Raw genomic sequence first — 42,736 nt, 5'->3', positions numbered from 1 at the left:
TGTTGGTGTGTTGGGGGGGGGGGTTTGTTTTTTGTTAGGTGCCCCCCCCCCCCCCCCCCCCCACGTCACATTTCGTTGCGATGCGCGGCCTCCATGCATGTATTTGACCAAGCGGGCTCCGAGAGACTCGTTCACGGTCAGCTACCGCAAGACGCAGATGCCCTGCAGCGGCCTTGCCGCTCGAGAGCGTGATGATGCTGGCGACACGGCGCGAGGGCGGGGGGATAGCCCCGGGCTGGCCTCATCAAGTGCGGCCGGCTCAGGACTCGGGACTGACGAAACCCCCACGTCTGAGCCGTTAGCTCGGCCCCACCGCCGTCGCAGTTTCAAAATACGAGTTGGCACAGCGACCGCAGATCGCCCCCCAGCCGGGGCGGGCCCTCTCGTTCTGCGCCAACAGCCTGCGGACGGACTCGAGCGTCACCACAGCCGTTAGATCCCATCCGCGGTCCAGTCCCAAGCCGCACAGTGCCGAAGCGTTCGCTGCGAGGCCACCGTGCGGGAATCGGGAGCCGTCGGCTGCGAGCAGCCGGATGTGCCAGCGAGTCCCCGTCTGCCACACCGGCTCGCAAAACGCGTGCCTGCGCGGAGGATTTGACCGGTTCAACCTCACCACGCGACCGTACCGAACGTACGTCGGTCACGGCCATTGCGGCGAGCCAGGACGGTTGCCTGCGCTGATCGACGTAGCGCAAACGGCACGGCGAGGTGGTAGTGGGGCGGCCCGGTCAGGTGGGTGCGGATGACATCCATTGCCGCATACTTCCGCCTTGGCGGCCGAGCCTGACCCACTCACTCCTACTGTGACCTGCGGAAACTCGCTCGCCAAGGGAGATAGGCGAACTACACTCGCGTAATTTGATCAACGCTCGTGCGCACAGCGCAGCGCGCTTGGCAAGGCCCGCACTTCGATGACTCATGGCGGCCGCAAGCGCCAGACCCCTGGGACCACTTCGCGGTTGATGCGGACTGGGAGCCGCCCGTCAGGCGTGTCGGTAGTCCGATCGGTGCGAGTGCCACTGCCAGCGGTTATGCTCGGCAATTAGTACAGGTGTTCGCCGCGACTTCCCCCGTGGCGTACGCGTGCATTCGCGTACCCGGACGTGGGGAGGTGATAGCGATGGCGACCGCTGAGCGGTCCTGGTCGCGCCCCGGATTGATCGGGGGAGCGGGCGACGTCGCCCGCGTGCTGGCCGAGGTGAACGCGGCCGGGTTGCGCCGCGACCGTACGGCCGCCATGGCTCAGGCAGTGGGCAGCGCAGCGGATTCGGCGGTGGGCTCGGGTGACGCGTCGCGTCTGCAGCCCGTGGTGCCGGCGATCGGGGACCTGCTTCCCTGGGCAGGGCTGCGGCGCGGCGCCACCGTGGGGGTGCTCGGCTCAACGTCGCTGCTGATGACGCTACTTGCGCCGCCGATTGCGGCCGGGGCCTGGGCGGCGGTCGTGGGCCTGCCTGAGTTCGGCGCCCTAGCCGCTGGCAACGACTTCGGCATCGATCTTGCACGGTTGGCTCTGGTCCCGGCGCCCGGTCCGGACTGGCCAACCGTCGTTGCTGCGTTGATGGACGGGTTCGACGTGGTGGCCGTGGCGACTGCCGTAGCTCCCGCAGAAGCGGTGGCCCGGTCGTTGACGGCGCGAGCAAGACAACGCGGCTGCGTGCTGCTGACGGTGAAGACCGCGTGGCCGGGCGCCGACCTGAGCATCGAAGTCGTCGAGCGCCAGTGGACGGGGCTGGGCGTGGGTCGCGGCCGGCTGCGTCAGCAACAGCTGACGCTTCGCGCGACCGGTCGTGGCAGCGCAGCGAGACCTCGCACCGGCACGCTCACGCTGGGTGTCGAGTCGCGGGTGAGCATCCCGGCGCCCGAGGAGGCCGTACCCGCCGTGACGGCGGTTCCCACCCCGGCCACGCCGCCACCAGAGCCTGTCTGGCCACCGGCCCGGCCGGGCCGGCACGCCGTCGAGCCTCCAGTCGATCCGTGGGCAGCGTTGGTGCACCGCCTCCCACCGCCCGCGCCGCGTCGACGTCGAGCCGACCGAAATGGCGCTGCGACACCGCCGTCCGACGGGCGCGACGAGGCGGCGCGGCGGGAGCGACCCGAGTCGTGGCGGCTACCGGGTGCATAGGCCGCCAGCAGCGCAGTACGGTCCGAGGATGACGGTCGAGGGTGTGCTACAGACTCCTGACGGTCTGTGGCGGGTCGAGGTGGTGCGGCGGGACTCGATCGCCGCCGTCGAGCGCATCCTCGCTGACGCCGGCGTCGACAGGGCCACCCTGATCGACCCGACGGACCTGCCAACGACCAACGACTCTGACGCTGGAGCAGCATGACCGCCCGCGCCGTGCGCAGGGCGTGACCGGTGCGCCGACAAGGCGGTATCCTCGATCCATGGCGCACCAGTCCGGGCAGCACGTGAAGGGCGACACCGTGGCCCAGCTCGCTGAGGTGGGTATCCACGTGACCCCCGAGGGCAGGGCTGGCACGAGGGCCCTGCTTGCGAGGCGGCGCGCTCGACGGACACCCGAGAGCGCTGCGGCGCTGCGTCGACAGATCGGCCTCGAGCCGGCCCGGGCGGAGTAAGCCTCGGTCTGCGGCCCGTCCAGCTCGTTCTCGACGCCTCGGCCATCATCGCGTTCACCCGAGGGTCTGTCCCAGTCGGCGAGCTGATCGCTGAGGTCGACGACGCAGAGGGCTTGATCGGCCTTCCGGTGCTGTGTCTGGCGGAGGCCAGCCGGTGCGCCGCTGACACCGACCGGCTCACTCTGCTTGTCACTCATCATGCGACAGTGCTGCTGGACGTTCATGCCGAGGGCTGGCGGGCCTTGTCCACCTCGACGTACGAGATCGTGGGCCGGATGGACGCCGCATCGGCGGTCCTGGCGGCCGTCGAATTCGACTGCGACGTGGTGACCGCGACTCCCCGGCTGTACGCGGGCCTCGACGGCGACACCATCCTGCCGATCGAGGACTGACCAGCCAGGCGTCTGCTGATGCTGGCAGCATCACTGTCCCGGTGTGCGAGGCGAGGGCGCGGATCTGACCGCCGCCGGGCCACCCGCGTATCCATGGCGTCCCTAGCGCCCAGCCCTTGCGTGCCACGGGGGGCCGAGGGGTGGTTTTGACGGTTCCCGGAGGGGCGGCTGAGGACCGGTACGCTCTCCAGGGACCTCATCACGACCTCAGAGCGGACTCATGGCTGAACTGTCGGACCTGCCTCGTCGCCAATTCCCCTGCGACGAGTGCCCGATCCGTTCTGACAACAGCGACAACCCGAGATCCAAGTTCCCCGCTGAGCGGTGGAACGCGCTCGGCGCGTCGGTCCGCGATCCGCATACCGGCTACCAGCCCATGCCCGGCGACGTCATGTTCGGCTGCCACAAAGGAGAACCGGGCACGAACGCCGACCTGGCCTGCGCCGGCTGGCTCGCTCAGTTCGGCGGTGACCACGGCGGTGTCCGCCTGGCGGTGGTCCAGGGCAGGCTGCCCGACAGCGCACTCGAACCTGGCCCGAACTGGCCACCATTACACGAGACCTGGGCAGACGTCGTGCGGGCACAAACTGCACCAGACAATCCTTAGCGATCACACCGAGTTTGTGGGACGAACTCCTGCTGACCCCTGCCCAGAGCCAGCTAGGCCGTCCGGGTGGGGCCAACACCCCATCCATCAACCGCGGGGAAGTTGCCGGGCCGGCGGCCGGCAGCTGAGGCACGTACGCGGCCTGTCGAGCCGCCTACGAATCGTTGAAGGAGGTCCTGGGTGATGTGGAAGCTGGCCGAAGGCCGCGAGGTACGGTCCGGACCGTGATCAACCCGGGAACCCTGCCGATCGATGATGCCCGCGAGGACCTCGCCGCCGCGAACCTGCAGGCCTTCCTCGATGAGGCTCACCGCCGCGGTGCGGACCATGTCGGCACCCCAGAACGTGATCATGGCGCCGATCGCGACGGCCGGTTCGGCTGGAACCTGCCCATGGGCGACGGCACCGTGGTGCGGCTGCTCATGCCGGGCGTCGAGGTAACTCGCGTACGCGACGACCTGACCGCAAGCGCGCCGTGCCTTTACCTCAACGGAGGCGCCTGGTGGTGGCGCGACGCCGTCGGGCTGCTGGTGAGCCCGACCCGCTGGAGCACGACCTCACGATCGTCGACGGTGTAGCGCTCCGCCCGATCTGCCCCTAGCCGCCTGAACGCCTGTCTTCCTTCGTCAAGCCGGGTGGGCGCTAGTCCATGCCGCCGTCAGTTGCTCCATGACCTGGGCCGGGCTGCGCCGGCGGACCGGCCTCCGGCCGCGCCCCGGCCGAGGCCCGGCTGGTGTCAAACAGGTGACCTCGTCGATCCGCTTGAGCACGGCACAGCAGCTCGCGGTTGCCAAGGTCAGCGGTACGGTCCAACGGCTCGTACTCCGCGATGTCAGGCACGGACACCTGGACCACGTCGACGAAGTACTTGAGGAAAGCCGCGACCCGGTCGTGCTCGGCGAAGTCTTCGGGGCCTTCCTGGCACGAGCCGATCACCTGCCCTCGCTCCGGCCGGCGGTCGAGCTGCTCCGCGCCGCCGGCGCCGACGAGGAAAGGGCCGCTGCCGCAGCCGCACGGCGCCGCGAGCGATACCCGAACGGTCTCCTCTGACAGCTCCATCACGCCCGGGACGTTCTCGAAGTTGGTGTTTTGCCAGGTCATCGCTGTGATCACTGATGCGATCCAGGGAACAAGGCCGTAGGAAAATGTCGTACCCTCGGCATACTGTCTACCTGTGGTAGACAGCCGGCCACAGACAGGCCGAGGGGCCTCGCACCTTGCGGTCCGGGAAGACCGGTGCGAAGACCCCTCGGGATAGTGGGCGGACAGGTTAGTTGTGACGGTGTGAACGGGGCTGCTTCTAGTGCCAGCTAGAAGTGGCCCCAACCGTTCAGCGCCGTCACGAGGGTCGCGGCAGAACCCAGAAGTGCCGCCCCCGCGTACATCACGCGGATCACGGTGTTCCAGGACCTCTGCCTTTCGGGCTGAGTTGTCATCTCACCCCCTCCCTTGGGCCGCGTATATGACAGCACAGAGGTACGACAGATGCGGGGTACGTCCCGGTCGCCTTGTCCTCCTCCCTGGCTTCGCCTCTGCGCAGCGTTAATGACAGCACCGAGGTGCGACAGAAGTCGGACGCCATAGTCACGCGTCAACCCCCATCATCACCCTAGTCGTACGTCACCCCCCAAGACCTGTCGGGACCTGTTGGGGATGTGCCACTCGGGACCCCGATGCATTTGCGTACGTCACCCAGCAAAAACTCGGAGAACCTGCCACGCAAATTCCGGCCTGCACATTGCACTCAAAGCCATCACCGAGGAGGGGGTGGGCGAGGGTGGTGGGTACAGGCTGGGTGTCCCGGTCTAAGCCGTGAAATGGCTGTGGCCAGGTCAAAGGTTGTACTGATATCGAGGACAAAGTCGCGCCGAACTCGCGGACGTTGCACGGGTAGGCGGCCATCGCCAACGGAGAACGACCGCATCCAGCCCGAGCCCAGCAGCACGTAGCGCAAGGAGCGATGCAGCGGGCAACAACATGACCAACGTCAACACGACCGGGCACAACCCATCAACTCAAGTCGAGCGGATGTTCTCGCCGCTGCTGGTCGGCGACGAAATCGCTTTTCGTGCCGGGGCGATTCGCGCGGTGGCGGGAGGTCCTCGGGAAGCTCGTCGACGAGTTGCGACGGTGGTCGGAGAAACCGCGCGGGCGACGGTTCGCGGGTGGGCGAAGCGCCGACGGTGTTGGTGTTGGTTCTTTGCTGCGGCGGGGGCCGTGGAGGGCCGTTGGCCTAGGCCTGGCGGTTGACCACCGAGGCGAGCCAGGGCGCCCAGCCGAACCGCCAACGAGCTTATGAGTGATTGATCAGGTACCTGACCAGGGCCAGGATCAGAGACGGGCGCCGAGCGACGGGACGTTGTGGGGCGCGAGGTCTGGGCGCAGCCGTAGGTGCCGTACGCGGTGGCGATGTCGCCCGACCGGTCCGTCGACGGCGGTGTCGACTTCCACCTCGGCGACCAGGAGCGGCTCGACTTGGACGTACGGCACGGGTCGGCGGTCGGTGAGCTCTATCGACCAGGCGGCCGGTAGCGGGCGCGGCCACGGATGCCCGGCGCCGTCGCCCTGGAACACCATCGGACGCAGATGCTCGGCGAGCTCCGCGCGCTGAGCTGCCTTGATCGGATGGGTTTGCGCCAGGAAGTGCAGCCGCCCGCGCGAGTCCAGACGGCCGAGCAGCAGGCTCCCTGGGTTCGCTGGCATGCCTGTGACCCCGCCGATGATCAGCTCGGTGGTGCTGCGGCGGCGGACCTTGCGCCAGCCCACCGTCGCCGGCCGGTACGGCCGGTCCGTGCTCTTCACCACCAGGCCCTCGATGCCGGCGACGGCGTACTCGCCGAACCATGCCTGCGCGAGCTTGGGATCGGTGGTCTGCGGGCACAGTGGCAGAAGCGGTGGCGCGCCGACGAGCAGCTTCTGCAGGCGACGCCGCCGTGCGGCGAGGGGTTGGTCGAGCAGCTCGCGGCCGCGGGCGTCTTGCAGCAGGTCGAACAGCACCAAGTGCACCGGTCGCCGAGCGATCTCTCGTTGGAGGTTGCGTCCGGCGCTCACCCGCCGGCGCAGGTCGGTGAACGAGGTGCGGCCGCGGGCGGCGTCCCAACAGATGAGCTCACCGTCGGCTACCACCCCGGGTGGCAGGTGTTCGCCCAGGGCGGCGCACACGTCGGGGAAGTATGCACTCAGGTCGATTCCGTGCCTCGACTGCAGCCGGACCCGGTCGCGCTGCACCCAGGCGATGGCGCGCCACCCATCCCACTTGGGCTCCAGGACGGTGCGTTCCGGGTATGGCGGTTCCGGCGGCGCCGGCACGGCGGCAGCGCGCATCGGCTCCACCGGCCAGCGCAACACAGGACACCTCCACGTACGAGATCATCCTGACGCTAGCTCGCAGTGGATTGCTCTTGACCTGGGAAAACGTGTGATTTCGCGATCGTGATATCCAGACCCGGGGGACGGGCAGGTCCAGACATCGCGATCACGGACTCGCCGCCCATCAGCGAGGCGAGGTTCGACCTCCGCCGGGACGAAGGGCAAGTCGGCGTCGCGGCTGCGCGTACCCAGGCGGCGGTGATGCTGGCTGCATCACCAAGGCCGTCGTTGCATGCCGGGACGTGGGGGAGCGAAGGGGCCGCATCGCACGATCTATCCGGCCAGGAGCTCCTTGAGTGCTCGAGCTTGGGGGTGGCTGCGCAGTGCGCCGGGTACGCAGCCATACAGGTCACCGGCGCGGCGGCGCGGCAGGCCGACGCGGGAACGTGGCGGGATGTCGCTCAGCGCTTCGACGGCGAGGTGGCAGGCATCCAGTGTTCTGCCGTCGTGGTGTTCGCAGGCGGCTGCGTCGAGTCGCAGGAGCGTGCGCGTCAGGGTGCTGGTGCTCGGGGTCAGCTGCAGGGCGGCGGTTTGGGTTTCGCGTGCGCGCCCGGTGTGGCCGAGCACGGTCAGTGCCTGGGACAGGTGGACGTGGTGTTTCTGCTCGCAGTGTCCGAGCCAGGTGTCGGCGCGTTCCCGGGCGGGGAGTGCTGCGGCGATGCGGTCGGCGTCGCGCATCGCGGTCAGGGCCTTGCCGGGTTCGCGGGTCAGGGCGTAGGCGCGCGCTGCGACCGCGGCGGACAGTGCTGAGGCTGCGGTGTTGGCCCGGCCGGCGACGTGGCGGGCATGTTCGGCGAGGTCTGCGGCGAGCTGCGGAGCTCCGAAGTTGAGCCCGACCATGGCTTTGCGGGCCAGGACCCATGCCTGCAGCGAGCGGTCCCCGGACTGTTCGCCGGCCTGGGTGGCTGTCGCGAACCAGGCATAGGCCTCACGTTCGCGGCCCAGGTCGTGCAACACGATCGCCGTCATCCCGCCGAGCTGTCCGAGGATCCGGGCCAGCTCCGTGCGCTGGGACTGTGGGTGGTGCTGCTGCAGTAGCGGAGCGACGGTGGCGACCTGGTCGGTCAGCTCGGCGAGGATGTCGGTGGCTGGCCGTCCGCGGTAGCCGTGGCTGTAACGCTCCACCACTGCGTGTAGCTGTGTCAGGTCGGTGCGGCCGGTGTACGTCAGGGCCTGCTCGGCGCTGGCCAGGACGGCGGCCACGTGGGTGAGCGAGCCCGTGGTCAGGCCGGCGGCCAGGGCGTCGCGGAGAAGTTCACGTCGGCGCATGGGCGGCTCCTGCCTGCTGGACCCGGGGTGCTCGGTGCTGTCCTGCTCCCAGCATCGCGCAGCCAGTCCCAGCATCGCACCGGGGATGCGGAGACCGTCAGCGATCCTCTCGATGGTTTCCATCGCGGTGATCGACGCCGCGCCGCGCGCTACCAGGCTGATCTTCTCGGCCTTGATGCCTGTCGCCTCGGCGAGCCGGTTGTAACTGAGCCCGGCGTTCTTCGCCGCGGTGAACACCGTGGCGAACGATCGTGCGGCGAGGGCCAGCCTGATCTCGGGCTGCGCGAGCAGTTCCTGCGGAAACACCACCTGCGCAGAGGATCGGTGCACCGCACCCCCTCGGGAAGAACAAGCACGCTGGTCGATGCATGGTAGCGCCGCCGGGTCCGGCTTCATCACCCCACGATGGGGGGACCACGGTGGGGTTACGCCTCGGGGCGGCGTTGCGCTGAAGTGGCGGGACCATCCCAACGCGAAAGGGGCTGCCATGCAGACCACACCCGCCACGTCCAGCCTGGTCGACGACGACTTCCGCCTCGACGTCCAGGTCGACACCACGCCGGCGGCCAGCGCTAACCGTGGCTGTGACACCAACGACGGGTGCGGTAGCACCTGCGCGTCGGCCTGCGCCAGCCGCTGAACCGAGGCCGTCGGCAGGCGGGCATCGCCGCGCCTGCCGACGGCGAAGAGCGCAGTGCTCGCGTCCGGGACAAGGAGAGTCGATGAGCCAGGATCCGCCCCTGTACCTCCATGCCGGTGGCGCGATGCTGCGTGCCGCCGCTTTCTCACTGGATGAGCAGCTCGGCTGGCCGGATATGGGCGACCCGCAGTCTTGCCGGAGGTGGCTGAGCGCTGTGTGGGGCCTGCCGGGCTTCGCTGAGGCCGCCCGCTACGCCAGCACCCCGTTCGCCCAGCGGATCGAAGCCGTCATCGGGGGTGATCAGGTGGATCCGCGGCGGCTGCGCGCGGCGACCCTGTCCGCGATGCGCTATCTGCTGCGGGCGACCGGCCGTGTGACCCCGTTCGGGATGTTCGCCGGGGTCGCGCCCGCCATCGTCGGCGACGACGCGCAGGTGCGGTGGGCAGAGCAGCACCGGCCGATGGTTCGCCCCGGGACCGTGTGGCTCGACACGCTGATCGCTCGCCTTGAACGGCTGGCGTCGCTGCTGACGCGCGTGGATGTGGTGTTTTGCGACCTGGTCACCGACCGCGGCGAGCGCATCGAGGCGCCCACCGGGGCGGGACATGTCAGCGTCCGGAACACAGCCGTGGTACGGCTGATCCGGCAGGTTGCCGCCTATCCGGTCGCCGTGGCCACGCTCGCGGACAAGATCACCGCCCAGTTCCCGCACGCCACATCCGACACCGTGCGCGACCTGCTGTCGACCTTGGTGGAGCACGGCATCCTCATTACCAGCCTGCGCGCTGCGATGACCGACCCCGATCCGCTACGGCACCTGGTGGACCAGCTCGACCGCCATGGCACCGGCATAGCCGAGGTCGAGCACGTCACCGCGCAGCTGCGCGCGATCCAGGCGCTGGTGGACCGGCACAACGATCCCGGCACCGCCGCGACGGCGCAGGTGGAGCATCGCGCCGAGCTGACGGACCGCATGCGGCAGCTGTCGGCGACCGGCCGCAGCCCGCTGGCCGGTGACCTGTACCTGGACTGCCAGCTCCGCGTGCCCCGCCATCTGGCCGACGAGATGGCGGCCGCCGCGAGCGCGCTACTGCGGCTGACCCGTGAGCCGCGCCGCGATGACGCCTGGGACGACTGGGCGCGCGAATTCTGGGAGCGCTACGGCAGCGAGGTGATCGTGCCGGTCACCGAGGCCATCCACCCGGACGCGGGCATCGGGCTGCCCGCCGGTTTCCCCGCCAGCCCCTATCCCGAATTCCTCACCACGAAGGTGACCACCGCACGGGATCAGGAACTGCTGCGTCTGGCCTGGGAAACCATGGACGACGGCGGCAACGAGCTGGTGCTCACCGACGACATGATCACGGCGATCACCGCCGGGGAGCCGGTCGACGAGCGGCACGCTGCGCCGCACCTGGAGCTCGGCGCCCGGATCCGCGCCGCGTCTCCGGCCGCGCTCAACGACGGCGACTACCTGTTCGACGTGCACCCCGCGTGGACGATGGGCGCGTTCACCAGCCGGTTCCGGCATGCCGTATCCGACGCCGGCCTCGACACCGCCTGGCGGTCGCCTGCGGTGACGGTCGACGGCGCGCTGGCCGTGCAGCTGTCGTTCCCGCCGCTGTATCCGCACGCGCAGAACATCAGCCGCCAGCCCGCCTACCTGCCGCAGGTGTTGTCGGTCGGGGAGCACCGCGGCCACAGCCCGGACGTGATCCGCCTGGACGATGTGGGCGTCGTCTGGGCCCGCGACAGGGTGCACCTGATCAGCATCTCCCGGCGGCAGCTGCTCGAACCGCAGGTGCTGCACGCGCTCGCCCTGCCCAAGCAGGCCCCGGCCGTGGCCCGGTTCCTGGCGATGCTCAGCCGCGGCTCACGGGGCCGGCTGACCGTGTTCACCTGGGGCCCGCCCGCCGAGCTGCTGCCGCACCTGCCCCGCGTGCGGTATCGGCGGGCCATCCTGTCGCCCGAGACGTGGCGCATCACGGCAGCCGCGTACGCCGCCATGCGAACCGACTGGGACACGGCCCTCGCGGCGTGGCGCCAGAAGTGGCGCTGCCCGCCCACCGTCGAGCTGCTCGACGAGGACCGGTCGCTGCGCCTCACCCTCACCGTCGCCGCCCACCGGCAGCTGCTACGCGCGCACCTCGACGAGCACGACCACGCCACCCTCACCGAAACCGCCACCCACACCGACACGGGCTGGGCCGACCATCACATCGCGGAGGTCGTCATGCCCTTTGTCCGCGACCGGCCCCCCGCTGCCAACACGGCGGTCACCGGCTACCTGCCCGTGACCACCAACCGGACCGCGGTTCAGCTGCCCGCAGCACCGCAAACCGCATGGCTGTACGCGCAGGTGTTCACCGGCGCCGACCGCATCGACGATCTGCTGCGAACGCTGCCCGGCCTGCTCACCGAGCTGGACCATCCGATGTACTGGTTCGCCCGCTACCGCAGCGTGCGCGAACCCGACCATCTGCGGCTACGCATCCGCGTCGACGGCCCCGAGCAGTACGCGGCCACCGCCACGGTGGTGGGACGCTGGGCGCAGCAGCTGCGCGATCGCGGCGCCACCTCCCGGATGAACCTGGCGACCTACCGTCCCGAGATCGGTCGCTACGGCGACGGCCCCGCCACGGCGGCCGCCGAGGCCGTCTTCGCCGCCGATTCCCACGCCGTCGTGACCGCCCTGCCCCTGCTCGCCGGTCAACGCCTGCACCCCCAGGTGCTGACCGCCGCCGGCCTGACCGACATCGCCGACGCCTTCCACCACGACCGCAGCGCCGCCACGCAATGGCTGCTCGATCATCTACCCGCCAGCGGCGCCCCCACCGCGGACCGGTCGGTCATCCGGCAGGCGATCAGCGGGGCCCATGACCCCGGCAACCCGCCCGGGCTCGCCACCGCCTGGCAGCAACGCCGTGCCGCGCTCACCGCCTACCGGGCCTGCCTGGCACCCGACGCCGACCAGACGAAGATCCTCGCCGGGCTGCTGCACATGCACCACAACCGTGCCCGCGGCGTCGACCGCGACGACGAGGCCACCTGCCAGCACCTCACCCGGCGGATCGCGCTCGCCCGGCGAGCCCGCACCAGCTCATGACCGCCATACCCGCCGGGCAGACACAGTCCCTGGGCGCCGGCACCGCAGGACACGCGCTGCTGGCCGTCGAACGCGCCCACCGCCAGATGGCCGCCTGGCGCGACGTGCACCGCCTGGCACAGACCATGACCGGCCACCCGCTCGCGGCGCACCCCGACACCGGCGGGCTGTTCCACGGTGCCACCGCGGTCGCCTTCACCCTGCACACCGCCGGGCATCCCGCCTACGCCGACGCGCTCGCCACGCTCGACCAGGCCATCAACACCATGATCCGGCGCCGCCTCACCGCCGCGCACCGCCGCATCGACGCGCAACGGCTGCCACAGGCTGGGGAATATGACCTGATCAGCGGCATCACCGGCCTGGGCGTCTACCTGCTGCACCGCCACGGCGACCACCCGCTGCTACGCGACTGCCTGACCTACCTCGTGCGGCTCACCGAACCCCTGCACATCGACGGCGAACACGTGCCCGGCTGGTGGGCCGCAGGCAGCCCCGACCGGCATGCCCACCCCCGATGGAGTGCAGGTCACGCCGGCTTCGGCATTGCACATGGTGTCGCCGGACCCCTGGCACTACTGTCTGCGGCGATGCAGCGAGCAGTCACCGTCGACGGCCACGCCGCGGCCATCACACACCTGTGCGCCTGGCTCGACCAGTGGCGCACCGGCAGCGGCCGCGACGCGTGGTGGCCCGAGGTCATCGGCCGAGACGAGTGGCGCACCAGGCAACCCGACCAGGGCGCGCCGATGCGGCCCTCCTGGTGCTACGGCACCCCCGGCATCGCCCGCGCCCAGCACCTCGCCGGCCTCGCCACCGCCGACCCCGGCCGCGTGCACACCGCCGAGCAGGCCCTGCTCGGCTGCGCCACCGACCAGCGCCAGCTCGCCCACCTGGATAGCCCCGGCCTGTGCCACGGCGCCGCCGGGCTGGCCCACACGCTCGGATGCGCCGCCACCGACACCGGCAACCCCGAGCTGCGTACAGCCGCCGCAGCCGTCCTGGCCCGCGCCCGCCAGCAGCATCCCGGAACTGACGGGGGCCTGCTGGAGGGCGTCACCGGCGTGCTGCTGACCACCATCGCCGGAGACGTACCCCAGCCGGCGGTCTCTGGCTGGGACACCTGCCTGCTGGTCCGAGGCAGCACCGCACAACCACCGATCCGGGAGACGACCACATGACTACCACTTCCGCCACCACCGGACAGTCCCCGGACGTCCTGCGCAACGCCATGGTCGACCGCATCTTGCGCAGCCGAACGCTGAGCAAGCCGGTCGAGCAGGCCCTGCGGCAGGTCGAGCGCCACCGTTACGTGCCGCAAGCGCCGCTGGCCGAGGCATACGACGCCGAAGCGGTCATCACGCACGTCTTCCCGGACGGCACAAGCCTCAGCTGCGCATCACACCCGGACATCGTCGCCGCCATGCTCGACATGCTCGACGTGCAACCCGGGCAGCGCATCCTCGAGATCGGCGCCGGCACTGGCTACAACGCGGCCCTCCTCAGGACGCTGACCGGCCCGAACGGCACCGTCACCACGGTCGACATCAACGCCGACGTCACCGCCGGCGCCCGCCGCCACCTGGACGACACCGGACTGCACGACGTCACCGTCCTCACCCGAGACGGCGCCCAGGGCGCACCCGAACACGCCCCGTTCGACCGCCTCATCGTCACCGTCGGCGCCTGGGACATCCCCCCGGCGTGGTGGGACCAGCTGCTCCCCGGCGGCCGGCTCGTGCTGCCGCTGCGCTGGCGCGGCACCACCCGCGCCGTAGCACTGGCCAAACACGCCGACCGCCTCGAGGCCGAACAGATGATTCTGTGCGGGTTCGTGCCCATGCTTGGCCAGGACGGCGAGAAGAACACCACCCTCGACCCGGCCAAGTCGGTGACCATCCACTACGACATCGACCAGCACGTGGACCCCAGCGCGCTGCAAGGCGTGCTCGCCCGCGACAAGAGCGTGCTGTGGTCCGAGGTCACCGTGCACGGCGAAGAGCCGTTCGATGGTGTCTGGCTGCGGCTGACCGCCACCCACCCCGGCACCATCCGCATCCAAGCCAACCAGGATGCCGTCGCATCAGGCCTGTGCACACCGGCCGTCGCCGTCCGCAGCCCCGCCCTCGTCGAGGACGGCTCGCTCGCGTACTTCACGATCCGGCGCAGTGACCACACACCTGGTCGCTGGCAGCTCGGCGCCACAGGCCACAGGGCCGCCGGCCGCGCCCTCGCCGAGCACATCATCGACCAGATCGACGCCTGGGGAACGGCGCGAACAGTCAACCCAGAACTGAGCGTCTACCCGGCCGGCACCGATGTGCCAGCCGACCAGACCGGACTGCAGATCAACAAGTCGACCACACGTCTGGTACTCCGCTACTGAAGCACGCACTGCCGCACCGTGATGCCAACCAGCATCAGCGCCTGCCTCTCGACTTCGACCAACCCCTTTGCCAAGGCTGGATCTACGGTGATGCGGGCGGCATCTCGCAGCGTGACATTGACGGCTAGAGACGGGGAGCTTGCACACTCGGCTTCGGCCGACCGGCTCGCGCCAGGGTGGGCTGGCGTTCAGGTCGCGCTGCTTGCGCTCGCCGAGCATCGTGACCAGCAGGCGAAGGCCGCCGCAACCTGAGAATCTCAGGCAGGTTGGGGGTTGCGCAGGCTGTACTGCTGTGAGGCTGGGGCCACGCGCTGGTCGACCTGCTCGGTAGTCGACGGGCTCCCCGCCGATCGGATGACGGTGATGCTCCCTGCACCGCGTCCATTGAGATCCTGCCGGCAAGCAAAGTTGGGGCTGGTGGCTTCGTTCGCGAATTTGGGCGCCAGATGTTTGCGACTCTCGGCACCACTCTGGCGGTACCGGCCGCCGCAATGTTCGTGAATCGGCACCGCTTACCGATCTTGATTGGGTGGCGCCGACGGTTGCTCAGGAGTTCGCTCACGCTGAGTGCAAGCGATCATGAAGCCACTCGGGGCGCGGGTGCGCTGATCTGCCGAAGATAGTGCGCTTAATTCAAGAATGAGCGCCATCTCTGAGCTCCGGCTCACCGCGTATGTCTAGATGCCGTCGTACGACCGGCGCCCTGGGGCGCAGGTTGGTGCCCTGCCGGGGCGCGTCACCGAACTGCAAACCACGGCGTGATGGGTCGAATCACTGATCGTTACGGCCAGTTTCGCGGTCATATAGCAACGGAGGATGCCCCAGCGCCTACGCCCTGGGCATCCTCCGTCTGTAGTTCATTGGGCCGAACCGCGATCACTCAGCGTCCGCTTGGCACATATCGATGGCCGACAGCTACCTGTGTGCCCCAGGCTGGTTGGCCCTGCTTCGACGGATTCTCTCGGCGCCGCTCTTGTTGAGACGGTACTGAAGCATCTCGGGGCTGATGCCGTACCTACGCTGCGCGACGTCAGGCGGGACGTTCCGGGTGACGAGCCCCCGAGCAGCTTGATCCGTGAGCAGTAGCTTTCCGCCGAGACAGTCAGCCTCGTCTTCCATCTCTTGATCCCAGTGACGGCATCCGCTGGCGTTGAACGCGACGACGGGGGTGTGTAGAAGCAGGCCGTGGGCGAGCTCGTGGCAGATACTCGAATGCTGGCGAGGTAGCCCGTGAGAGTCGTTCACCACGATGCGCCGCTCGGAGCCGTTGAACACGGTTGCGGCACTGAGCGACCTGTCGCCCTCTTCCAACAGGCATGACACGCTCGGCTCGATCTTGGCGATGTCACTGAGCCGGTGGATTTCAATCTCTAGGTGGGCGGCCAGGTTCCACGGGTCGAGCGGATCGAAGGGTCCGAGGTTCAGTTCGGCTCGGATCGACGCCGCGGTGCTGTTGGCTTCTGAGTGGAAGCCTCGACGCAGTTGTCCCACAGCAGGCTCAACCCTCCGTCATCTGGCGGTACATGACCTCGATGACCTTCTCGATCGCTTCGGCCTTGCGGTCGTCCAGATTTCTGTCGGCACGCAGGTAGCTCGACACGCCGGCGAGGGTGCCGTGGGCCTCCTGCCTTGGCTGCGTTCGACGAACGAAGTCGTCGGCGCTCAATCCGGCCCAGTCCACCAGCGCCGCCAGGCTGTCGACATCGGGTCTGCGGCCTTGGGCCAGTCGAGTCAGTGTCGAGGGGCTCACCTTGGCTTCGTCGCTTACCTGTTTCCAGCGCAGCGAACGTTCCGCTCGGGTCCTGTCTAGTGCCGCGTAGAACGCGGCGGCGTCGAAGCGCCCCTTCTCGGGCTCATCGCTCATCCCGTCTCCCTCGGGTCGTCGGACACCCCATCATTGCATGGGTGAAACGGCTTGCACTCTCGGCATCTCCATGGCAAGGTCAGTTTCGACATCGGCACGACTTGCAACATAGAAATACGGTGTCGCCGGGAGTTCCCCGGGCAAAGTCTGCCCACCGTCCGGCACACAGCTTCGTTCCGCGAAAGAGAGAGCAGCCATGCCCGACAAGCACGACGACATCGAGGTCAAGGTCGACTTTGCGACCGCCGACCGGCCGTACCGCCGCGAGTACGCCGGCACGGTCACGATCGGCACCGTTCTGACCGACTCCTTGCACGCGTTCGGCGTTGCCGCCGACGGGACCACCCGGTACTACCTCAAGCACAACGGGGACGAGGTCCCCGGTGACAAGACCGTCGGGGACATCGCTGGCCGTGCTCGCAACCTGCACCTCAAGCTGCGTACCGAGACGATCCAGGGCGCGAGCTGACCGGATATGGACATCGAGAGTGTGATCGCTCTCGGGCGGGACGTCCCGCCGGTGGAGGAGTTTCTCTCCTCCACCGGCGGGCGGCTCGTGCACCGAGAGGAAGACCCGCTGGGTCTCTACTGGGCGGTCGTGCAACCCGCTGCCTGTGCCGACGGCCTGTTCGTCGCGCGCATCTCCTGGACGTTGTACCCGCACCGCCCTCCGTCGCTGCTGTTCGCCCCCTCGGTCGGCCTGCCGACCGGCGATCCGCGGGCATGGCCCGCAGCGAGCGGGTACCGCGCTCCAAACGACATCTGCAAGCCGTTCACCGCCGAGGGCCAAGCACTCCATACGGAGTGGGCGACCGGCCCGCATGCCTGGCGCAACACCGGCAACCCGTTCCTCTTCGTGGTGGAGAACCTCGTCGAGGACATCAACCGGGTCGGGGGTGCACGAGCGGCATGAGTCAGCCCAACCTCATCGTTCCAGCCTCAGCCTCAATCCGTCTCTGCGCCGACATCCGCCGCTACGGCCAAGCCGGTGTGGAGACTGGCGGTCTCCTGCTCGCCAAGGCTGGCGACCCTAGGGTGAGCGTTGTCGCGGTCGCCGGAACGACCGGAATCGTCCGTCGGTACGGTCTTTTCATCATCACCAGGCACGCCTTCGACACGATCTTTACCTGGGCCGAAGACCACCAACTTCAGGTCCGCGCGATGGTCCACTCGCACGCCGAAGAGGCGTTCCTGTCTCGCACCGACCGGGAAGGTGGCCTGCGGGTGAAGGGCTTCTACAGCGCGGTCGTGCCCACTTTCGACAACCCACCCGAGGACTCTGCCCTGTGGCGCTGGTGGACCTTCACCTCGGACTGGACAGCAATTGAAGCGCCACGCTGCGACCCGATGGTGACCGCGACCGACAGTGTCGTCTTCGACGGGGATGGTGTACGTGCCGACTGACTACAGCCGTCCTCTCCTGCTGGCCGGCACCGCTGGGGGCAGCGAACCAGATAGCCTTCGCGCTCGGATCGAAGCGTCTCAGGTCCACATCTCGGTGGACCCCACTGTGCCTGGCAGCGGCACCTGCCTTCGTGTCCTGGTCGCAGACCTGAGGCGCCTACCCGTCCAGCTCAGCCTCGACCCCGGACGCGGTTCCAAGCGCCTCGGTGACGACCTTGTCGACCAGGTCCTGCGTATTGCCGCCGGTATCGACCCGCAACGCTCGATCAGGGTGGGCGGCGCACCTCCGGACGCGGTTCATGTCCAGGTCGGTGTCGATCATGCTGCCGCAGACCTCACCGGAGTCCCCGATGGACACGGCACGCGTATCAGGCGACCCGGCTACCCGTTCCCGAGGTTGGAGCACGCTGGCAGCGGCCTCGGCGCAGTCCTGACCGCCGCCATGCTCACCGGTGAGATCTTCAAGATGGTCACCGCACTTCGACCAGGCACATACCGACATATTGACACGCTGAACTTCTGCCCCGTCGCACTCTTCTCATCGCACCACCGGGCACCTGAACACCTCCACGTCGAACGGCTGGCGCTCGTCGGCGCCGGCGCGATCGGCACCGCCGTCGCGCTCATCCTCAGTGTGCTGGAAGCAACCGGAGACCTGACCGTTATCGACCGCCAGATCTTCGAATCACCGAACGTGATCACCTACAGTCTCGGCACCGACGAAGACGCCGGTGCCCGACTGCCCAAGGTCGACATCGTCGGAACGGCACTCCAGCGCATGAACATTCGTCGCGTTCACGGCACGGTCGACGACTTCATTTCCCATATCGACGCGGGAACGATGCCACTCCCGCATACGGTGCTCGGCGCCGTGGACAACATCGCAGCACGGCACGACCTCCAACGCATCTACGCCGACCTCGTCCTTGACGGCGGCACCGGCGGACGCGCCGGCACCACGGTCAGCCTGCACGAAGCTCTGCCCACAGGCCCGTGCATGCGCTGCTACTTCCCCACCAACAATGCGACAGTGACCGCCGAGCAGCGCCTGCACCAGGCAACCGGTCTACCGCTGGCGCGCATCGCCCAAGGCGATCAGGCACTCACTGAGGACGACTTGCGCGGCCTACCCCGTCAGGGCCGTCGGCTGCTCGAACAACATCTCGGCAAGCCTGTCTGTGGGCTCGGTCGAGTCATGAATCTAACCACCGTCAACGGCGACAACAGCTACCAACCGTCCGCAGCATTCGTCGCCCAGCAGGCCGCAAGCCTTATGGTGGGCGCGCTCATCGCCCGCGCCCACAACGAAGACAGCAATGTCCGTATGCGCCAGATCGAGTACGACACCCTGTACGGCCCTCAACTCGACATGATCGACGACCGCCGGCCGCGCTCAGATTGCTACTGCCAGACCAGCCAGGACGTCATCCGAGCCGTACGCAACGAACGACTTGGCGCAGTGGAGGCTTACCGTCTATAGCGATGAGACGAGTGCGGCCCGACGTTGCTGAGTGCCGCGAAACCCTCTCGAAACATCCCTTGAGCCCGACGGGACCTGTGGCCGTCTGTGAAGGATCGTTATGACCGATAGCTTGAGGGGCGAAGGTGAGCTGGCTTCCACTCGATGCCCTATTTGTCAGGTTGAACCGGAACGCGAGCATCTCCCTCCGTACCCGTGCGCGCCCGGCGTCTGGCGGGATACACGGGAGGGAGCGCGCGCGGCTGAAAAGACTCCTGTTGCCAAACGAAGGTGGGCACTAGAAGCTATAAAGCGATCTGCTTAATCGAAGCACAGGTAGGCGGTCGATCGATGCCCGCTGGCTTCCGGTTTCATGGTTCCCAGACGGCCTTGATCTTGATCATAGTGCGAGTACCGCCAGCACCAGCGAGCCCAGTGGCGGCTGGAACGCCATCGGTTGGTGCAGGCTCGCGGATGCGGCGTACCGGACTGCCCTCGGTGCGCTGCAAACTGAAGCCCCGCCGCTTCTGGCAAGGTACAAATATCCGCGCCTGTCAGTACGGCGAAAGCCGCGTGGCCGCTGGCCGTGCCTGGCACGCATCGTCGTGAGCGATGCCCCGTTTGGTTCAAGTGGTACTACACCGACGGGCCGACGGCGCACTGTTGTGCCGATGTGAGTGCGCTTCGGGTCCCGCATTTTCGTGAAAGATTCCACTGCAATGGCAACGCGGTCACCCAATTGAAGCCTCCGTGCACGCTCCTGCCTCCGGCTCCACCAGCATCGAACGTCAGGCGGTCACTTCTGCGACCACAGCAGGCAGTTATACCACTCGGGATATGGGGTCGATGACGATGTCACGCTTACTGTCGTCCAGCCCTCATCGACAAGTCCAGCCAGGAATCTCAACGGTTCTCCAAAATCACTGTGACGGACCTCCTCGATCACCTGCCCGTCCGACGTCGCTTGGTAGATGCTCCAAGTCAGTTGTTGGGTGACGAGATCATCACGAAGGTGCCGGCGTTGGACGACCTCATAAGTACCTGTCTGCTTGAAAAACACGCGCAGGAACTGACCCACCGCTAACCTCCCACCCTCATGTAGACACAAGGTAACGCCAGTCCTACACGAGGCGGCGGAGCAAGTCCATGAGGGTTGCGGTGGACGGCGTTCAGTCCCTTGCACCAAGCTCCGCCGCTGGTGGCGCCTCGCCGTTCGAGAGGTGCGGAGAAACCGCCGTGACGGTGACGAAGGAAGTCAACATCCAGTCTTGCCGAGTCGAGTGCACTCCGTCCTTCGCAGAGCATTCGGCCCACGATCGCCGCGGCACCCTTCTCGATCATCCCTTATGGCCGCACCGTGGTGGCGGCAACTTCGCAGCCGGCTCACCCTCCGCGCGAACGATCTTGAAGCGAACTGGGTGCAAGTGCGCGGATCTGCCGAGTTGAGTGCACTCGATCACGTCGGCGTTGGATGCGTGAAGGCTCGCAGTCGGTTGGCGCTGTGGCAGGATGTCGGCCTACCCATTCATATCGCAGCGCCCGGAGTACTCGTTGATGGATTCAAACCATGACGCTACTACTGAGTCGCCACTTCATGCCGAGGTCCATCAAGTACTGAATGGTGAAAACGTTCTCCGTCGTGCTGCTGAACGCATCGTTGCATTGGCCGAGCCATACGTGGATGAAGCCTGCCTCAATGTGGAAATCCCACCTGGCTTCAATGTCGACGTCGCCTGCCGCGCAATCGTCCGGCGTGTACACGACGCCCTCTCGGCAACGACAATGACGGCGAACACTCCGAGCCGAGCCAGTGCGCGCGTACATCTCCGAACGCTTTGCGAAGACCTGATCTTCGTAAAATGGATCCTCGGGTTGAATGAGGATGTGGCCACAGAATACTTGCAACGCAGCGCCCGGGTGGACGTGCTGCGGACGATCGAAGCGCAACTGGAGTTCCTCCCGGACGCTTACCGAAGTCTCGATACAGAAGTTCCGGAACTCGGCTTCCACGACCCAAAGGCCGCCTTGGAGCAGGCACGAGAAGAATATGCAGAGTTTTGCAAGGCTCAAGGATGGGGCAAACGCGGGCCATCAGTTCGCGACATGGCAGAAGCGTCTGAGATTCTCAGTGAATACCGGTTCTTCTACTTCCTTAGCTCTAAGGCGGTGCACTCGAATCTCCATGAGATCGGGCGAATGGCATGGAGCAATAGGCACACCATAAGTATCTCATCGCGCCCGTTTGCAGGAGTGCACGCAGATCTTGCCGTTGTTTACGGGACATGGCTTTTTGGTGAGGTTATAGAAGCTGTTGCGAGTAGGTTTCCGCCCATCGGACAACTAGCTGCCAGTGAGGCATACGCCGTCTGGCTGGCAATTGTCCTCGTTGGGCCGGCGCGCAACGGACGCTTGCCCCTCTTGATTCACCCCGAGGAGCTGAAGTAGCAACGCGCTTACCGTCGCCCAGGAGTGGCACACTGATCTGCCGCCGAAAGCTTGTGACAGCGACGCGGCTGTGTCCCAACTTCCCCGCCTGCCGCGAACCCGGCTTGCGCCAGTCTGTTGAGCCGAGATCCTGAGCTGTTGAGCCGCCTGCGAGCGCGTGAGCCCAGAGAGGGGCTATGGACAGCAGTAACACTGGCGATCAAGGAAGACCAGTGGCAACATTTGTTGGCGTAGGAGGGGAGTATCCCTTCGCGATGGAGTCGTCAGCACGGTAGGGACCCCCGAGTCCCAAGGCGGCGAACGCGCCGCCCCCGGCTCCATCGGTCCGGCTCTGGTCGGGCGGGAGAGACCTCCGACAGGAAGCGCTGCCTCGTTGTCTCCGAGGACCGGCGCTTGGCCGAGCTGGGAGGATCGAGAGACTGAACATCTGAGACCCAACCGGGGGCAGGGATTCTCAGCTTCGCCAGTGTTTCATGCTGGTCGAGCTGAGCCCCGCGCGCATCTCGACCGGGTCACAGAGGTGGAGTCCTCATGGACTGGTCGAACGTCCCACTAGCCATCGCCATGGCGACTTCGGTGCCAGTATCGATCCTCGGCCTTGTAGCTCTCAACGCCCTCCGCGGTACGGAGCCGTATCAGCGGGCTGAAATACTCAAGGCCCTCGCCGTTTTTGCACGTGCTGTTTTGGTTCGCAAACCTGGCCTCCCTCTCTCGCGTGGACAGCGAGTGCCAAGGCGTCGTTCAATCGGACGAGCGGCAGGCGGCCACAAGGCAGCCAGCGACCCGAATGATGGATGATGCTCCAGTCGGCCAGTGCATACCGGATGATTATTCCAAGAGGCCTTCGGACGAGGCGGCCAGCCCGTGGGCGTCCTCATCTGCCGCGCCGAAGGCACTGGCGCTCCTCGTTTACGGTGACGCACCGTGAGGCATGACTGCCTTCTCTGCTCCGTCCTCGTCCGCGATCGCCACCGATGAGCGCCTTCTGCACGCGGCGGTAGCCGCCTACCTGGGCCGCTACAAGGGGCAATCCCGCCTGCACACTACCTACGATCTCAAGATCTTCTGACCTGGTGCGCCGATCAAGGCCTGGGTCCGCTCTACGCCGGTCGGGTCGACATCGAACGCTATGTCCGCTGGCTGCAGGAAACCCGGTACTACCAACCCTCGACAGTCTCCCGGCGGTTGTCCGTGGTGGCCGGCTTCTACCGGACCTGCGTCATCGACCAGATCCTGCCGCACTCGCCAGCCGACTACGTCCGCCAGCCATCTGTTCCCACTGAGTCACCTACCCTCGGACTCGGGCACCTGCAATTCGAGGCCCTGATCACCGCCGCCCGGCTCTCGCCCAACATCAACGACTTCGCGCTCGTCGCGATGCTAGGCCTGCTCGGCCTGCGGATCTTCGAAGCCTGCGGCGCCACCATCGACAACCTCGCCGAGGAGCACGGCCACCGCGTGCTCAAGATCCGCGGCAAGGGCGACAAGACGGTGCTGATCCCTCTACCTCCAGCCGTGGCCCGAGCGATCGACCGAGCCGTCGGCAGTCGCGTCCACGGGCCCATCCTGCGCAACGCACACGGTGTACAGATGGACCGCCACGCCGCCAGCCGACGGTTGAAGGCACTGGCCGACGAGGCGGGCATCCGAATCGCTCGGATGCACCCACACATGCTGCGCCATATCTTCGTCACCACGATGCTCGACGCGGGCGTCAGCCTCCGTGACGTGCAGATCGCCGCTCGCCACGCCGATCCGCGAACCACCATGCCCTACGACCGGGCCCGCAGGAACCTCGACAGGCACCCCAACTACATCCTCGCCGCCTACATGGCGTCCGGGACGTAGCAGCGCTCGCGGAACTGCCGAGATAAGTGCGCCAAATTAGCCAAGGTTCTATGATGGCGAGAATATCGTCGACGAGCACGCTCTTTGGATGATCACATATGACCTATGCTCTGCCTGTCCTTGCAGACCCGCAAAGATACGAGCTACTTTCGCTCGATGTATGGCGACGCAAGTTGGGCGACCCGGACGCACAACGCTTCGGCCGTAACGGCCAAAGCCAGTATGGTGTAGATATATTTGGCCGCGATGCTGTGCATGGCGGTTTGCGCGTAGGGATCCAATGCAAACTTCCAATTCAGTCCACAATAACAATGAAAGCACTCGACGACGAAGTCGCCAAGGCTGCAGGGTTTTCTCCACGCCTGGACGCCTACTGGTTGGCATATGCAGGAGCTCGGGATGGCGCGCTGCAACGAAGGGCTGCCGATATAACGAGTGAGCATGAAAGAAGCGGGGGATTTACCGTTCACGTCTACTCGTGGAATGATTTCCTTGAGGATGTGACGTCATGGCCAAGCCTAATTGAGATCTACTGGCCCGATCACGCCGGGCATCGCACGGTTCGCCTACAACGCGTCTCCAGCGGCGCCCTGCGGGCCGAGATCGACTTGACGGCGGAGGCGGACGCGGCTGTTGCCAATGTGTTCGACGAGATGGAGATCAGGGCATTCTTCGACGAAAGGATGCGTGCCGATGTCCGATCGCTAGCCGCAGAAATTGCCCTTAATGCCTTCGAGCATGGCAAGAGTCGCCGGCTTTGGATTACTTTCCATCACGATAGCATCGATCTGCTGGCAGACGGCCCTCCGTTCAATCCGCTTGCCGCCAACAGCATTAGCGATGGTGTCGGCCTGCAGTTTGTAGCACATTTCCGGGAGCAGTACTCGGATCGAGTCCGACTTGGGTGGAATCGTCCCTCCCTGCGCATTTATGCACTTTCCTCCACCTCCTTTAAATCTACCAGCTGCGTAGCGCTCACAAATTCGGCGGCGATGTCCAGGCTGGCTGCAATCGACCTAGCGGGAAATCTGTCACTGCCGCCGCACTGTGAATTTTATACCGTCATCATTCCTTTAACTATCACGTTGAGTGCCGATCGCGCCTTCGTCGATGAGGTCATGCGACGCGCTGGAGGTAAGCCGGTTATATTTCGTGGAAGCCCTCACGATATCCGCAGTAGCATAGTTGCAAGATGGGGTGATCGTGCGGTTTTCATTCCATTGGACTAATTCGGCTCGAGAGTCTCCTCGCGGGTGCACTCATTTGCCGCCGATATCGCACTCCATAAGGCTCCGATAGACCACTGCTCGTTGTGGGCGCCACCTGGCACACGCGTGCTCGGAGGTCAGTAAGTTGGCTTCAGCCGGAGACCCGTCAGTCCCTCGTCAGGCGATTGGGTCTCAGGCGCAATCCTCAGGCAGGGCGTGCACTCACATGCCGCAGACAAGGCGTGCCCTGCCTCAGCCATCCGTCACGGTGCGTGAACGACGGGGCCGACCGAGACGCCTGAGCGGGTCTCGCTCGGGGTGAGGCCCAAACTCGCGAACATCGGAATAGGTGAGATCTGGGTGGTGCCGAAACTCAGCGACATCTGGCGCCCAAACTCGCGAACATAACCAGGCTGGCCGCGTGCCAAGGGGACTGACGGTGTCGGTTGGTTATGCAAGGCGGCGCGATGACCGTCCTAGGCGTGGTGGTCGGCCGCGAACGCGCGAATCACCGACAGCCCCGCTGACCAGCTGAGGCGGGTGGCGGTGTGGCCGGCTGCCCGTCGGCCCGAGTGCGGTGTCGGCTAGTTATCCAGGCAGACGTGCGGAGTGGAGTTGGCTACGAGCGCTGCGCAGGTTCGTGCTAATCCCCTCGGGAAGTCGGCTGGTTATGCAGCGCGGCACGTGCAGCGGACTGCCCGCTTCGCGGATCGGGTCTAAGGAGGGGCCACTAGCGCCTGAGCTGGTGGAACTAGCTGCCCCAACGCCGAGAGGGGCAGGTAGTCCGCAACAAGAAGGCATCTGGAGCGCGGACAGTTCCGGCGTCTGATTGGACCGACATCCGAACCAGCCCCCTGTGGTGTCGGCTGGTTATGCAAGCCGCAGCCAGGCCGTCTCGGCGTGAGCTCGGTGGCGTAGACCAAGCGGCACCCGGCGTCGGCCAGTTATGCAACGCCATACCAGCGGTCCAGCCGCCGAACTTAGCCGCCTCGAGCGCTTCACTCCGAAGATGTCGCGGCTGTCGGCCAGTTATGCAAGCCAGACACGGGAAGGCGAGATGTGCTCGCCTCCGAGCATCAACCGGGTAGCAGCCCGTCGGCGAAGCCGCCGCACGATGGGCGAACTTCACCCCGACACACGCACCGGTTGTCGGCCAATTATGCCCACGCTGAGCTGCGGAAAGTTCGCCAAGCGGGCGAGGCCGACCGTGTCCCAGGACAGCCCAAGGCAGCTTTGGACAGCTATATGGGAGAAATCCGAGCAGGCAGGGTCGTCAAGGAACCGACCGACACGGCCTGAGCCGGCACCGCACCCGAGGGGTTTCCGCTGCCGCCGCGCCGGCCTTTACTCCTTCCGCGGAGAACCTTCCATGACCACGGCCGTGCAAGCCTCGCCTAGCAGGACTACCGACGTTCCCGATGTCCTGCGCCGTTACCGACTCGCGATCAGTCTGATGTTCGGCATCGCCGGCATGACCATCGGTACCTGGACTGCGCGGATCCCCACCATTCAGCACAACATCAAGATGGCCGACAGCAAGCTGAGCATCTGCCTGCTTCTCCTCGCCGTCGGCGGCCTGCTCGGCATGCGCGCCGCCGGCCGGCTCATCGACCGGCACGGCAGCACCGCGGTCATGGTCCTGCCATCGCTGGCCCTCGGCGGGGCGCTCCTGCTCGCCGGCCACGCCCCGACGTGGACGATGTTGGCCGCCGCCCTGCTCACCTTCGGCATCCTGCACGGCACCCTCAACGTCGCCATGAACGCCGCGGCGGTGTCGTGCCAGACCGCGTACGGACGGCCGATCATGACGTCGTTCCACGCGCTGTTCAGCATCGGCGGCGTCGCCGGGGCCCTGCTGTCCGCCGCCTGCGCCCGCATCGGCCTCAGCGTCGCCGACGCCTTCGCCGCTGTCGCGGTCGTGTCCACCGCTGCGGCCGGATGGGCGATCCACCGCCTCATCCCCGCACCCGTCTCCAGATCCAACAGCCAGGAGCCGGCAGCCACGGTGGTGTCATCCCAGCGCCGGCCGCGAACCCGGATCCTGCTGCTCGGCCTGCTCGCCTTTAGCGCACTGATTAGCGAAGGCGCCGCAGCCGACTGGGCCAGCACCTACCTCACCCGCCTCGGCGCGTCACCCGCTATGGCCGCCACCGCCTACGCGGCCTTCGCCGCAAGCATGACCATCGGCCGGCTCATCGGCGACCGCCTCACTGCCGCTATCGCACCCGCCGCCCTGCTGCGCAGCTGCGGCCTGATCGGCGGAGGCGGCCTCGCGCTCGGCGTGATCGGCGGCACCCCGGTCACCGCGATCGCCGGGTTCGCTTGCCTCGGCGCCGGACTGTCCTGCGTTGTCCCCCTGCTGTACTCCACCGCGGGCGGCCTCGACCCGACCCGCCCCGGCGCGGCCTTGTCGCGCGTCGCAGCGCTGGGCTACCTCGGCTACGTCACCGGGCCGGCCATCATCGGCGGCGCCGCCATGCACGTCGGCCTCGGCAACGCGCTACTTATCCTCCCGGTCCTCGCGACGCTGCTGGTCATCGGCGCCCCCGTCGTGCACCGCAGCCGCGGGCGACACCACCGACCGGTGAGAACCCACAGCAACACCACGCTCGCGCTGGCCTCGAGCGACGACACGAAACGCCTCACTGGCCAGGTCCTCGCGCCTGAGTTCACCAACAACCACCTCGACCGCCCGGTCACCGAGCTCGAAGGAGCACTGCGATGAACACCACCCTGACCCGCACCCCCACCACGGCCGTCGCCCACGCCGCCGCGGCGCTTCCCCGGCACGACACGACAATCAGGTCGACTCGGGTCACCGCCCGAACCCGGCGGCGCATGCCGCTGCTGCTGATCATCGCCGCGGCCACCGCCGCGTCCCTGCCGCTGATGGGCGCCACACCGGCGCAGGCCGCCATCTACCGAGATCCGAGCGCGGACTCGAGAGCGAGGGCGGCCCTGGCCGCATCCGGCTGTCGAGCGGCACCGTACTCGTTCAGCTTTTCGGGGTATGGCTCAGTGATGTTCCCCGAGCACCCGGACAAGGGATGGAGCCGCAGCTTCAGTCCGGTACTCAAGACCACCACGCAGTGCAAGGACATCCAGATCTGGAACACCAACAACTGGCGGATCCGCGCCTGCGTGAGCTTCGGTACCAGTACCTACGTCAAGTGCAACTACACCACCGACTTGATCGCCGGTCAGTGGAAGAACGTCGCCACCAACGTCAAGGACGGCACCAAGTTCCGCCTGGTGATAGGCGTCATGTACGAGGACCACGTCCCTGGCGCCTCGGGTAAGGCCGAGTTCTGAGCTCCCGGCACACCCTAGACCGGCGACAGGGTGTCGCCGCGGTTCGCAGCGACACCCTGTCGTCCTAGGGAGACGGTGCCGATCCGGACGGGCAGGAGCAGCCTGATCGTCCGGCCTCGGCCGCGCTGGCGAGGCTCTCCGCCGCTGACCTCACGGACACCGTCAACCGGATGACGGACGCCAACTCCTGGCTGCTCAGCGACGAGACCTCGGCCTCGCTCATGAAGATCTTTGAGGGCGGCCGGTTCGTCGAGGGCGCGTACCTGCCGGTGCTCTTCGTGGGTGGCTTGACAGCGCAGACAAGGTCGCATCAGTCGTGGGTGGCGCCATCGCCCCTCGCGGCGGCGATCCTCGGTGTCTGGAAGTGGATGAAACGGCGGCGGGAGGCCCAAGCCGAATCTGCGCATCAATAGATACGCTCCGCAATCGATGGCTTGAACAGGCAGGATGCGGCCTGGAAGTTGCGATGAAAAGAAATCAGAAAGATCAGCATTACACGAGGGTGTATGCGTTGGACAAGCCGCGGTTGGGGCTCCTGCCTGTGTTCCTTATTATTGCCGCCCTTTGTTTGCTCTCTTCCTATCCCGCTAGCGCCGACTCGATATCGTCGCCATCTTCATTGCCACCCTTACCAAGCCCATGTTATGACGATCCTTCGGCGTGAAGCCGAAACGACCGCCATACTTCAGCATCGTGTCTGAGGCGTCCCGCATGATCTGAGCAGCAGGGTTCTTCACTAGCCCCCCATCCCGGCCAGGGATGAGAGGGCCGTGTTCGTCGAATGAATGTCGGGCGTCATCGAACATTGCCTACGCCGTGCAGTAGACGACGAGGGCCGCATAATCGACTAGCTCAATCCGGCCGACCTTCTGGAGGTAGGCCGTGATGTGACACCATTCTGCGAATGCCTCCCCCTAAGGTCGGCAGGTGGCTTAGGAGCGCCCGTCGTGGATGAGGTACCCGAAGCGACAGGCCGGTTGCCTGGGTTACCGTGAAGGATCTTGACGTTGGTCGGCTTACGGTCAGCCATGGAGACCACCTCTCTTCCTGCGTAGGCGCTGGGTGAAAGCTTGTGAGATCCTGTGAGCATGTTCAGGGGGAGCAGGGACCCGAACGCCGCTGCTAGCGCCGCAGCGGAGGCGTCTAAGGAAGCCGCGCGCATTCAACGCCAGGGCGCGGTGCAAGCCGCCAGGATCACCCGCAGCGGGGCCGTTGCGGCTTCCAAGGTTCAAGCGGCCGGCGCACTAGGCGTGGCCGTGATCGCTGGCATGGCGATGGTGATCAATACCAGCGTCCAGGGCTGCTACAGCCTCCGACAGGCCGAGGTGGCGGTTCGCGCCAGCGCAAGCTCGGATTTCGCGCCGGGCTGGTTCACCAGCCCTGGGACCCTTTGGAACCCGCTTCAGAGCACAGGCGGAACCATCGTGACATTGTCGGAAGATCAGGATGCGTCAGTTCTAATTGAGCAGTACAGCGCTTGCGTCCAGCTAGACGGTCCGATCCGTCTATTGCCCTCCACCCCTGACAGCCTGGTGGCGGTGAAGGTAGACGGGCCTCCCCGTCGCGTTCTCGCCTGCGTTGCCTAGGCCGCATTTGTTTGCCTATGTTGAATTGCACACGCCTGCATCCCGAATCCCACCAACCCGGGAAGATCCGCAGACGCAAAAGTCCGCCTAAGAGCGTGGGTCTTCAGAATGTCCGGTTTGAACTTTTGACTCCGGCCGAACGGGGCCTGATCCGGCCGTGCCTGCTGCAGCGCCCGGATCGCGAGTAGTGACCAGGCGGAACGAGCCACGTCGGCGTGGTTTTGGGTGTACCCCAACATCACGCAGCTATGAATCGAAGTCCAACCCGGCCGCGATCTCACCGGAATCCATCAGCCCGAAGCTCATGATCCGGTCTGCGCCGGTGTGGTCACCCGCCCTCTCCCGCCCTACGGCCAGCTCCCGCAGCGCGTTGGGGTCGCCGCGGTCCAGAGCCTGCCGGTACAGCGCTTCGGCGCCGGCCGGGTCACCCGCCCTCGCCCGCCGCCCGGCGATTTCCCGCAGCGCGCCGGTGTCGCCGCGATCGGCGGCCTGCTTCGCCAGGGCCTCCGCGCCCGTCGGGTCACCCGCCCTCTCCCGCCGTACGGCCAGCTCCCGCAGCGCGCCGGTGTCGCCGCGAACGGCGGCCTGCTTCGCCAGGGCCTCCGCGCCCGTCGGGTCACCCGCCTCCTCCCGCTGTACGACCAGCGCCCACAGCGCGTTGGTGTCGCCGCGGTCCAGAGCCTGCCGGTACAGCGCTTCGGCGCCGGCCGGGTCACCCGCCCTCTCCCGCCGCCCGGCGAGTTCCCGCAGCGCGCCGGTGTCGCCGTGCTCGGCGGCCTGCGTCGCCAGGGCCTCCGCGCCCGTCGGGTCACCCGCCTCCTCCCGCTGTACGGCCAGCACCCACAGCGCGTTGGTGTTGCCGTGCTCGGCGGCCTGCGTCGCCAGGGCCTCCGCGCCCGTCGGGTCACCCTCCCTCTCCCGCTGTACGGCCAGCACCCACAGCGCGTTGGTGTCGCCGCCCTCGGCGGCTCGCTTGTACAGCGCTTCGGCGCCCGTCGGGTCACCCGCCGCCTTCCGCCGTACGGCCAGCTCCCGCAGAACGCTAGTGTCGCCGTGCTCGGCGGCCTGCGTCGCCAGGGCCTCCGCGCCCGTCGGGTCACTCGCCCTCTCCCGCAGCTGGACCAGCTCCCGCAGCGCATTGGTGTAGCCGTGCTCGGCGGCTTGCCAGTACAGCGCTTCGGCGCCCGCCGGATCACCCGCCGCCTCCCGCAGCTGGGCCAGCTCCCGCAGCGCGCCGGTGTCGCCGTGCTCGGCGGCCAGCGTCGCCAGGGCCTCCGCGCCCGCCGGGTCCCCCTCCCTCTCCCGCTGTACGGCCAGCACCCACAGCGCGCTGGTGTCGCCGCCCTTGGCGGCTTGCCAGTACAGCGCTTCGGCGCCCGTCGGGTCACCCGCCGCCTCCCGCCGTACGGCTAGCTCCCGCAGCGCGCCGGTGTCGCCGTGCTCGGCGGCCTGCGTCGCCAGGGCCTCCGCGCTCGCCGGGTCACCCGCCGCCTCCCGCAGCTGGGCCAGCTCCCGCAGCGCGCTGGTGTCGCCGCCCTCGGCGGCTTGCCAGTACAGCGCTTCGGCGCCCGCCGGATCACCCGCCGCCTCCCGCAGCTGGGCCAGCTCCCGCAGCGCCCTGGTGTCGCCGTGCTCGGCGGCCTGCGTCGCCAGGGCCTCCGCGCTCGCCGGGTCACCCGCCCTCTCCCGCAGCTGGGCCAGCTCCCGCAGCGCCCTGGTGTCGCCGCGCTCGGCGGCCTGCATCGCCAGGGCCTCCGCGCCCGTCGGGTCACCCGCCTCCTCGCGCCATACGGCCAGCACCCACAGCGCCCTGGTGTCGCCGCCCTCGGCGGCCTGCCGGTACAGCCAGATCGCGTGCTGGTAACGGCCGCGTCGTTCGGCCTGTTGTGCGAGGTTTCGCAGCAGGCTGGGGTTGTTGCTGGTGGTGAACGCTTTCCACAGACTGTCGGGCGGGTAGACGCCGGCGCGTTCGATGCGGCCGAGTTGTTCGAGGTAGTCGGCCAGCCGGTAGCAGGGCTGCCCGTCCGAACGGTCTGGCTGGCCGGGACGGGGGCGTATGCGGGTCAGGGGACCGCGGGCGCCTTTGCTGGGCTGGGCGGTGTAGGCGAGCGCGGATTCGAGCCAGTCGTCGCCCAGGTCATCCCATTCGTGATCGTCGAGGTAGCCCGGTACCGCCTGCTCCAGCAGGGCGTGGGGAAGAGGGAAGGGGTGCCCGAGTCGGCGGGCGTCGATGGCGACCTGCAGGATTGCCCGGGCGGCGGGCGGTGCGGTGCGGTAGCGATCCTCCAGAGTGGGGGCCCCGGCCAAGTATTGGGTGATCCGGCCGTCGTCGGCGTGCTCGGCGGCGTACCGCACCCGCGCATCGACACCCGGGCCGCCCAGCTCGGCCAGTTCCGCCGAGGTGAACTTGTCAGCGAGGGTGACCGCGGTGCCGGTCATCAAGTCCCGGGCTTGGCCGTATACGTCCGGGCTGTCCGCGGAAGGTCGGAGGGTGAGGGTGGTCCAGTAGGCCGGCCACAGGGTCGCTAGCACCAGCACCGGCCCTCGGGCCGGATCGGCCAGCAGCATGCGTAGGCCGGCGGCGACCCGTTCACCCACGGCCGGGTCGGCGGGCATCAAGTAGTGCTGGGCTTCGTTCAACCACACGATCGTGTCTGGGCCGGCCTTCGCCAGGTCGGCCAGGGCCGCTTGGGGACGGGTTGGATCGTAGGGGTGCCACAGCCGCCACCGGCCCGGTTGCCGGCTGTCGAGGTATCGGGCGAGTTCCCAGCCGGCGCGAGTCTTGCCGGTCGACGATTCCCCGACCAGCGTGACCAGCCGTGACCGTCCGCCGGTGAGTATCTCGTCGACGAGTTGCCGCAGCTGGGCGTCATGCGCGCGCGGCACATAACCGGGTAGCCCGTCGGGCGCGCCGATGCCCGGTAGCTGGATCGCCGGATGCACCTCCAACCCACCAGGCCCCGTGGGGTCACAGTCGCTTACCACGCGCCCTAACCGACGCCGCGGCGGCGAATTCCCGGCACCGCGCCCGGCGTCATCGCGATGGGCCTGTCGTTCCTGCACAGCGTCCCGGTGAAGATTGAGCCACCACGACAGCGGACGTTTTTGGTAGCCGCTCGTGCCGGAGGCGCGGGCCTGTAGGTATGCGACCAGGAAGCGCACGACGGCACGGTCACCGGGTACCCCTTGCCGCCGAACCAGTCGCTCAACCGCTGAGCGGTGATCTTTACCGGCGGCTGCTGTTTGCCCGCCTCCCTAACCAGCGTGGCGTACGAGATGTCGCGGGTCGCCTCGCGTAGCTCAGCGAGCGCGGTGAAGAACGCGCTAGCTGCTGGTGATCGACTCTCGGTCATCGCATCAGGCTGTCCCTGACCAGGTGGGGTCCGGACCCGGACCGCACCGGACACTTCGTCACCACCGATGAGCTGGCCACGATCAGAAGGTAGCCGTTGCCCGCTCGGCGGACACCCCCCGGACACCCGACAACCGAAGGACGACTACCCGACCCCGGTCCGGCCAAGGAGTCCTCGATGTCCACCGTGCTCACTCTCATCCACGACGGCGCTTGCGTGGCTGGCGCCGGCATGACCCTCTACTCCGCCACCATCACCGTCGCCGCGCTTACCGCGTTACTCGCCCCTACCGTGCAACGCCGCAGAGACGCCCGCGCCGTCCTAACCATTCTGCTGCGACGCCAACACACTCACGAAGATCGCCCCATCTGAACCGTGCAGTAGACCGCGGTCATCCAGGCACTCGACGTCGGAAGCCGGCAAGCGGCCAGTTCCCACTCGTTCCGGATCTTGGGGGACTGCGGCTAGGCGACGGTGCTCAGAACGGCGCGAGGGAGGGCGGGCCAGGAGGAGGGGAAGCCCTTGGGCCGCCGCTCAGCTACTTGCGCGGCCAGACGTAGATCGCGGCGACTCCCAACGCCAGGGCGGTAATCATTCCGATCATCTTGATGGCGTAACGGACCGTCTCCGTGGGCGTGCCCCACTCGCCCGCGACCGCCAGCAGCGTGGCGATCGCGGTGGCGAAGCTGCCGGCGGCGAGCAGCGCTGCCTTAACTACGCTGGAGCGGTTGTCATGATCGGTCTGAGAAGTCCATGCTGACCGACCTCCGCGACGCTCTCATGCAGGCGCGCGCCAGCGGATGACTCAGGCCACCCCGGCCCGCTCGACCGGCGCCGGCTGCAACGTCGACATGGCGTCACCTAGTAGCTGCTCGACGCGGGCGATCACCGTACGGTCGGCCACCAGCTCGTCGCCGCGGCGTACCCGGTACAGCTGGCCCAAACCGCGGTAGCGCACCACCTCGACACGCCAGACACCGTCTGCCGTCTCGAACGCGCCCTCCACCCGCTCCACCTCGCCGACGCTACATACGCGCAGGTCACAAGATCGAGAACTACACCGCAGTAGTTCGATCGGGTGCCCCGGCGCCAGGCAGGAAGGCAGCGGCGTGATCCACTTGCGCGGCCTGCCGCTGTCCGGGAAGTAGATGTCCTCGACCCGCTGGGCGGCGAGCCGCCAGTGTCTTCGCACCGGTCGGCTGCGGCACAGCGCCGGCCGTCTCGGAACGCTGCAGGCCCGGGTCCAAGTTGACCTGGCCACCCAAGAGGTGGAGGGATCCGGCGCGCCGCACGCCAGCAACGTGAGCCAGCAAGGCGCAAGTTGGTCCCACCCGCACAGCCGCACTAGACCGATCAAGGCCCCGCCTTCCCTCCGGCGACAGCTGCCCTCGCCGCCGGTGGTGCGCGGCGCCGGCGAGCCATGATCCACGGTTTTGTCGGACCCGCGCCGTAGGTTGTCGACATGACGGGGACCGCCTTCACCCACGCTGAGTTCACTGCCGCTGTCGGCAAGGTGCAGGCCGCCGCGAGGTCGTATTACGACACCGGCGAGGTGCTGATGACCGACGCCGACTACGACGCGTTGCTCGACCGCATCGCCGCGGCGAAGGCGGCCTACCCCGAGTGGGACGACCACGGCGTCACCACGCGAGTCGCGGCGGGGGTGTCCGGTGGCGGGGATGTGTTGCATCCGGTGCCGATGATGTCGCTGAGCAAAGTCACCGGCGAAGACGAGGTGCGCGGATTCATCGCGGGTCTCGGTGGCGATGCCTGCCTCGTCGAGGTCAAACTCGACGGGCTCGCGATCCGCGTCGAGTACGACGCGGGCCGGCTCGTCCTGGCTGCGCTGCGCGGCGACGGCAGCACGGGGGAGAACGTCACCGCCCAGGTGCTGCGCGGCGTCACCGGCCTACCGGCCCGGCTGGGCACTGCGTGGACCGGCGAGGTCCGCGGCGAGATCTACATGAGCGTCGACGACTTTGAAACCGCCGGCGCCAACCGGGTCGCCGCCGGCGGCAAGGCGTTCATCAACTCCCGTGGCGCGGTCGCCGGGTCGATCCGCAGCGTCGACCGCACATACGAGACACCGATGACCTTCGCCGCGTACGACCTGTCGGGCGAGTTCACCTCCCACCGCGAGCGGATGGCATACGCGGCCGAGCTCGGCTTCCTGGTCGCGGGGCGGCTGGCCACCGGCGAGGTCCAGTTCGCCGCCGACGCGGACGCCGCGCTCGCCGCCATCGCGCGCATCGGTGATCTGCGCCGCGACCTGGATTTCCCGATCGACGGCGCGGTCCTGACCGCCGACCTCGAGGCAACGCGCCGGCGGCTCGGTGCGGGTAGCCGCACACCGTACTGGGCGGCCGCGTTCAAATACCCGGCCGACACGGGCTCGACGGTGCTGCGCGACATCGAGGTGCGCGTCGGGCGTACCGGGCGCATCGCGCTGCGGGCCGTGCTCGACCCGGTCTTCGTCGACGGCACCACGATCACCTACGCGACCCTGCACAACCCGAAATTCGTCGAGGACCAAGGGTTCGCGATCGGTCAGACCGTCGCTGTGTGGCGCGCCGGTGACGTCATCCCGCGCGTCACCTCGCCCATCGGGGAGCAGCCGCACGGGCTCACCCCGTGGACGCCACCCGAAACGTGCCCGCAGTGCGGCGAGCCGTGGGACAAGTCCAGCCTGCTGTGGCGTTGCCACACCGCGTCATGTGCTGCCGCCAACGCGCTGGAGTACTGGTGCAGCCGCGAGGCCATGGACGTCGAAGGCGCCGGTGAGGCGCTGTGCGTCGCCCTGGTCAACTCCGGTCTCGCGACCGATGTCGCCGACCTGTACACGCTCACCGAGGCGCAGCTGGCCGAGCTGCCCGTGGGCACCACCAAGGCCGGCGGGGTCGTCCTGCTCGGCAAGCTCAACGCGGCCAAAGTCGTCGCGTCGCTTGAGCGCAGCAAGTCGCAGCCCTTCAACCGCGTGATCACCGGCCTGGGTGTCCGGATGACCGGCCGCAGCGTCGGACGATGGCTCGCCGCCCGCTTCAAGACCATGGACGCGCTGCGCGCAGCCACCGTCGAACAGATCGCCGAGATCGACAAGATGGGCCTGATCAAGGCCCAGCACGTCGTCGACGGCCTCGCCGCCATGACCGGTGTCATCGACCGGCTCGCCGCGGCCGGGGTCACCATGAGCGTCCCCGACACCGAGGGCGACAAGCCCTTGGACGGCAAGACGTACGTGGTCAGCGGCAGCGTCCCCGGCTTCACGCGCACCACCGTCAGCGAACGCATCGAGCAGCTCGGCGGCCGGGCCAGTGGCAGCGTTTCGGCGAACACCACAGCCTTGGTCACCGCCGAGACGACCACGGCCAAGGCGAAGAAGGCCGCGCAACTCGGCATCCCGATCATCGACCCTGCCGAGTTCGCCGACATGCTCGCCGGCTGACGAACCTGGGCTCCTTCGCGGCCCGGGATGCGCGGCGATGGCAGTCACCGACTCGCCGCCGGGCCCGGGCGAAGTCGAGCCGGCCGGGGGAGAGGGCCGAGGGCCGGCCGCCACGGCGCGTAGCCCGTCAAGGGTGCGCTCGCGGATCAGCTCGCGTTCCATCTCGGCGGCCAGGGCGGCAACGGCGAACAGTAGCCGCGCAGCCCAGGACGGCGCCGCCGGGGCGGTGCAACGCCGGCATCCCTTGGCGCCGGGCGTTCTCGGCGGTCGCGTGCTGCGATGGGCCCCTATGCCGGGCCTGGTTGACGGTACGCGCCCGCGCGGCCCTGCCGACCCGCGCGGCGACGCGGGCCCGCAGAAGGCGACCATCCAGATCGGCGCGATGACCATCAGCAGCATGGACTACCAGCTGTGCGGCGCCTGCCGGCTGGGCTACATCCGCAAATCGAGATCGACCCGCGGTACCAGGGCTACGACATCGGCACCCGCACCGTGCTGCGTCTGTGGCGCCGGCACCGCGGCTTCGGCTGGTCCACCAGCGTCCACTAAGACACCGCCGGCACGTTCTGGACCAACCTCGCCGAGCGCACCGGCTCGGCGTTCACCGCCAACACCCGCGGCGGCTGCCCGCACATGCAGACCACCCGCCGCTGACCCCCGACTTCACGGCCGAGCTACGGCCTTCGACCATCCCCCGAGGAGATCCGCGTGGCGATCCTCCACAGCAGCCACACCCTGACACTGCGCCCGGACTACTGCACGCTGCTGCTGCGCGACATCGACTGCGACGCCGGCGTCGGCGCGAGCACGGCGATGGACGAGGCCCGCCGCAACGTCGCCGCGAGCAGCGGGTACGGCGTCTACATCAGCGCCCGGCAGAACCTGATCGCGGTCCGCGTCGACGGGCAGGTCTGGGACAGCGTCCCCGCCCCGGTGGTCGGCGAAGAATGGGCGGGGCCGGTGAGCGTGGAGTTGGACTGCCCCACCAGGCTGCTGCAGGTCGGCGACATGATGGGCAACGCCATCGACGGCATCAACCCGCCGCCCGGGCCCGGCCGCTACACCGTCTACGTCTATCACCGGGGCCGAGAGCGGGCCGTGCAGGCGGAGGACGAGATCCATCAGGTGATGGGAGCGACGGGCGACGACGAGCAGATCGATGCCTTGCAGGCCCGCTACGAGGGCATCGAGCGGTACCTGTTGCGGCTGTGGGGCGCAGCGACCTGCCACCCGACGACGAAGACGAGGACGACGACTGACTGGCCCTGTCAGGCGGCTCGGTGTTCCCGGGCGGGTCAGGCAGTGGGCGGCCGGTGCTCGGCGATCCACGCTTCGACGTCCTCGGCCAGCCACACCTTGCCCTGCTGCAGGTCCGCGGCCGGCGCGGGGAAGTAGCGGCGGCTGGTGATCTGATACACCCGCTGGCGGCTCACCCCGCCCAGCCGGACCCGGATCTCGTGGGCACCCATCAGCTGCAACCGTCGCCCTGCTCTACCTGCGACTATAGTCACCCGACCACCTGCGCTCTGCGCTCGGTGCCGGCGGGTCAGGGTGGCGGTGGCTGGCCGCCCGGCAGCCAGCGGCGGCGCCGCGGCGGGCGCATCTGCTCGGTGAACTCTTGTTGAGCTCGGCGCAGGAACGCCAGCATCATCGGGAGTGCCTCGCCGAGCGTGTACGCGCCGCAGGGGTCGGCCGAGCCGTCAGCCGGGCTCCCGGTGACGTGCTCGGCCCACCGCAGGCGGGCGGCCCTGCCTCAGCCCGCCGGCGGCATCAACGTGTATGCCTGGCCTGCTCCTGCTGCTCGCGGAGACGACCGACATCGCGGCTGCTCATCGCGAAGTCGGCGTTGGGCCCACGGTCGTGCCGCATCGGGTACCCTGCCATCAGCGCCGCCGTGATCAGCTCTCCGTTCGAGATGTACTGCCCGAGCACGTCCTCGGCGACGTGCTTGAGCCCGTAGCTGCCGGTGTTGGGGGTCTTGATCGGCGCGATGTTGACCACCAGCCAGTCGTGCACCCGCCGGACGGTCTCCTCCCGGGAGATCAGGTCCTGCCGGTGCCGTTCGATCTGCTGCCGCCGCTCGTCCCGGGACAGTCGGCCGTAGTCGTATCCGAAGCCGTCGCCGTTGAGCGTTGGATGCTCCTCGATGACCTCGGCGAAGGCGACCACCGGCTCCCGCAACGGCAGCGGCTCGAACGCCGGCGTGCGGGCTGCGGGCCTCCCGGAGCGCGGTAGCGGGGGAAGCCCGCGGCGGCGACGGCAGGTTGCGTGGCTGCATCGGCTGGCGTCGGGGACCTCGCGGACCTCGAGCCGGTCGAGCGCACCGGCGCGGTCGAGGTTCGCCGCGATGCCGGGAAGGTATTCGCGTCGGGTCACGGAGTACCGGGGCCAGACCGCGACCCACAGCCCGCGGAGTTCCGGCGGCCGGATCTGCAAGGCGCCGGCGGCCGCGCGGGCCAGGTCGTCGAGCTCCCACCACTGCGGCCCCTGGCTGATCCGTAGCGCGATCAGCGGCCCATGCTCGTCCTGCAGGTTTTCCCACCAGGCGCATTGCTTGGCCTGGTGCCAGTCGGCTCGCGGCGGCTGCACGATCACCTTCTCCGCCGCGGCGGGCGCGGGGGCGGTGATCTGCCGGTGGGCTTCGACATAGCTGGCGCCGGTCACAGTTTGCTGCAGCCGGACTTTGGCCTTGGTGCGACGGTTCCTGGTCACCGGTTCTCCTGTACCGAGACGCCCCACGTCCGTCCCGTCAGCGTGATGACCGTGCGTCGGGACTAGTGCGCGATTCGGGTGGGAACCTTGGCCTCGGTGTACCTGATCGACGTGGGCGACGGGTACTCGACACCGGCAGGCGCATCTGCCGCAACACCCATCTTAGTCCTGCGGGCCCGTCGGTCACCAGTGGACACGGATGCCGCATGTCCGAGCGCTATGCCCTGCTTAGCAAGCTCACCGCACTGGAGCTGGTAACACACATGATGAGGAACTCGCGCGCGTCAGAACGGCGGCTCGTCGTCGAAGCTCGAACCGGCTGGCCGGGGGGCCCGCGCCCACGGGTCGTCGAAGTTATTCGAGGTTCGGCGGGCCCGCGGGTCGGGCGCGACGGGATCCTCCTCGATCGCCTCCGCCCAGGCCTGCCGGAGGGCGTCCATGTTGCTGAACGGCTCGTTCATGTTGTCGGGCCAGCGCTCCTGCCCAGGCTCCAGGTCCGACGATGCGAAGAAAGCCAACGCGATCGCCTCGACGGTGTGCCACCGCGGCGGCACATGCCCGCGCAGGATCCGCCGGATGGTTTCGGTGCTCGCGGTGCCCTTCAGCTCGTCGTTAGCCCGGATCCACTCCTCGATCTCCCGCAGCGGCGGGCTGCCCGCCGCCCGGTAAAGCCGAAACATCTCTTCGACGAACGCCCGGCGCCTGGTGCCGTGGCGCACGACTTCGGAACTCGGCATCCGGATGATCCTCGGCACGGGCGCATTCCTCCGAGACTCAGGGGAGCGGTCGACACACGAAACCACCGCAAGGCAAGTGATAACACACGTTGGCGCCGGTAAACCACAGGATTCCTGCGGCCGCCATAGCGTCCACACAGATCAACAAGGGTGCGCAACTGCCTCTGACCAGCCCTGACACTGGAATGCGTCGTCCAGCCGGGCGATGTCGGCAGCCGTGTGGATGCCGGGCTGTGAGAGGAAAGATCATGCAATTACCGTTCACCTGGGCCGCGGCCACCGCCGCGGCGTTCGTTCCCACGTCGATGCCGTGGTGGGTGTGGGCTCTATTCGTGGCGGCCGCACTGGCAGTAGCGGCAACCGGCAAGGTGCTGGACTACCGGTTGCGGCGCCGCGCGATCGAGAAGGTACCGGCGCAGCGCGTGGTGGACGTCCTCAACGCGGCCCCGGCCGCACGCCGTGGCCGCCCCGGCCGATGACCGGGTGGCTCAGGCCGCCGGGCGAGGTCGTCGAAGAACCGTCGAGCCGCTGCTCGACGGTAGGCTCGTCCAGCTCATGGCCGCCGATCCGGTACACCCCGTAGCCGCGCAGCCGCAACGCCGGATCCTCGGCCATCAGCTCGGCGTAGGGACGCGGGCGGCGTACAGCCGCGACCGTTGGCAAGCACCCTGTCGTCGGCGTAGTGCTTAGCACCGTCCCGCTCGATCACCACCTGGATCGTAGTTTTCGGTGCTGTAGTGGTACTGCCCGTCTCGGTACACAGCACAGAGCTTTCCGCCGAACTCCATGCCCACGTCGGGAGTGAGCATCGAGAACCGGGTGTAGCGGGCCATGTCCAGGCCGGCGACCTGCACACGTAGTACGCGCCGTAGCTCGCCGGCGCCCGGATCTGGTGCGGACACGGCGTCTTCGCCCACAACCTCACCAAGATCAGCGCCCTCAGCGGATAAACACCATCGCAAGGCCCCGTCGTGCCTCTGAACCCAACCACCCGAACCCGCCAAACACGACCGCCACCTACTTCTTCAGGTCGAAGTAGCTAGGGCCCGATTGTCGTTAGCAAGAGCCGGCCCTTTTGTCGAGCTTGTGAAGCCAGCCGGTGACGTCGACGAGGTGGCCGGACATCGGCGCCGTCTTAGCACGGCGGGTGATCGCTCGGCATAACCGCGGCGGGGAGCATGAGAGCGATGACGGCGCCGGCTAGCCGTAGCGGGTGGTGCGCTGCTGATGCTGGCGTTGCTGGCGACGCCCTCGCGGCAGGTGTCGCTGATAGACGCGGCCCCATCCCAGCTCTCCGGGCGACCATCCGAGCTCGCCGGGCGCATTTGATCTAGACGCTGGCCAGTGAGTCGATGATGTCGAAGCATTCATTCATGTCACTGGGAGTGTTTGGCATATCACTCGTGGAAGTTTTTCCTTAGCGTAGGTGCAGCCCATCGACAGCGATGGAGGTCGTCTTGGACATCGGATGGGTCCTGCGGTCACTCAACAGACCAGCCCGTTTGCCAGTGTCATCGACGGCATCTTTGGCGGCGGAGGTCTACACACGTGCCAAGGAAGCTAAGGCGGAAACCTCCTCCATCGTCTATCTGAAAGCGCCCAGCCCAGTCGAAGTTGATCCGATCCTTCACACGCGACCGGCAGACATACTGCGGGAACTTAGCGTGGCGACCACCTTCCTCACCGACTCGCCGTTCGTACCGGTCGCCCGGCACTGGGCGCACGTGAGGTACTGCGCCACCCTGGACAGCCCGTGCGGACAGCTGCGTCTCAGCAAGAACGCCGCCGAAGCGGTCGTACACCACCATAAGGTCGCACAGTCCGAACAACTAGGGATCGGCTTGGCGCTGGTGGTCGCTCGCGCCGTGCTCGCAAAGAAGTACCCGAGGTGGCACTTCGACGCCGTCGACGCCGACGTCGCTCTCAAAGCCGGATTCATCGACGACGTCAGCGACGATGTTCGCAACGAACCGGGCACGAAGAAACGCCCCGACTACTTCCTCATCGGACGACACCGCGCCGACGGGCGCGCCGGACTACGGGTAGTCGTCCTGGAATGCAAAGGCACCCACGGGCCCCCGGGAGACGTGATCAAGCAGCTCGGCGACGCGTGCCTGCAGGTCGGGACCGTCGCGGTCGGCAACCACCCACTGTACGGGCTCATGATCGCCTCACGGTTGACAGAACGCCGCATCGAGTCATTTGCGCTCGACCCACCCGGAGATGTCGAGCTCTGGAGCGGCGAGGACGAGGCATACGCACAACTACTCACTGAGCCGCCGGCGCAGGAACAGTGGGCTCGTAACGAGACCCACCCAGTAACGACGCTCACTCAACAAAGCCCGCAGCCCGGCCCCGGAGAGACGCGTGGAACGGGCACTGTCCCCGAGGTGCTCGAAGAACCGGCGCAGGTGCCCCCGCCGCCCTACAACATCCCGGAGGACCGCAAAAGATGGCTAGCGCAGGTCCTCAGTCGAACCACCGCAGCGTCCGTATTGATGTTCGCCGGTGATCGCTCCGCCGCGGCCGGATACGGAACCCTACGCCAGATCGGTCAACCCGACGACGCGTTGCCATTCCCGTTGGAGTGGGCCGACACCATCGGCAGAAAGATCCGAATGCCCGGAGGCGGTCCCGTCCTCGAAGGGACGACCTACTCCATGCCGATTGCCGACGGCCGCCGACTTGAGGTCTTCCGCGGAGTCGAACGCCGGCTACACCGCCGGCTCGCCGACGGAGACCTGCGCGGATACCTCAACAACGCGAGCAGATTGCGCCGATGGTGGACTGCCCGGCGACGACCACCCCCGGGTGATGTCTTCTCCGTAGGAGAAGACGGAACCGCGATGATCATCCGTCTCCTCGACAAGTAAGCGCACTGACGATCAGACCGGAATGCCCGGATGTGCTGGCCGATAGCACTGCCATCGCCCTCTTGCTCGAAGTCGCCGCCGTCCTGCTCGTGCTGCCGCCACGGCGGATCTACTCCTCGACTGGCGATGTCATCGTCAAGAGTCGAT

At 67.6% G+C, this 42,736-nt stretch carries 38 protein-coding genes; 24 read left to right on the top strand and 14 right to left on the bottom strand.

Annotation, left to right across the window (positions count from 1 at the left end; all coding sequences use genetic code 11):
* Window positions 1-1,120: 1,120 nt before the first annotated feature.
* The 5 genes from imuA' (at window position 1,121) to IT780_RS15220 (ending at window position 4,154) form a co-directional block, all read left to right on the top strand.
* Window positions 1,121-2,122 carry a DnaE2-dependent mutagenesis accessory factor ImuA' gene (gene imuA' / locus IT780_RS15240; protein WP_233412862.1) on the top strand — a complete coding sequence of 334 codons (1,002 nt, stop codon included), beginning with the start codon at window positions 1,121-1,123 and terminating at the stop codon, window positions 2,120-2,122.
* 28 nt (window positions 2,123-2,150) lie between these two features.
* Window positions 2,151-2,327 carry a hypothetical protein gene (locus IT780_RS15235; protein ID WP_199512189.1) on the top strand — a complete coding sequence of 59 codons (177 nt, stop codon included), beginning with the start codon at window positions 2,151-2,153 and terminating at the stop codon, window positions 2,325-2,327.
* Between the two features lie 456 nt (window positions 2,328-2,783).
* The gene (locus tag IT780_RS41855; RefSeq protein ID WP_233412861.1) at window positions 2,784-2,969 is read left to right on the top strand and encodes a hypothetical protein; all 186 of its coding nucleotides are present in this window, start codon (window positions 2,784-2,786) and stop codon (window positions 2,967-2,969) included.
* Between the two features lie 220 nt (window positions 2,970-3,189).
* Window positions 3,190-3,576 carry a DUF6283 family protein gene (locus IT780_RS15225; protein ID WP_199512188.1) on the top strand — a complete coding sequence of 129 codons (387 nt, stop codon included), beginning with the start codon at window positions 3,190-3,192 and terminating at the stop codon, window positions 3,574-3,576.
* A 224-nt stretch (window positions 3,577-3,800) separates the two neighbouring features.
* On the top strand, window positions 3,801-4,154 hold the full coding sequence (locus tag IT780_RS15220) for a hypothetical protein (RefSeq protein WP_199512187.1): 354 nt from the start codon (window positions 3,801-3,803) through the stop codon (window positions 4,152-4,154).
* A gap of 64 nt (window positions 4,155-4,218) precedes the next feature.
* Here IT780_RS15220 and IT780_RS15215 read toward each other — a convergent pair whose 3' ends face one another.
* The 3 genes from IT780_RS15215 to IT780_RS15205 all read right to left on the bottom strand — a co-directional run bounded on the left by IT780_RS15215 (window position 4,219) and on the right by IT780_RS15205 (window position 8,523).
* Window positions 4,219-4,689, bottom strand: a complete 471-nt coding sequence (locus tag IT780_RS15215) for a hypothetical protein (protein WP_199512186.1) — start codon at window positions 4,687-4,689, stop codon at window positions 4,219-4,221.
* Between the two features lie 1,218 nt (window positions 4,690-5,907).
* Window positions 5,908-6,900 (bottom strand): ATP-dependent DNA ligase, encoded by a 993-nt coding sequence (locus IT780_RS15210; protein ID WP_199512185.1) that lies wholly within the window; start codon window positions 6,898-6,900, stop codon window positions 5,908-5,910.
* Window positions 6,901-7,218: 318 nt separating this feature from the next.
* On the bottom strand, window positions 7,219-8,523 hold the full coding sequence (locus IT780_RS15205) for an NsdA family TPR-like regulatory protein (protein ID WP_307831200.1): 1,305 nt from the start codon (window positions 8,521-8,523) through the stop codon (window positions 7,219-7,221).
* A 178-nt stretch (window positions 8,524-8,701) separates the two neighbouring features.
* Between IT780_RS15205 and IT780_RS15200 the strand changes: the two genes are divergently transcribed.
* From IT780_RS15200 to fxlM, 4 genes are all read left to right on the top strand, one after another.
* On the top strand, window positions 8,702-8,854 hold the full coding sequence (locus IT780_RS15200) for an FxLD family lanthipeptide (protein WP_199512184.1): 153 nt from the start codon (window positions 8,702-8,704) through the stop codon (window positions 8,852-8,854).
* Window positions 8,855-8,936: 82 nt separating this feature from the next.
* Window positions 8,937-11,960, top strand: a complete 3,024-nt coding sequence (locus IT780_RS15195) for a lantibiotic dehydratase (protein ID WP_199512183.1) — start codon at window positions 8,937-8,939, stop codon at window positions 11,958-11,960.
* Window positions 11,957-13,141 carry a lanthionine synthetase C family protein gene (locus IT780_RS15190; protein ID WP_199512182.1) on the top strand — a complete coding sequence of 395 codons (1,185 nt, stop codon included), beginning with the start codon at window positions 11,957-11,959 and terminating at the stop codon, window positions 13,139-13,141. Before IT780_RS15195 ends, IT780_RS15190 begins: the two co-directional genes overlap by 4 nt.
* Window positions 13,138-14,346 carry a methyltransferase, FxLD system gene (fxlM, locus tag IT780_RS15185; RefSeq protein ID WP_199512181.1) on the top strand — a complete coding sequence of 403 codons (1,209 nt, stop codon included), beginning with the start codon at window positions 13,138-13,140 and terminating at the stop codon, window positions 14,344-14,346. The genes IT780_RS15190 and fxlM overlap by 4 nt, the downstream gene beginning before the upstream one ends.
* A gap of 915 nt (window positions 14,347-15,261) precedes the next feature.
* On the opposite strand, the gene IT780_RS15180 is transcribed toward fxlM, so the two are convergent.
* Window positions 15,262-15,837: an ImmA/IrrE family metallo-endopeptidase gene (locus tag IT780_RS15180; protein ID WP_199512180.1), complete on the bottom strand. Its 576-nt coding sequence runs from the start codon at window positions 15,835-15,837 to the stop codon at window positions 15,262-15,264.
* A 7-nt stretch (window positions 15,838-15,844) separates the two neighbouring features.
* Window positions 15,845-16,210 carry a helix-turn-helix domain-containing protein gene (locus IT780_RS15175; protein WP_199512179.1) on the bottom strand — a complete coding sequence of 122 codons (366 nt, stop codon included), beginning with the start codon at window positions 16,208-16,210 and terminating at the stop codon, window positions 15,845-15,847.
* Between the two features lie 196 nt (window positions 16,211-16,406).
* Between IT780_RS15175 and IT780_RS15170 the strand changes: the two genes are divergently transcribed.
* Genes IT780_RS15170 through IT780_RS15155 form a run of 4 tightly spaced genes read left to right on the top strand, consistent with a single transcriptional unit; the run spans window position 16,407 to window position 19,094 of the window.
* The gene (locus IT780_RS15170) at window positions 16,407-16,679 is read left to right on the top strand and encodes a hypothetical protein (RefSeq protein WP_199512178.1); all 273 of its coding nucleotides are present in this window, start codon (window positions 16,407-16,409) and stop codon (window positions 16,677-16,679) included.
* Window positions 16,680-16,685: 6 nt separating this feature from the next.
* Window positions 16,686-17,123 (top strand): hypothetical protein, encoded by a 438-nt coding sequence (locus IT780_RS15165; RefSeq protein WP_199512177.1) that lies wholly within the window; start codon window positions 16,686-16,688, stop codon window positions 17,121-17,123.
* On the top strand, window positions 17,120-17,614 hold the full coding sequence (locus IT780_RS15160) for a Mov34/MPN/PAD-1 family protein (RefSeq protein WP_199512176.1): 495 nt from the start codon (window positions 17,120-17,122) through the stop codon (window positions 17,612-17,614). Before IT780_RS15165 ends, IT780_RS15160 begins: the two co-directional genes overlap by 4 nt.
* A complete protein-coding gene (locus IT780_RS15155; RefSeq protein ID WP_199512175.1) occupies window positions 17,604-19,094 on the top strand; it encodes a ThiF family adenylyltransferase in 1,491 nt (496 codons plus the stop codon). Before IT780_RS15160 ends, IT780_RS15155 begins: the two co-directional genes overlap by 11 nt.
* 775 nt (window positions 19,095-19,869) lie before the next feature.
* Here IT780_RS15155 and IT780_RS15150 read toward each other — a convergent pair.
* A complete protein-coding gene (locus tag IT780_RS15150; protein WP_199512174.1) occupies window positions 19,870-20,151 on the bottom strand; it encodes a hypothetical protein in 282 nt (93 codons plus the stop codon).
* 431 nt (window positions 20,152-20,582) lie between these two features.
* Here IT780_RS15150 and IT780_RS15145 point away from each other — a divergent pair, with 431 nt between their 5' ends.
* From IT780_RS15145 to IT780_RS15115, 7 genes are all read left to right on the top strand, one after another.
* Window positions 20,583-21,518: a DUF5677 domain-containing protein gene (locus IT780_RS15145; RefSeq protein WP_233412860.1), complete on the top strand. Its 936-nt coding sequence runs from the start codon at window positions 20,583-20,585 to the stop codon at window positions 21,516-21,518.
* 931 nt (window positions 21,519-22,449) lie between these two features.
* Complete coding sequence (locus IT780_RS15140) at window positions 22,450-22,587, top strand: hypothetical protein (protein WP_199512172.1); 138 nt, start codon at window positions 22,450-22,452, stop codon at window positions 22,585-22,587.
* Window positions 22,588-22,712: 125 nt separating this feature from the next.
* The gene (locus tag IT780_RS15135; protein WP_199512171.1) at window positions 22,713-23,366 is read left to right on the top strand and encodes a tyrosine-type recombinase/integrase; all 654 of its coding nucleotides are present in this window, start codon (window positions 22,713-22,715) and stop codon (window positions 23,364-23,366) included.
* A gap of 98 nt (window positions 23,367-23,464) precedes the next feature.
* A complete protein-coding gene (locus tag IT780_RS15130; protein ID WP_199512170.1) occupies window positions 23,465-24,595 on the top strand; it encodes a hypothetical protein in 1,131 nt (376 codons plus the stop codon).
* 925 nt (window positions 24,596-25,520) lie between these two features.
* Entirely contained in the window at window positions 25,521-27,299 is a 1,779-nt protein-coding gene (locus IT780_RS15125; RefSeq protein ID WP_307831199.1) for an MFS transporter, read from the top strand.
* Entirely contained in the window at window positions 27,296-27,886 is a 591-nt protein-coding gene (locus tag IT780_RS15120; protein WP_199512168.1) for a hypothetical protein, read from the top strand. Before IT780_RS15125 ends, IT780_RS15120 begins: the two co-directional genes overlap by 4 nt.
* A 170-nt stretch (window positions 27,887-28,056) precedes the next feature.
* On the top strand, window positions 28,057-28,299 hold the full coding sequence (locus tag IT780_RS15115) for a hypothetical protein (RefSeq protein ID WP_199512167.1): 243 nt from the start codon (window positions 28,057-28,059) through the stop codon (window positions 28,297-28,299).
* A gap of 174 nt (window positions 28,300-28,473) precedes the next feature.
* Here the strand turns inward: IT780_RS15115 and IT780_RS43455 are convergent, their stop codons facing one another.
* The 3 genes from IT780_RS43455 to IT780_RS15100 form a co-directional block, all read right to left on the bottom strand.
* Window positions 28,474-28,692 carry a P27 family phage terminase small subunit gene (locus IT780_RS43455; protein WP_199512166.1) on the bottom strand — a complete coding sequence of 73 codons (219 nt, stop codon included), beginning with the start codon at window positions 28,690-28,692 and terminating at the stop codon, window positions 28,474-28,476.
* A 1,026-nt stretch (window positions 28,693-29,718) separates the two neighbouring features.
* Complete coding sequence (locus tag IT780_RS15105; protein WP_199512165.1) at window positions 29,719-32,415, bottom strand: tetratricopeptide repeat protein; 2,697 nt, start codon at window positions 32,413-32,415, stop codon at window positions 29,719-29,721.
* Between the two features lie 47 nt (window positions 32,416-32,462).
* Entirely contained in the window at window positions 32,463-32,825 is a 363-nt protein-coding gene (locus IT780_RS15100) for a hypothetical protein (RefSeq protein ID WP_199512164.1), read from the bottom strand.
* Between the two features lie 177 nt (window positions 32,826-33,002).
* Here IT780_RS15100 and IT780_RS15095 point away from each other — a divergent pair, with 177 nt between their 5' ends.
* Window positions 33,003-33,197, top strand: a complete 195-nt coding sequence (locus IT780_RS15095) for a hypothetical protein (RefSeq protein ID WP_199512163.1) — start codon at window positions 33,003-33,005, stop codon at window positions 33,195-33,197.
* A gap of 433 nt (window positions 33,198-33,630) precedes the next feature.
* Here the strand turns inward: IT780_RS15095 and IT780_RS15090 are convergent, their stop codons facing one another.
* A complete protein-coding gene (locus tag IT780_RS15090) occupies window positions 33,631-34,017 on the bottom strand; it encodes a hypothetical protein (protein WP_199512162.1) in 387 nt (128 codons plus the stop codon).
* A gap of 270 nt (window positions 34,018-34,287) precedes the next feature.
* Here IT780_RS15090 and ligA point away from each other — a divergent pair, with 270 nt between their 5' ends.
* Window positions 34,288-36,267 carry an NAD-dependent DNA ligase LigA gene (gene ligA / locus IT780_RS15085; protein ID WP_199512161.1) on the top strand — a complete coding sequence of 660 codons (1,980 nt, stop codon included), beginning with the start codon at window positions 34,288-34,290 and terminating at the stop codon, window positions 36,265-36,267.
* A 1,295-nt stretch (window positions 36,268-37,562) separates the two neighbouring features.
* Here ligA and IT780_RS41850 read toward each other — a convergent pair.
* The 3 genes from IT780_RS41850 to IT780_RS15070 all read right to left on the bottom strand — a co-directional run bounded on the left by IT780_RS41850 (window position 37,563) and on the right by IT780_RS15070 (window position 39,734).
* Window positions 37,563-37,736, bottom strand: coding sequence for a DNA-binding protein (locus tag IT780_RS41850; protein ID WP_233412858.1), 174 nt, complete (start codon window positions 37,734-37,736; stop codon window positions 37,563-37,565).
* 301 nt (window positions 37,737-38,037) lie between these two features.
* Window positions 38,038-38,979, bottom strand: coding sequence for a hypothetical protein (locus IT780_RS15075; protein ID WP_199512159.1), 942 nt, complete (start codon window positions 38,977-38,979; stop codon window positions 38,038-38,040).
* Between the two features lie 284 nt (window positions 38,980-39,263).
* On the bottom strand, window positions 39,264-39,734 hold the full coding sequence (locus IT780_RS15070) for a hypothetical protein (RefSeq protein ID WP_199512158.1): 471 nt from the start codon (window positions 39,732-39,734) through the stop codon (window positions 39,264-39,266).
* Between the two features lie 230 nt (window positions 39,735-39,964).
* Between IT780_RS15070 and IT780_RS15065 the strand changes: the two genes are divergently transcribed.
* Window positions 39,965-40,195, top strand: a complete 231-nt coding sequence (locus IT780_RS15065) for a hypothetical protein (protein ID WP_199512157.1) — start codon at window positions 39,965-39,967, stop codon at window positions 40,193-40,195.
* Here IT780_RS15065 and IT780_RS15060 read toward each other — a convergent pair.
* Window positions 40,152-40,331, bottom strand: a complete 180-nt coding sequence (locus IT780_RS15060; protein ID WP_199512156.1) for a hypothetical protein — start codon at window positions 40,329-40,331, stop codon at window positions 40,152-40,154. The two genes, IT780_RS15065 and IT780_RS15060, sit on opposite strands and share 44 nt — an antisense overlap.
* An 830-nt stretch (window positions 40,332-41,161) precedes the next feature.
* Between IT780_RS15060 and IT780_RS15055 the strand changes: the two genes are divergently transcribed.
* Window positions 41,162-42,589 carry a hypothetical protein gene (locus tag IT780_RS15055; RefSeq protein WP_199512155.1) on the top strand — a complete coding sequence of 476 codons (1,428 nt, stop codon included), beginning with the start codon at window positions 41,162-41,164 and terminating at the stop codon, window positions 42,587-42,589.
* The last annotated feature ends 147 nt before the right edge of the window (window positions 42,590-42,736 follow it).

The organism is Nucisporomicrobium flavum (genome assembly GCF_016464385.1).
Classification (GTDB): domain Bacteria; phylum Actinomycetota; class Actinomycetes; order Mycobacteriales; family Micromonosporaceae; genus Actinoplanes; species Actinoplanes flavus_A.
Note: the sequence above shows the minus strand (reverse complement) of the source record. Positions and strands in the feature narration are given on the sequence as shown.

Coding starts and splice junctions, on each gene's coding strand:
- fxlM (WP_199512181.1), top strand. CDS start 13,138: ATGACTACCACTTCCGCCACCACCGGACAGTCCCCGGACGTCCTGCGC.
- IT780_RS15165 (WP_199512177.1), top strand. CDS start 16,686: ATGGACATCGAGAGTGTGATCGCTCTCGGGCGGGACGTCCCGCCGGTG.
- IT780_RS15225 (WP_199512188.1), top strand. CDS start 3,190: ATGGCTGAACTGTCGGACCTGCCTCGTCGCCAATTCCCCTGCGACGAG.
- IT780_RS15195 (WP_199512183.1), top strand. CDS start 8,937: ATGAGCCAGGATCCGCCCCTGTACCTCCATGCCGGTGGCGCGATGCTG.
- IT780_RS15160 (WP_199512176.1), top strand. CDS start 17,120: ATGAGTCAGCCCAACCTCATCGTTCCAGCCTCAGCCTCAATCCGTCTC.
- IT780_RS15175 (WP_199512179.1), bottom strand. CDS start 16,210: ATGAGCGATGAGCCCGAGAAGGGGCGCTTCGACGCCGCCGCGTTCTAC.
- IT780_RS15190 (WP_199512182.1), top strand. CDS start 11,957: ATGACCGCCATACCCGCCGGGCAGACACAGTCCCTGGGCGCCGGCACC.
- IT780_RS15055 (WP_199512155.1), top strand. CDS start 41,162: ATGGAGGTCGTCTTGGACATCGGATGGGTCCTGCGGTCACTCAACAGA.
- IT780_RS15140 (WP_199512172.1), top strand. CDS start 22,450: ATGACTGCCTTCTCTGCTCCGTCCTCGTCCGCGATCGCCACCGATGAG.
- IT780_RS15130 (WP_199512170.1), top strand. CDS start 23,465: ATGACCTATGCTCTGCCTGTCCTTGCAGACCCGCAAAGATACGAGCTA.
- IT780_RS15120 (WP_199512168.1), top strand. CDS start 27,296: ATGAACACCACCCTGACCCGCACCCCCACCACGGCCGTCGCCCACGCC.
- IT780_RS15200 (WP_199512184.1), top strand. CDS start 8,702: ATGCAGACCACACCCGCCACGTCCAGCCTGGTCGACGACGACTTCCGC.
- imuA' (WP_233412862.1), top strand. CDS start 1,121: ATGGCGACCGCTGAGCGGTCCTGGTCGCGCCCCGGATTGATCGGGGGA.
- IT780_RS15125 (WP_307831199.1), top strand. CDS start 25,521: ATGCAACGCCATACCAGCGGTCCAGCCGCCGAACTTAGCCGCCTCGAG.
- IT780_RS15100 (WP_199512164.1), bottom strand. CDS start 32,825: ATGACCGAGAGTCGATCACCAGCAGCTAGCGCGTTCTTCACCGCGCTC.
- ligA (WP_199512161.1), top strand. CDS start 34,288: ATGACGGGGACCGCCTTCACCCACGCTGAGTTCACTGCCGCTGTCGGC.
- IT780_RS15235 (WP_199512189.1), top strand. CDS start 2,151: ATGACGGTCGAGGGTGTGCTACAGACTCCTGACGGTCTGTGGCGGGTC.
- IT780_RS15170 (WP_199512178.1), top strand. CDS start 16,407: ATGCCCGACAAGCACGACGACATCGAGGTCAAGGTCGACTTTGCGACC.
- IT780_RS15095 (WP_199512163.1), top strand. CDS start 33,003: ATGTCCACCGTGCTCACTCTCATCCACGACGGCGCTTGCGTGGCTGGC.
- IT780_RS15210 (WP_199512185.1), bottom strand. CDS start 6,900: ATGCGCGCTGCCGCCGTGCCGGCGCCGCCGGAACCGCCATACCCGGAA.
- IT780_RS15060 (WP_199512156.1), bottom strand. CDS start 40,331: ATGGCCGAGGATCCGGCGTTGCGGCTGCGCGGCTACGGGGTGTACCGG.
- IT780_RS41850 (WP_233412858.1), bottom strand. CDS start 37,736: ATGGGTGCCCACGAGATCCGGGTCCGGCTGGGCGGGGTGAGCCGCCAG.
- IT780_RS15115 (WP_199512167.1), top strand. CDS start 28,057: ATGACGGACGCCAACTCCTGGCTGCTCAGCGACGAGACCTCGGCCTCG.
- IT780_RS43455 (WP_199512166.1), bottom strand. CDS start 28,692: ATGTTCGATGACGCCCGACATTCATTCGACGAACACGGCCCTCTCATC.
- IT780_RS15065 (WP_199512157.1), top strand. CDS start 39,965: ATGCAATTACCGTTCACCTGGGCCGCGGCCACCGCCGCGGCGTTCGTT.
- IT780_RS15145 (WP_233412860.1), top strand. CDS start 20,583: ATGTCGGCCTACCCATTCATATCGCAGCGCCCGGAGTACTCGTTGATG.